This is a genomic window from Rhizobium sullae (assembly GCF_025200715.1).
Taxonomy (GTDB): domain Bacteria; phylum Pseudomonadota; class Alphaproteobacteria; order Rhizobiales; family Rhizobiaceae; genus Rhizobium; species Rhizobium sullae.
In genome coordinates this window covers 4,031,474-4,087,156 of the sequence record NZ_CP104143.1, presented here as the reverse complement: position 1 = coordinate 4,087,156, position 55,683 = coordinate 4,031,474, and the positions used below count along the sequence as shown (strand labels likewise).

The following is a 55,683-nucleotide window of genomic DNA, read 5'->3' as shown; positions in this document are numbered from 1 at the left end:
TGCCGACGCCGGAAACGGCCTTAACGCCACCGTGGTAGATCTTGCCGACGCTTTCGACCTCGATGGAAGCCATTGTCATTTCTCCGTTTCGACCAGGCCTTTAACGAAGAGGCGCTGCATGACGATGATGACGAGAACCGGCGGCAGGGTGGCCAGGATGACACCGGCCATCACCAGGTTCCATTGGGTATCGCCGTCGAGCACCGAGGCGAGGCGCTTGATGCCCATGACGGCCGTGTAATATTGCGGATCGGTGGTGATCAGCATCGGCCAGAGATACTGGTTCCAGCCGTAGATGAAGAGGATGATGAAGAGCGCTGCAATATTGGTGCGCGACAGCGGCAGCAGGATATCGCGGAAGAATTTCATCGCGCCGGCACCATCAACGCGGGCCGCTTCCATCAGTTCCTCAGGGATGGTCAGAAAGAACTGGCGGAACAGGAAGGTCGCGGTCGCGGATGCGATCAGCGGAATGACAAGACCGGGATAGGAGTTCAGCATGCCGAGATCGGCAACGACCTTGTAGGTTGGCAGGATGCGGACTTCGACCGGCAGCATCAGCGTCAGGAAAATGATCCAGAAGGCCACTAGGCGCAGCGGAAAGCGGAAATAGACGATCGCGAAGGCCGAGATGATCGAAATTGCGATTTTGCCGACGGCGATCAATATCGCCATCAGCAGGCTGTTTGCGAGCATCAGCGCGAAGGGTGGAGCGCCTGCCACCGAATTGCCGACGTTCAACAACTGACTGAAATTCGACGCCAATTGATCGCCGGGAAGCATCGGCACGAGGCCGCTCATGAAATCGCTCGCACCGTGGGTGGAAGCAATGAAGGCAAGGTAGACCGGGAATACCACGGTTGCGGCGCCAATGATGAGGATCAGATGTGTGAGGAAATTCAGATAGGGACGATTTTCGACCATCGCATGAGCCTCAGTACTGCACTTTGTTTTCGATCCAGCGGAACTGGACGACAGTGAGCGCGACGACAATCAGCATCAGCACGACGGATTGGGCGGCGGACGGCCCCAGGTTCAGCCCGACGAAACCGTCGGCATAGACCTTGTAGACCAGCGTGTTGGTCGATTGCGAAGGGCCGCCGGAGGTCGTCGAATCGACAATTGGAAAGGTGTCGAAGAGCGCATAGGTGATGTTAATGACCGCCAGGAAGAACGTCGTCGGGGAGAGCAGCGGGAAAATCACCGTCCAGAAGCGCTTGAAGGGACCAGCGCCATCGATCGCCGCCGCCTCGATCACCGATTGCGGCACGGACTGCAGGCCGGCGACGAAGAACAGGAAGTTGTAGGAAATCTGCTTCCAGGCCGAGGCAACGACGATCAGCACCATGGCATCGCCTTCATGCAGCCGATAATTCCAGTCATAGCCGAAATAGCGCAGCCCATAAGGCAGGATACCAATGCTGGGGTTGAACATGAACCACCAGAGCAGACCGGCGGCGGCCGGAGCAACCGCATAAGGCCAGACGAGCAACGTCGTATAGAACCGGCCACTCCGCAGCACGCGGTTGACACAGACGGCAAAGAGCAGCGACAGGCTCATGGACAGTGCCGTCACCGAGACAGCGAAGATGAGCGTCACCCATAGCGCATTCAGATAATCCGCATTCTCGAAGAGCCTGGTGTAGTTGCTGAACCAGACGAAAGTGGTCTTCATGCCGAAGGGATCTTCGCGCAGGAACGATTGCCGAAAAGCCTGGAATGCGGGCCAGATGAAGAAAATGAGAGTAATCGCGAGCTGCGGCGCCAAAAGAACGTATGGCAAGACGCGATTCGAAAAAATGGTGCGTTTTGTCTGCATGGCTCGCTCGCATGGAAAGGTCCTCCCCGTGTGGGGAGGACTGAGGGGTCAGCTCGCGAACCTAGTTCGAATTTGCGGCTTCGAATTCGCGCAGCATGGCGTTGCCTTCCTTGACGGCTGCGTCGAGCGCCTGCTTTGCCGTCTGCTTGCCTGAGAGCACGGTTTCGAACTGCTGGTCGACAACGTCGCGGATCTGCGTGAAGTTGCCGAAACGAACGCCTTTGGAATTGTCGGACGGCGTGCCACGGGTGATCTGCTTGATGCCGACGTCGGAGCCCGCGTTCTTTTCGTAGTAACCCTGCGACTTGCCGAGATCGTAAGAAGCATTGGTAATCGGCAGGTAGCCGGAGAACTGATGCCAGTCAGCCTGAACTTCCGGCTGGCTGAGATAGGTGAAGAACTTGGCAACACCCTTGTAAACCTCCGGCTTCTGACCGTTCAGCGTCCACAGCGTCGCGCCGCCGATGATCGAGTTCTTCGGATCCTTGGTGACGTCGTCGTAGTAAGGGAGCGTCGAGAAGCCGACCTGGAAGTTCTTGGCGTTGGCGATGACGCCGGCGCGCGAGCCCGAGGAGCCCATGTAGATGGCGCATTCCTGCGAATAGAACTTCGGAGCAGAGTCAGGACCACCGCCCGGACCGCCGTACTGGAAGTAGCCGGTGTCCTGCCACTTCTTCAGGTCGTCCCAGAGTCGAACCTGGGTCGGGCCGTTGAAGGTGAATTCGGCAGCCGGACCGCCGAAGCCGTTCTGAAGCGTGCCGTAAGGCAGGTCATGGATGGCCGAGAAGTTTTCGAGGCCGATCCAGGTTGCAGCGTAGGTGATCGTAAAGCCGCACTTTGCAGCACCGGAGGAAACGATCTTCTTGGAGAAGTCTGCAAGTTCCGCATAGGTCTTCGGGGCAACGTCCGGATCAAGGCCGGCCTTCTTGAAGACGTCCTTGTTGTAATAGAGGATCGGCGTCGAGGAATTGAACGGGAAGGACAAGATGTTGCCTTCCGGATCGGAATAGTAGCCGACGACGGGAGCGATGAACTTCGACGGATCCCACGGCTCGCCTTCATCGGCCATAAGCTTATAAACAGGGTAAATAGCGCCTTTGGCGGCCATCATCGTGCCGGTGCCGACTTCGAAGACCTGAACGATGGCAGGCTGCTGACCGGCGCGGAAAGCGGCGATCGCGGACGTCAGCGTTTCCGGATAGGTGCCCTTGAAAACCGGAGTGACGTGATAATCAGACTGGCTGTCATTGAATTTCTGGACGATCTGCTCGAGCTTCTTGCCGAGTTCGCCACCCATGGCGTGCCACCAGGTGACTTCGGTCGCAGCAAAGGACGTGGATGCAGACAATGCGACCGCAGCGGCGGCCAAAGAAAGCTTTTTGAACATGGATAAAATCCTCTCCACCAGTCGTTGGGGTGAGGACACGCAATAGAGGCCTTGTATGACGCCTCCTTAACAGTTCAGTGACAGAAAGATTACAAAAACCGGACTTTTGCACGCCTATGCAAAGCAATCAAAAAGCGTCCGGAAAATGCCGGGGCAGACGGCCGGGCATTGCTGCTACAATATCATCTCGTTGCGACCAACGGCCATCATCCGGCTGGTGCGAAAGCCAGAGATCGCTGGCGTCACGGATACGTTTTTGGGCAGCGTAACGAACCGCATCTATGGCGCCCATTTCGTCGCGCCGGGCCTTTACCTCGACGAAGGCTGCCAGGTCGCGCTTCCCGGCGATGATATCAATCTCGCCGAGCTTGATGCGATGGCCCTTTCAACATCAAAAAGAGTGTCGCGATATATTCCGAGACGCGGCGCTGCGCGCCTTTCGCCGGCTAATGATCGCGGCCAGCTATCACTCATTCCTGACCTTCATATCGAGCAGACGCTGGTAGAGTTCCTTGCGTGGCAGACCGGTGAGGCGTGCGGCTTCCGCAGCCGCCTTTGCCGTCGGCATGGACGTGACGAGGTCAGCAAGGATGGCAGCGACATCCGCTTCGTCCGCCGGCCGCTCTTCCGGGGGGCCTATGACGAGCACGATCTCGCCCTTCACGTTGTCGTTTTCGGCATAATGCGCCGCAAGCTCCGCGAGCGTGCCGCGGCGGAATTCCTCATAGGTCTTCGTCAACTCGCGGCAAACGGACGCCCTGCGGGTAGACCCGAGCACGTCGGCAGCGGCAGCCAGCGTCGCGCCGATCCGGTGCGGCGATTCAAAGAAGAGGAGCGTCGCCGGCGCGACGGCAAATTCGGCCAGCCGGTCACGCCGCGCCTTGTCCTTCGCCGGGAGGAACCCCGCGAACAAAAAGGCGTCGTTCGGCAGACCCGAGCCGACGAGCGCGGCAAGCGGCGCCGATGCTCCGGGAATGGGAACGACGCGGTAACCGGCTTCGATCGCCGACTGTGCAAGGCGATAGCCGGGATCGGAGACAAGCGGGGTCCCGGCGTCGGAGACGAGTGCGACAGACTTGCCTGCTTCCAGGGCCTGCAGCAATCGCGGACCCGCCTCATCCGCATTGTGCTCATGATAAGCAAAGGGGCGGTTATGGATACCGTATCGATCGAGCAGAACGCGGGTCACGCGCGTGTCCTCGCAGGCGAGCACATCGGCACCCGCCAGCGTTTCCAGCGCCCGCAAGGTGATATCGCCAAGGTTGCCGATCGGCGTCGCGACAAGATAAAGTGCCGCTTCCAGCGGGCGGGCTGGGATGGCGACATTGTGCAGGCGATAGCTGTGCCGGCTATCCCCGAGTGATGCTTCCTTGACGCTCACCGTTCTTATTCCCTCGTTGCCGTCTGGCTGGAAACTTTGACCTTTCAGAATGCCGTCACCTCGCAGCTTGCTAGGCGATGAGCGGTACCGCCCTGGCGTTCAATATTTTCAAAGCATCCCGCGGCGCAAGACGCACCTGCAATCCGCGCTGACCACCGTTCATGTAAACCAAAAGTTCATTGAGTGCTGCTTCCTCCAGCGCCGTGGGAACCAGCTTTCTCTGGCCGAATGGACTGATGCCGCCGACATGATATCCGGTCAGCCGCTCGGCGTCCGCCGGCTTCATCATATTTGCCGACTTGCCGCCGAAGGCGCTCGCAAGCTTCTTCATGCTGACTTCACGGTCGGACGGTACAACGACGCAGACCGGCTTGCCATCCACTTCCGCCATCAATGTTTTCAGCACGCGATGCGGCTCCTCGCGCAGCGCTTCGGCGGCTTGGAGACCGACACGGTCTGCATTCGGATCATAGTCGTAGTTATGTACCGTGAAACCGACGCCGGCTTTGAAAAGAACCTGTGTGGCGCGCGTCGTTTTTGACATCTTATGTTCCGAATTCTGTCCCGTAATTCTCAGGCTTGAAGCCGATAAGCAGCTTGTCGCCCGCTTCAAGAACCGGCCGCTTGATCATCGACGGCTGGTCAAGCATCAGGGAAATCGCTTTTTCTCGTGTGAGGTTTTCGCGGTCGGCGTCCGGCAGTTTGCGGAATGTTGTGCCGGCACGGTTGAGCACGATGTCCCATCCGGCTCTGTCGACCCATTGCTCCAGATGGGCGCGGTCGATACCCACGGCCTTGTAGTCGTGAAAATCATAGGCAATGCCATGCTCCTCCAGCCAGGCGCGCGCCTTCTTCATCGTGTCGCAATTCTTGATACCATAAATGATGGCAGTCATCTTAGTCCTCGAGGGTTCCGGCTTTGCGTACTATGCCACTGGGCTGGCTGCAGGCGATCTTCATCAGGTCGGCGCGTCGGCGCACCAGCCGGTCGGATGTGCGGGTGACGATAAGGCCGGCTTGCGGCGCACGAATTTCAATGCTGCCGTGCGCCATGCCGGGACGCGTGATAATCGTTGCCAGCAGATCGCCTTCGGTAACCTCTTCACCGATATTGCAGTGAAAGAGGACCGTGCCGGACTCCGGCGAGCGGATCATCTCGATATTGTCCAGCGGCACGGCCGGACCAGCGAACGTGCTCGGCGATATGCTCTCGTCTCTGATGATCCCGCGTGCCGCGAGGAAGCGCCACAGGCCTTCTGCATCCGCTTTGGCCATATGCGGATAGACATCGCGTTGGCCGCGAAGCTCCACGGTGACAGAAAGCTTGCCAGGAAGATGGGCGTGCCTCTCGCCGGGCACCTCATATTTCCAGGCAAAGCCAATTGCCTCCTCAAACGCCGAGCTCTCGCCGTCTGAAAGCAGCACCGCGTCCATCGCCAAGGCGGCGGCAAGGTCGCTTGCCTCCGGCCAGAACGCCTCATCGATATAGGCGTATTGCAGGGATTCGTCGTCGCAATGCAGATCGAGCACGAGATCGGCGCCAAGCGCCACATGCATCAGCTGCCGCTTCAGCTGGTCGGTTGCCGGGTAACGATCGAGATCTTCGATTAGGCTGTTGCGGTCCCGCAGCGAAATCAGCGGGAAATCCCGGTTGAAATTGGTCCGTGAGCCGAGATCGAAACGGCCCTGCAGTTCGCCGAAATGCGACTGCGCTGCGCCAATCGGATTGGCCTGCGGCGCGATGGTGATGTCGCCCGCGATGCTGCCGGTACTTTCTGCATCACGTAGCTTCTCGCACAGGAAGTGCAGAAGCGCTGTGCCCGGAACCTCGTCGGCATGGAGAGCCGCCTGGATATAAACCTTCGGCGTCGCCGGGTCGTCACCCTTGAACCGAAAAACCGGCAGACGCCACTCGATGCCGGGTGTGTCGCCGGGAATGATGATTTCGGAAACATCCATGCTACGTCGCTCCGCAAATTCTCCTCAACGGAGCTTTATGCGAGTCCGGCGGACAAGTGCAAGGCGGCAGAGCGCCGCTCTTCGCCTGAAGCAAAGAGCATTTGCGCTATCCCTGCTATCCGATCAGTGGTCAGCGACCGATATGCTCATGTTTGCTTTTGCCAAGTAACGCTGACGGTGACGTTCACGCCGCTGCCGCAAAGCGCGAGCGCCAGCTGCCGATGAAGCGATATGACTTCATTGCGCCCCTGGTTGGCACAAGGAACCAGTGGGTGCCGGTTCTGCCTGAAGCTCAGCGCGCGATTGAACTCCAGTGACACGGCGCCATACGGATGCAAGCCGCAGCCGCCATCGCGGCAAATACTGCATCGCCAGGCAGGCTTTCCCATTGCCCGACGCGATATAGCGAAACATGAAGCAGATCGCGCGATCGCGGCCGCCCCTTCAAACCAAACCTATTTTGAAGATCTGACGCAATGCTGGCGGCACGAACGCCAATTGCCAGTCAGGGAAAATCGCAAAACACAGGTTGGAGCTTCCGTTCCGAATGTCCCCGCGAGGCGGCGGACATCCGGTTCCTAGGTGGGCGAAAGGAAGTTCTAAATTGTTCCAGGACAGGCATGCGTCGCGGTCGCCTCCTTCTTTCCTGGATCTCGAAATCTACCGAACTGAAGTCAAATACAAGAACAGAAATAGAACATCGATCTCTTGGCCAAGGTTGCGCGAAATGGCAAACTACGGCAAGAATCGGGTTGAATTGGCGGTGCGGCTGCACGATTTTCAGGTGAAGTAAAAAGCACGGAGGCGATATCATGGCTGAGAAAGCGCACCAGTATCTGATCTTCGAAACCGCTGCCGGCTTCTGTGGAATTGCCTGGAACGATGTCGGCGTCACACGTTTCCAGTTGCCAACGAAAGCCGCGGATGCGACGGAGCGGCTGCTGTTGCGCCGCCTTGCGGCAGCCGAACCAGGCATGCCGACGCCTGAGGTTGACGAGGTGATCGCTGCTGTAAAACGCTACTTCAACGGCGAAAAAACAGATTTTTCAGGCGTAAAGCTCGACCTTGAGGGGCAGGATGCATTCTTTAAGAGCATCTATGCTGCTGCGCGCCGCGTCGGCTGGGGTCGAACGACTACGTATGGCGCGCTGGCGAAGGAGCTTGGCGCTGGGCCGGAAGCGGCGAAGGATGTGGGTCAAGCGATGGCAAAGAATCCAATTGCCCTCATCATCCCGTGCCACCGCGTGCTCGCCGCAGGCGGCAAGGTCGGCGGATTTTCGGCGCCGGGCGGCTCGAATTCCAAACTCAGAATGCTCGCACTGGAAGGTGTCCGCCTTGCCCCGCCGGAGCCGGCGCAGCAATCGCTAGGATTTTAAGCAGTGGGAATGAAAATCATTCCTACTCGATTGTTTTGAGCGATCCTAACACTTTGATCTGACAGCGCATTTTCCGAACGCTACGAAGAACCTACCCTGCGATTCGCGATCTGCTTCGTTTCAGCGACTATAGGCATCGATCGGACGATTTTTGAAGTCTCGAGCGAGAAGAGCGCCTTTGGCCTGGAGCACAAAGGACCGTCAGCTTCGCTGCCGTGTTAGCGCTTAGTACAATGACTTTGGCTCAGAATTGGAGGCGTGTTGTCGCACCCGCAATGACTTCGACGGGCAGACAAATACTGCTTGGAACTCTGGAGCCTCTGATGCGCGCCAGCAGGTTGCGTGCCCCCATTACGCCCATCAATCTGCGTGGGGTGGAAACGGTCGTCATCGGCACGGATAGCACCTTGGTTAACCCGAGCGCGTTGAAGCCGACTACTCCTATGTCCCGCGGAATCTGCAATCCAAGCGCTTGGCAAGCCGTTGAGCCGCCGAACGCAAGATGGTCATTGAGATAAAAGATGACGTCCGGCTTATACTCGCTCGATTCAGCGAGCAACGTTAGCGTGCCAGTGCGACCGGCCTCAAAGGCATTTGTCTCGACGGGACGCGCTATCGAAGCCTCTCTCCTTGAAGTAGTTCCGAAGGCCGCCATGAAGCCAGCCAGGCGCTCTTCGGCTCGCGGATCCCGAAATTCCGGGGCGCCGACGAAAGCGGGCCGCCGATAGCCAAGCCTGAAAACGTGCCTCCCTATCGCAAGGCCGGCGGCATAGTGGTCGATGCCCACGCAAATATCGATAGGATCGTCTGTGTATTGCCACAACTCGAGAGTGGGCACGCCTCGTACTTTCAGGCAATCGCGAAGTTGTGGATCGGCGTGGGCGCCCGTGAGAATCATAGCAGCCGGTCGCCAGGACAGGACCCGTTCAACCCATGCCAGCTCGGCTGCCGGACTGTAGTCGGTTGTATCGATTACTGTCTCGTAGCCAGCGGACTGGAAAGTGCTGCGCATTCCCTCCAGTATTTCCGCGAAGACGTCATTGAACAATGTCGGAACGGAAATACCAATCAAGTTCGAGCAAGGTTGGCTGAGCGCCCGTGCCGTGCTGTCGGGAACGTAATTCATCGCTTCGGCCATGCGCAAGATTGCGGACCGGGTGCTCTCTGACACGCCTTCGATGCCTCGCAGCGCGCGTGATACACTCATTGTGCTCACCCCGAGTGCCCTCGCTATATCAACTGTCGTACAGCCACGCTTTCTTCGCACCGGCGCCCCCCAGCAACGTTATCGGTAACGCTGATTCCCCAGATCAAAATCTTCCTCGTGGTCAGAATATACGCCATTGGTATCGATAACAAAACCGCTGGGGGAGCACTGTGCCGCAGATCGTATTTGAACATGTCACTAAGCGATTTGGGTCGCTTGAAGTTCTGCCGCCAATCGACCTAACCCTGGAGAACGGCGAGTTTACCGTTCTCGTCGGGCCCTCTGGTTGTGGAAAGTCGACCACCTTGAGGATTCTTGCCGGATTAGAACAGTTGAGTGGCGGCGAGATCTATTTTGATGATCGCGCCATCGGTCGGCTGGAGCCGAAGGAACGCGACATCGCGATGGTGTTCCAGGACTACGCGCTGTATCCGCACATGAATGTCGCGCGAAACATGTCTTTTGGTCTGCGCCTGGCACGCGTACCCAGGCCTGAGATCGACGCCCGCGTCCAACGGGTAGCTAAGATGCTGAGCATCACGCACCTGCTCGAGCGCAAGCCGGCGGAACTCTCTGGGGGGCAGCGTCAGCGCGTGGCGATGGGGAGAGCCTTGGTGCGCGATGCGTCGACTTTTCTCTTTGACGAACCTCTGTCGAACCTCGACGCCAAATTACGGGCCCAGATGCGAACTGAGCTCGGCGAAATGCGCGACCGGCTGGAAAAGAACATGGTCTATGTCACGCATGACCAAGTCGAAGCAATGACGCTTGGCGATCGCATTGTTGTGATGAACGAAGGAGTCGTTCAGCAACAGGGAACGCCCGAAGAGCTCTTCAAGCGGCCGAACAACAAGTTCGTGGCGGGTTTTATCGGCAGTCCGGCGATCAATTTCATCGATGGCATGCTCGTCGAGGAAAAGGGCCGCCTTTGGGCTCGCGGAGCCGGGTTCCTTCTGCCTTTGTCCGAGGAGACGGCAAATCGGGTCCGCCCTCACAAGGCAAGCGACGTCACACTCGGCATTCGGCCCTCTTCTATCAACCTGGACACCGACTCCGGCGCACCCATCGAGTTGCAGGTGGTCGTTTCCGAATATCTCGGAGCGCAGACGACCCTCGTTACCAAGTTGCCGAGCGGCGAGGAAGTACTTGTCGAATTGCCGTCTGCCGTGTCCCCACGACCAGGGACCTTGGCGGCGTTCGCAGTCGTGACCGACGACATCTTGATCTTCGACCGCACGACCACATTGAGACTTTGATGACTGCAAAGGGAGGACGAACATGCGCAGACTACCCATTCTAGCAGGGGCATTCGCCGGTTTCTTGCTACAAACCATAGCGGCCAGTGCGAACCCATATGAGGCATACAAAGGCACCCCGCTCGTGGTGAATTTCCCTGCCCACCCACACTACGACGCCGTGGTGAAGATCCTGCCGCAGTTCACGGCCGAGACCGGGATCGAGGTCGAGGTCGATCAACTCGAGTATCTCAAGATGCGCGAGAAGCAGACGCTTGAGCTCACCAAAGCCGAGGGTGATTACGACCTGATTTCCTATGTCGTGTTCTCGAAGGCCGACTATGTGTATGCCGATCAGCTTGAGAACCTCGCAAAATATTTCATGAACCCGAGGTTTGCCGATCCGACCTATGATGCCGCCGACATCATAGACGGCTATATACAGAACATCGGTATCGCAGGTGGCACCAAGGGATATTTGCCAGGGCCGACGGGTTCGCTGTTCGGGCTCCCGTTTGGCGCGGAGACCTCTATTCTTGGCTATCGCAAGGATATTTTCGAGAAGCATGGCCTGAAGGTGCCAGAGACTTACGAGGAGCTCCTCGAGCTGGCTTGCCGAATTCCCCAGCTTGAGCCAGGCATGGGCGGACTCGCCAGCCGTGCGGCATCCGGGCAGCATGCGAGTCATGCCTTCCTGTTGCATCTGGCGCCGCTCGGAGGCCGCATCTTCGATGAAAACTGGAACCCGGTCGTCAACAACGAGAAGGGCATAGCTGCAGCCGATGCTTTGAAGAAAATCGTCGACTGCGGACCAGCGGGGGCCAAGACCTTCGGCTTCGCTGAGGCGGGTGCGGCTTTTCTTCAGGGCAAAACTGCGATGTATCTGGATAGCACTGTTTTCGCGGGACAGGTCAACGATCCGACGAAAAGCCAAGTCGTCGGCAAAGTGGGTTGGGCGCTGCATCCGAAGGGTGTGCGACGAGGTTCCCAGACGGGCGGCTTCGGTCTGGCTATTCCAAAGAATGCCGCTCACAAGGAAGCGGCGTTCCTGCTCCTGCAGTGGCTCACCTCCAAATATGCCGACAAGCTGATTGCGCTGGAGGGCGGAAACCCGATTCGCCGATCGACTCACGATGACCCGGAAGTCAACGCCACGTTTCCCTACATGGCAACATTCGGCAAGGCGCTCACCTACGCCGATCCCGACTGGCGCCCCATCATCCCAACCTGGGGAAAGATCAATGGTGATCTCGGAACGGCACTGAGCAAGGTGCTCACGGAGGGACTTGACGCAAAGACCGCTCTCGACGGCGTTGCAGAACGCGCCCGGTCTTCCATGCAGGAGGCCGGCTATTACAGCTGGCAGTAATCGCTGATTTCGCGCTGCGCGGGCCGGGTGCCGGCCCGCTTAGAATCTACCTGGAGGACATGATGCAGGCTGCCAACGTGAATCGGCTGACCCCTTACTTATTTCTCGCGCCAGCTACGCTCATTCTTGGCGCTGCGTTACTCTACCCGATCGGCTACATGATCTATGCCAGCTTCTTGAACTGGAATCCCAGTCAACGGATCAGTGAGGCGGACTGGGTAGGGCTCGGCAACTATGTGAAGCTTCTCAGCGACGCCCAGTTTCACGAGAGCGTCGCAGTTACCATCACTTTCGCCGGGGTAGTCGTGGCTGCCGAGATGGTGCTGGGCGTAGGCCTCGCTCTTCTGCTGGATCGCAATATCCGCGGATTGTCGGTATTGAAAACCTTGTTCATCCTGCCGATGATGATCGCGCCAATCGTTGTTGGATTGATGTGGCGGTACATGTACCATCCGACAGTCGGCGTCTTCAACCGAGCGTTGGTGTCTCTCGGCTTCGAGCCGGCCCCTTGGCTGTCCGAGAGCCGATGGGCTCTTACCTCTGTCATCATTGCAGACATATGGCAGTGGACTCCGTTCATCTTCATTCTATCGCTCGCTGCCCTTCAATCACTGCCCCGCTCCACATTGGAAGCTGCCAGGATCGATGGTGCGACCGGCTGGCAGCAAGTGCTTTATATCAAGCTGCCGCTGATGCTTCCTGTCTTGGTTGTTGCGACTTTGCTTCGGCTGATCGATGCGTTCAAGGTTCTCGAAGTGATCCTGGTCCTGACGAACGGAGGGCCAGGTCTGTCCACCGAAATCCTTTCGCTGCGCATTTCTCGTACAGCGTCAGAGTTTCGCGAGCTTGGGCTGGCGGCTGCAATGTCGAACCTGTTGCTTGTCCTCCTCCTCGGGCTGACGCTTGGGATGTTCACTTACAACAAGATGATTGAAGGCCGTGCGGCGCGACTGCGGACCGCAGCCCTGAAAGGCGAATAATAGATGATCGCGCGTGACCAGAAAACGAACCCCTCTTTTTATGCTCTTCTGGCAGTCCTGGTGATGATGGCTGTCGGGCCGATCGCGCTGATGCTTCTTACTTCACTGCGGCTGAACGTCGATATCATGTCCGACGGCGCTAGCCTGTTTTTCTTACCGACATTACACAACTACGAGAAGGTGTTGTGCGACGTGCTCTGGTTTTCGCCGCAGAATGTAGGTCGTTGTGACCCGACCTTCGCGCGTTCGCTCGGAAATTCCCTGATCGTCGGCTTGGCGTCGACCGCCCTGACGCTCGTTATCGGTTGCATGGCAGCGTACGCGCTCGTCCGCTTTCGGTTCATGGGCCGCAACGTCGTTTCTTTGACGACGTTGATCATGCGCATGGTGCCGCCAGCGGTACTGCTCGTTCCGGTGTTTGGAATATGGACCTACCAATTCGGGCTCGATGGAACCCTCACCGGACTTGTTCTGGTCTACGTCGCGATGAATCTTCCCTTCGTGATATGGATCCTGCAGAGTTTCATCGTGCAGGTTCCGATCCAGCTCGAAGAAGCGGCCCGGATGGACGGCGCTGGCCCATTGCAGGTGTTTTTCCTGGTGGTGTTGCCGGTCATCCGGCCAGGACTTGCAGCAGCGGCGATATTCACTTTCCGCATCGCCTGGAATGAATTCCTCCTTGGCAACGCGTTGACCAATAGGCACACCCGAACCGTGCCGGTGACGATCGTCAACTCGCTTACCGAATACGATATCGATTGGGGCGTCGTCATGGCTACCGGCATGTTGCTAGCGATCCCTCCGATCATCTTCACCTTCGTCGCTTCAAGACAAATCATTACAGGCATGACCGCCGGCGCTGTGAAAGGGTGACAATGTTCGAGTGGCTGCTCGCGCCGTGCGATCCGACAAGAGTTCATGAAGTCGGAATGCACCTGTCATGGCACGCGCGATCAATGGTGATGGCCTGGTCGGTACTCGTCCCCATCGGCGTGATCGCAGCGCGATTCTTCAAGATCTTCCCTGGCCAGGACTGGCCTCGTGTGTTGGACGATCGCCGATGGTGGCACCTTCATCGTGGCGCCCAGTACGCCGCGTTGGCGCTGATGCTGATTGGCTTGCTCCTGATACTTTCCGCTCCCGCGGCAACCAAATCGATTACCGCCTCGTCTTGGGCGCATCAGCTGACAGGATGGGTGGCCCTGGCACTCGGCGGCATGCAGTATCTTACGGGATGGCTCAGAGGAACGAAGGGCGGCCCGTCGGCACCGACCGCAGACGGCAGCTGGAGCGGCGATCACTACGATATGACACGCCGCCGCCGTGTCTTTGAGCGCATTCATAAGTCAATGGGATATCTGGTGCTGCTGGTCTCCATGGCCGCCGTTTCAACAGGTCTGTGGCAGGCGAACGCCCCGCGGTGGATGCTCCTGTTCATCGGCACATGGTATCTGATGGTGGCGGTGGTGTTTGCCATGCTGCAGCGGAGAGGGATGGCGTATGACACGTATCAAGCCATCTGGGGTCCAGATCCGCGCCATCCGGGCAACAGCCTTCGGCCGATCGGCCTGGGTGTCAGAAAGCTACCGTCTGAAGTCGAATAGCCTAAGGACGCGAGATGTCTCAGGCGTCTCGCCCGCGCGGCATCATCATCCAGTTCAGCCTCGGCGACATGAGCCTGCCGATGAGGCGATCACCGCCAAGGAGCTCGAACTACGACCGGCGTCGAGCTGATGCAGAAGGGGCCGCTGACTTCTCGAATTCGGAAAGGCCGTTGCCATAGCCGCGTTCGAGAAGCCTGCGGCCCCAGCTGTCTGGCGCGGCGTCGGCGAAGACGCCCGCCAGTGCGTCGCGCATGTTTCCGGGTTTGCCGGATGTCTGAAATGGCCCAGCTTCAAGGGGAAGGTCGGCTGCACGGCAAAGGCGCGGTGATTCTCGATCCAGGCGGGGTCATAGGGGAAGGTCGAGAACTGTCGCGGCCCGGCTCTGCTTGAGGACTTGACTCATTGGAACTCGATTGGTATTGCGATTGGGTAATCGATAACCCAAGGCGAACCCCTGTGACCGCTTCCCTCAGCGACATAGCCGAACGTGCCGGCGTTTCGGTCAAGACGGTGTCAGGCGCATTGCATGGCGGCTCGGCGCGGATGTCGGAGCAGACCAAGCAGCGCATCAAGGAGATTGCTGAGGAGCTCGGCTATGTCACCAATCTGGCCGCGCGCAGCATGCGCCAGGGCTGGATGCCGCTGATCGGCGTTGTCGCCGACGAATTGATCACCTCGCCATTTGCGACTGAAATTATTCGCGGGCTCGATGGCGCCGCGCGGACGGCAGAGATGGCCGTCTTCGCGATGACGTTGAGCGGGCGGCGCGACGTGGCCTCGGTGATCGAGGAGGTTCGGCGCTTTCGACCGCGGGCGATCGCCTATGCCGCCATGTACCATAAGGTCGTGGCGTTGCCGGAGGCGTTTGTCGATACGGTCGGCGTGATGATCAATTGCCGCGAGGCAAACGACCGGGTAACCGCGCTGGTGCCGGACGAAACAGGCGCTGCGCACGAGATCGCCAGTTACTTGATCGGTGCCGGCCGGCGCAACATCGCCTTCATCAATCTACCGGGCCTGCTCGCCGGAGATCTACGCGAGGCGGGTTTTCGCCAAGCGTTGACCGAAGCAGGCCTCGACGGCGCCGGCGCAAGAGTCTTGCCGGCCGTGCGCCGCGGCATCTACAGCGACAGGGCGCCGAGCCTCGTTCTGTCGCATATCACCGAACTGATGGGCGGCCCCGAGCGCCCCGACGCCATCCTGTGCGGCAACGACCGGGTTGCGATGGAGGTCTACGCGGCGCTGCGTCGGGTCGGCGCCCGGATTCCGGACGATGTCGCCGTCGCCAGCTTTGACAATCAGATCGAAATCGCCTCGCGCCTCGATCCGCCGCTGACGACCATGGCGCTGCCGCATCGCGCCATGGGTCGCATGGCCGCCGAGATCTTGCTTGTGGGCGATGCGACACCCGGCGACGTGCGAAAGCTGCCGTTCCAACTTGTGGAGCGATCATCCGTATAAATGCAATTGGAAGTGAAACCTGTTGAGGAGGAGTGAAGCAAATGGGTAATCGTTTACTTTCTATGCTCGTAGCATCCGCGGCGCTGGGATTCGCCATAAGTCCGGCCGAATCAAAGACCGTCATCCAGGTCATGCATCAGGGCGATCCCGATACGGTCTCGGCCTATGGCGCGGTGGCCAAACGCTTCGAAGATGCCAATCCGGACGTGGATATCGAACTGATCTACGCGCCGCACGACGCCTATAACGAGAAGTTCAGCGCCGCCGTCATGTCCGAGCAGATGCCTGACATCATGGAGCTCGACGCGCCGTTTCTCGCAAACTACGTCTGGTCCGGCTACCTGCAGAAAATCAAACCTTTGATCGATCCGGGTGTCCTCGACGACATGACAGACTCCAACATCGCCCAGGGCACCTACCCCGTCGACGAGGACCTCTATGCGCTCGGCCTGACGGACTCCTCGGTCGTCCTTTACGGCAACAAAAAGTATCTCGAAGCGATTGGCGCCCGGATTCCAAAGTCCGTCGACGACGCCTGGACGCGAGAGGAGTTCGAAGGCTACCTCGAAAAGCTGTCGAAGCTCGAAGGCGTCAAATGGCCGATCGACACGTTTCGCGGCTACGGCATCAAGACCGAATGGATCACCTATGCCTATAGCCCGATCCTGCAATCGGCAGGCTGCGACCTGATCGACCGGAAGACCTGGAAATCCGTGGGAACGCTCGACAGCGAACCTTGCGTCGATGCGCTGACGTTGATGCAGACTTGGGTCAAGAACGGCTGGGTCGTGCCGCAATCCTCCGGTACCAACCAGTTCTACGCGGAAGGACATCCGGCTGCTCTCGCGCTGGGCGGCCATTGGGTCTACGCGGAAGCCGCCGCCTCGATGAAGGACGACATCGTCGTCATGCCGCTGCCCAAATTCGGACCGAAGGGCGCAAGTCCGAACGGCACCTGGATCTGGGCCATCACCACGGCCTCCAAGCATCCTGATATCGCCGGCAAGTTCGTGAGCTTCATGCTCAAGGACGGGCAGTTTCGCGAACATGCGCGCGATACGTCTGCCTATCCGGGATTGAAGAGCTTTGCCGCGGAATCTCCGCTGTACGCCACTGGCGGCCAGATGGCCATTGCCTTCGAGCAGGCCTCAAAGACGGCGATCGCCAGGCCGCCGCATCCCGCTTATCCGACGATCACCTCCACCTTCATGCAGGCGGTAGATGAGATCTTCAATGGCGGCGACGTCAAGGCGGCGCTGACCGCCGCGGCCGAGAAGATAGACGAGGACATCGAAGACAACGACGGCTACCCGCCCTTCAACGGACAATAATGACGCGATGAGGCCACCGCGCGGTGCCAATCCGCGCGGACACCCGATGCGGTCGTCGCATGGCGATCGACCGTCCGCGATCGAGTGAGGAGGAGGAGATCATGACCTTGCAGCAACCAGCGCCCATGACGCGTCCCGTGGGGCGCGGAGACAGAGTCCGAATGTTCCAGGAGATCGGCATGCTGGCGCCCGCGCTCGTGTTGCTGACGATCTTCCTGGTCGTGCCGTTCCTTCTGTCGTTCTGGACGGCAATGACCAATCAACCTTTGGTACCGCGCCCGACACCGGTCCGCTTCGTCGGCTTCACCAATTTCCTGCGCATCTTCAAGGACGATCTCTTCTGGATCTCGCTTTGGAACGTGTCGCGCTTCACCTTCTGGATCCTGCCCGCTCAATGCGGCCTGGCATTTGCCACCGCATTGCTGCTGCACCAGAAGCTACCGTTCCGAAACTTCTTCCGTGGCCTCTTCTTCCTGCCCGCGATCACGTCGATCGTTGTCGTCTGCGTCGTCTGGGGCACATTATTCCAGTATCCCACCGGACCGCTTAACCAGATCCTCGGCTTCGCCTCGGGCGGATATATCCAGCCGATCGATTGGCTCGGCGATCCGCAATGGGCGATGTTCTCGATCGTCCTGCTTTCGGCATGGCAGGCCTATGGCTTCCAGATGATCGTCTACCTCGCTGGTTTGCAGGGCATTCCCGACGAACTCTACGACGCAGCCAAGATCGACGGCGCCAATGTCCTCCAGCGCTTCTGGCACGTGACCATGCCAGGTCTCAGGCCGACGCACATCTTCGTGTTGGTCATCACCACCATTCAGGCCTTCAAGCTCTACACCCAGGTCGCGATCCTGACCCAAGGGGGTCCGAAGAGCAGTACCGAAACCGTGGTGCATTACATGGTGCGCGCCGGCTTCGAGGAACAAAAGCTTGGATATGCGTCCGCCGTATCGGTCATCCTCTTTCTGATCGTTCTCGTCATCGCGCTCGTGCAGCGCCAGCTCCTGAGGCGTTACGATGTCTGATCTCGCTCTTTCCGCAATGAATGCCGAGGCAAAGCGTGAGCGCTCGGCGGCCGGTTCCCTGCGCATCGTGCAGACCGCCTGCATCTTCGTCATCGCGCTGGTCATCATCTCGCCACTGTTCATGCTCGTCATCGCCAGCCTGAAGGACGACCGGTTCCAGATTCTGGCCGACATGGGCAGCTTCAGGGCCTTCTGGGTATCGAATCCGACGCTCTCGAATTTCGCGGAGGTCGGAAACCTCTCAGGCGAACTCGCCTTCGGCCGCTATCTCATCAATTCGCTAATCATTCTGGCCTCGACCGTGAGCGCCGGCCTCATCGTCAATTCGATGGCCGGCTTCGTGCTGGCCTGGGGCTCGCTGCGCGGGCGGGCGCTGATCCTGTCCCTAGTGATCGCTCTCTATGTCATCCCGCAGGAGAGCATCATCATGCCGCTCGTCATCATGGTGTCGCGCGCCGGCATGACCGACACCTTCGCCGTCCAGATCGTGCCGTGGATCGCGAGCCCGCTCTATATCTACCTCTTCTACCAGTTCTTCGCGCAATTGCCCAAGGAACTGTTCGAAGCGGCCCAGATCGATGGCGCCTCGGTATTCCGTATCTACCGGTCGATCTTCCTGCCCCTGAGCCTGCCGGCGCTTGCCACCGTCTCGATCCTCATGGGGATCGAGACTTGGAATCAGTATCTCTGGCCGATCCTGGTGACGCAGACCGACTATGCACGGCCGATCTCCGTCGCCATCGCGACCTTCTTCGGCCAGGACAGTATCTACTGGGATCGCGCCATGGCCGCCTCCGTCCTTATGATGCTCCCGATCCTCGCCCTCTATCTCGTTTTCCAGCGTTGGTTCGTCAGTTCCTTCGTGGGCTCCGCCGTGAAAGGTTGATAAATGACACCTCATGCAAACCCCGCTTCGCTTGTCGATGGCAGCACCGAGGCGCTGAGCGCTGTGCTGCCTGCCGGTACCATGCTGCATGCGTGGCTCAAGGCCGCCCATCCGGGCAGGCCCGCGGAGCTGAAGGTAGCTCAGGGGGAACGCGAGCTCGCTTGTCTCATAGCCAAAAACGCCGAGGAGTTCGAGCTCCTGACGCTGGCGGTCGAAACAGGCGGTGAAACGTTATTCAGTTATGACACCGCCACCACTGTCATCTCGATCATCTATGCCTACGCGCCGGCCGACGTCCTGGATACGGGCATGACCGTACTTTACAGCGCTGACGCCAATGCGGCACCTGACGTCCCCGACGGCTATCATTTCCGGCCGCCCTTCGGCTGGATGAACGACCCGAACGGCTTTGGTCGCTTCGGCGACAAAGTGCACCTGTTTTATCAGCACTATCCGCATAGTCTGCGCTGGAACACGATGCATTGGGGCCACGCCGTCTCCGACGACCTCCTCCACTGGACGCATCTACCGATCTTCCTCTTTCCCTCGGCGGAGCTTTCGGCGCGGGCCGACGGGCGTGGCGGCGCCTTTTCCGGCACCGCAATTCCGCTCGGAGAAGACGCACCCGGCGTCCGCGTCTTCTTCACCGAGCAGGTCAGGGATCGCGTGCCCGAGGAGCAAATCCAGCTGACAGCGGTCAGCAATGACATGGTCACTTCAAACCCGCCGGAGGTCATCCTCCCGGACCGTCCAGTAGGCCTCGAGCTGACGCTCGATTTTCGCGATCCCTATGTCGTTAAAGGTCCGGATGGGCGCTGGAAAATGCTGCTCGGAAGCCGAGACCATGCCGGCGGCGTCATCCTGCTCTACGAAACCAACGATCCGGGGGCTGCGGGCAGCTGGACGTTCGTGGGCATTCTTCACCGCGAGGATCGTTTCGGCATGACGGCGGCCGAATGCCCTTGCCTCGTGCCGCTCGATGGCCCGGCGAACGACCCTCAAACCCGTTGGGCACTGACTTTTGGACTTCTCACGAGCCGTGATCCGGCAACCGGCCGACGCAATATCACCATCGCCACTGTCGGCCGTTTCGACGGCCGGAACTTCATCAAGGAATTCGAACAGGAACTTGATTTCGGAACCGACGCCTATGCCTTCCAGGCCTTCGTGGATGGGTCGGGCCCGGTTGGTATCGCCTGGCTGGCCAACTGGACTGATGTCTCTAACAAGGCGGATTTTCCCTCGGCGATGACGCTGCCACGACAGGTCCTTCTTCGGGACGGCGCGCTTCTCACACCACCGGTCGCGGCTGTCGAGCGCCTGCGCCAACGACCTGTCGACGACATCATGCTGCGTTCCGGCGAAACGGTCGGTCTCGGCAATGGAGCCGTCGAGATCGTGATCGATCTCGCAGCGCCCGGCGCGGTGTTCGATCTCGAGCTTGATCATCCCGATGTCGAGCTCGGTTTAAGGGTCGGTCAGGAAGGCTTGAGCATCATCTACGACATCCGCAACGGCAAATCGCCGCCGCGCTACATCGCGGCCGGCGCGCGTCCTTCGACGCTTCGGGTCTTTCTGGACGTGGGCTCCATCGAGGTCTTCGCCGACGACGGTCGATGGACAGGGACGAAGCGCCTGCCGGGATTGGGCGCCGTACGCTCGGCGCGCCTGGTCGCCCCCCAAGGCAATGTCGCAACCGCGCGCATCTGGCAGCTCAAGCTCTGACCGAACCGAGGAGGAAATCATGGCATCCATATCGATCGAAGAGGTTCGCAAGCAATATGGCGCGGTGCCCGTAATCCACGGCGTTTCCGTCGACATCCAAGACGGTGAATTCGTTACCCTCGTCGGCCCCTCCGGCTGTGGCAAGTCCACGCTGCTGCGCATGCTTGCGGGGCTCGAGGATATTAGCGCCGGCGAAATCCGCATCGGCGGCCGCCTCGTCAACGATGTCGCGCCGAAAGAGCGCGACATCGCCATGGTGTTCCAGAGTTATGCGCTCTACCCGCACATGACGGTCGCGGAAAACATGGGATTTGCACTCAAGCTGAAAGGTCAGGACAGGGCGACGATCCGAAAACGCGTTGGAGAGGCCGCTGATATTCTGGCGCTTGAACCGCTGCTCGACCGGCTGCCCAGGCAACTGTCAGGCGGCCAACGTCAACGCGTTGCGATGGGGCGGGCCATCGTTCGTCATCCGCAGGTGTTTCTCTTCGACGAACCGCTTTCGAATCTCGACGCCAAGCTCCGCGTCACGATGCGTGCGGAGATCAAGGAACTTCATCAGCGGCTGAAGACCACGACCGTCTATGTCACCCACGACCAGATCGAAGCCATGACCATGGCCGACAAGATCGTGGTGATGCGGAATGGTCGCGTCGAGCAGATCGGCAAACCGCTCGAATTGTTCGATCGTCCGGTAAACACCTTCGTGGCAACATTCATCGGGTCGCCCTCGATGAATCTCTTTGAGGGCAAGGTTTCGGCGGGCAAATTCGTCATAGGCGGCGCAGCATTGCCGCTGCCGTCTGGTCAGGACGGTGCTGCTGCCAAAGCCTATGGCATTCGGCCAGAGCATCTCTCCATCCACGAAGGCGGAGCATCCGCGACCGTGGTCGTCGTGGAACCGACCGGGTCCGAAACGCAAGTCATTGTCAGGCTCGGAGATGTGGATGTGACCTTGCTATTCAGGGATCGTGTCGAGCTTCGTCCGGGACAGACGATATCGATCGCTCCGGATCTGACCAAGGTTCATCTGTTTGGTGGGGACGGAAGGCGCGTGAATTGAGGTCCGATCGGGACGGAGGTTGCACTCAAGGTGTCTCGAATGGTGGTTTGTCGTGCGTGCTCAGAGAGGGAGCTGTTTGGTGGAGCGGAATGTCTCCAGAGTGCCGGCCTGAGCAGCGTGTAGAACACAGCTCTTGATCGTTTTAAGCTCGGCCAAAAGCGCAGCTTCGGGCCAGTCAGACGACCAAGAGCAGCAACCTGCGCCTACACTCGAAATCCCGTTGTTCGGAAGCAGGGGCCGTCGGGGGGTCCGAACGACACTCTCGCTTTCCCGAGTTTATCGAAATGGAGAAGACGAACGGACTCTGGGTGAAGAAGAAAGCAGCCGAGCCGGAAAGCGCCATCTTGTTTTGCTTTCCGGCTCTGCATCAGTCGGCGCGTGCAAAAAGCTGGCGATCGCGCGCCCGTACCGGATCGGTCCAGTCACGCTCGAACCAGGCCGCTTCGCCCGCCTGCGGCGGCAATCGCAGCTCAAGGGGATGCCCGGTTTCTTCCCCATCTTCGGATGCCACGCGGAATCGATAATGGTCGTACATGCGCAGCGCTTCGATCATGTAGCTGGTCGCCACCGTGCGATCGCGGACGAGCACCAGATTTTCGCCGTTCTTGAGGTCGGCCGGTTCCGAGAAATTGTAGGAGCCGAGGTAAACCCGCGCCGTCGGCTTGTCGAAATCCAGCACGACAAATTTGTGGTGCATCCTCGTCCCGCGCTGATTTCCATGGACACCGGCAAGACCGGACGGTTCCGTCAGGAACGGCGGAGGGACGTTGCCCGTCAGTGCTGCGGCCCGCACGACGCGGCGGCGATTGTCGGGACTAAACACGGTCAGTCCGAGGTTTTCCGCTTCGACCCGGCCGTCTGCAATGCCCATGACATGCACATCCGGCTTTCGCATCGCCCGCCCCAAGGCCGGACCGATCGGCCCTCTGGTGGTCTGGCCGAGGAAAGCAAGTGAGAAGAACACGCTCGACCCAGCCACGTCGATGTCGGCGCCGATCTCGTTGAGGAGGCCATTGGCTTCGCTGTGCGGAGAAAAGGCGACCTTGGCGTCGACGCCGTCCAGCCCCAGGTCATGCCAGCCGACGGAACTGGCCGAGGCAATGAAATCCCCAGCACCTCCCGCCGTGAAGTAATTCTCGAAGGCGGCAAAATAATCGTCGACTGCGCTTGCGCTGTGAACGACGAGGCTATTGTTCGACTGAACATAAAAGCCCCGCCAACTGTGGTTCGTCGAACCGTAGACGACCGTATCGATATCGCCCCCGCGGACCGCGATCGACTTATGATGCTGCAGGTTTGCCATTTTCTGGCGCTTCACGTTTGCCGCGCCCGCCGAGGCGATCAGCCGTTCGGCCGCATGGGTCTCGGGGGAGTCTGGTCGTCCGTGTCCCTTGGTTCGCGCGCTGTCATCGATAATGACCTTGAGATTTGGCCCAAGTGCTTCCAGCCGTTCGACCACTTCCGGCAGGTTGAGGTCGTAAGCAATGACGCGGACCTCCGCGCCTTCTTCGCGTGCGCGTTCGAGCAGCGAAAGCGTTTCCGCGCGCGCTTCGAACCCCATCCAGGCGAGTGCTCGGTCGGCATCGGCATGGGTGGGCACGAAGTCCAAGCCCTCATCCCCATCAGGCGGCACTAGCGTGATCAATGGCCCGCCGGCTGCGAAGTTGCGCACAAATGCCTGCGATGAGACAAAGCCCCGGGTGAAGGCGACGTTGAGCTTGCCGGGAATGGTTTCGCGCATCAGCGCGAGTTCTGCTTCCTGCGCCTCGCCGGCGGTCAGCGCGCCATCGCCACCCATGAACACCGGCATCACTCGATAGACAAAAGCGCCCGGCAGATCTGCATTGAAAGGAAAATGCACCCAGCGGAATTTTTGGATCGGCGCATCGGTGGTGCGAATGCCGTCATCAGGGACATCCTGGCCAGGGAAACCGATGCGATTTCGAACATTCTTGAAGAAGTCGGTTCCAGGCTCACGATACTGGATCGCAAACCCGACGAAGTTCGCCGGGGGCCGGCCGTCCTTCCAGTCCATTCCCAGAAGCAGCATGCCATCGCCGCGATGGATGGTGAGAGAAAATACCGCCGCCGCATTCTTTCCAGTGACCCGATAGTTCGTATCCACACCCGCCTCCCTCCGTTGACTGGCCGAAATCTACCAAGGTTGTGCGACAGTATGGAGATGCGCGATAAAGTTTCAGTCCGAAAATAGTACGAGTGAGAGCAAATGGATCCGGACGATGCGGTTCATAAAGCAAGTGCGAGCTGCGGTTCGTCTTTCTCATCATCATGGTCGAGGGACGAGAGGGTCACGCCCAGCAGTCGGAACAGGAAATCTTGCTCCTGGTGATCTGCGTGAAATCTCCCCACTTCACCTCAGCGTCACGGTCTTGCGCTGGCGGCCTTCACATCACTACGCGCCAGAAGATCCGTATGAATGCTTCGAGGACGACAACAACGAAAGATACCGAACAGCGCTAGCACTCTGTGATTGGCTCCGGCACGGAACCGGATTTCGCTAGCGCTGATCACCTTCGAGCGTCGGGTCGCAGCGGCAGTTAGTCGTGTCGTGCGACGACATACGCATTTTGCGTCACCCTACCTGCTCGACGTGCAGCATGCCGGGCGAAAGCGGCTTTATCAGTGACTTTGCCGGAACGGACGGGTCGAGCCAGTCAGCCCATGCGTCGCGAGCGAGAATGACGATCTGCCGATCATGGTATGGGCGCAATGTCAGGCCCGGGCTCCATGGTCAGCATCGTGAAGGCTTCCCCGACATCCTTGGTCTCACGCCAGATGCCCGCGATGCAGAAAATCGGCTCGTCCTTCTTCGTGAACAGCCATTTGTCCTTGCGCTTCTTTTCCTTCTCGGTGGGATCGGTAAACTCGTAGAAGCCGTCCGCCACGATCAGGCAGCGGTTCGACGTGAACTCACGACCGTCCGAGCGGAAGTTGTAGACAGGCCGCTTGTTCTGCCCGGGCCAGCTCCAACGCCGCTGGACCAGTTCGCCTTCGCCGCGAACGTCGTCGACCGTTCGGACGATCGGCCCCACATCGGTAATTTTGATGTCGTCGCGGGGCTCGAGGTTAGGCGCGCCCTCCCCAAACCGGATCTTGATCTTCAGGTCAGCGAAGTCCTCGACGATCGTCGCGACATCGACCTTCAAGCGATAGTCATTGCACATCGGACCTCCTTCTCGATCACGGTTGCCTCTCGACAAGGTTCTTGTTATGTTCGCATACTATGAGCGCGAAGGTTTTCGATCCCGACGCAGAGCTCGACGAACGCCGCGTCATCATAAGGCGCGAAGGCAGCAATGTTGAGATGGTCGAGCTACCTTGGGGCCTTCAGCCTCGTGAGGCTGGCGGCAAGCCCTTCACTGTGATCCGTTCGGAAGGCCGCACGTTTCCAAGCCACCGTTGCCTCGTTCCTGCCTCGGAATTTCGTCGTCGCAGGCACGGCAAACTCTTGAGGTTCTCGCTGTCGGACGGGGACTGGTTCTATTTCGCTGGCATTTGGAGACCTGCGACCCGGGATTGGCCGGAGGCCTATGCCATCCTGACGATCAGGGCGAATGAGGACATTGTCCCCTATCACGATCGCCAGATGGCGGTGCTTCGCCGGGATCAGCGAATGGAATGGCTCGACCTGGCCAAGCCGGAAGCCGAGTTGCTACGGCCGTTGCCGATGGGTACTTTTCGTGTCTTCGCCCATGAGCCCAAGTCCGACCAGATGATGCTGATCCTCTGATCGCATGGAGGAACAACAGTGCCGGTACAGTGCGCAATCGATTAGCATCAGGAGGCCATTGCGTTCAACGTGACGCCACCCGCCTGGTAGTTTTGATCAGATAGACAAGCCCTTCCGATCGAAATTTCTCTCGCGCGGTGCAGCCCCACTCGACGTCCGCCGATTTTTCGATGTGATCCGTTATAACATCTCATTGAGTCGAATAACCTGGGTGGTAGCGTCCTTGGCGTCAAATTTCAAATGATCAGATACCGACTGAGCGGCCTCCCGGCATCACTATCCTTCAACGATCTGCCTTCGACAGAATCGCGATGGCCTTCGCGGTCTGTGCGCCGCTTTGGCTCGTCGTCGGTTGGGCGCTGGGTTGGTGGGTGCGTGCGTGATGAAAGCACCTTCTGTCCGAATCCACGATCTGACGCTAACCTATCGTCGCCACCCGGCTGTCCATCATCTGAGTGGAGCTTTCAAGGCCGGTTCACTGACGGCGATTGTCGGACCCAATGGCGCCGGGAAGTCGACCTTGCTCAAAGGCATCGTCGGCGCGCTGCGGCCGGATAGCGGACGCATCCACCTCGACGGAGTCAAACGGCACGATATCGGCTACCTACCGCAGCTCATGTTCTCGCTCGCGCTCCTCTTCCGGCCGCTCGTCGCAGAGTGCCTCGACTCCGGATTCCTCCGCTCGGTGAGCGGCGCGGGCGGGTTCATCCATCTCGCATTCCTGATTCTCGCATCATTCATCCAACAAAGCACAACCTTACGCTTAAAAAACATCAGATCGCGCAATTTTCTATCTACACACTAAATACGTGTTGTCAGCGTTGGCGCGAATCTGTAACGCATACAACCGGCCTTCGAGTCAAAACGAGTTGTGTCGTGAGTTGCGATGGTCCGTTGATCCGAGAGGGGGGAAATTGCGCGAAATTTTCCAAGAGGATGACGAAACACATCCAGTGCCGTTAGCGTGGTTCACGCAGTCGACCTTGCGCTTCACGCCTTTGATTCTTGAACTAATGCTCGCCGCAGTCGTCATTCGATTGTTGGGCTTGGTCGAACCTTTCGTGTTTCAGGCGATCATTGACCGCGTACTGCCGTTTCAGCGCGAAGCGACATTAACGCTGATCGTTATTGTGCTGGTGCTGGTGCTGGTGCTGGTGATGATCACCAGTTCGACTTTGCACGTGCTGTCCAGTTATCTCGGCAACCATATGAGCAATCGTCTGGTTGCGGAATGGCGGATCGTATTTTTCACCACGTGATCGGGTTGCCACTGCGTTACCAGCAGCGCTGGCCGGTTGGCGAAATATTGGCGCGCATGCGCCCGTTCTATCTGCATGATGCAAGGCATGAAGTTAGATAGTATCTGGAATTTAGATAGATGTCCGTTTCCATGGATCAGTTGGAAGCCTTCGTTGCGGCCGCCGAACACGGGTCGTTCTCTGCCGCAGGCCGGGCTTTGCGAAAAGCGCAGTCGGCTGTCAGCACGCAGGTTGCAAATCTTGAGGAGGACCTCGGCCTCCAGCTGTTCAACCGATCAGGACGCAATCCGGTACTGACTTCGGCCGGGGAACGGCTCCTGCTTGAGGCCAAGGTGATCCTGGATCGCCGCGAGCATCTGATCGGTGTCGCCAGCAGCTTCGAAGCCCGTGTCGAGACGCGTCTGGTCGCCGCGATCGATGAGCTCTACCCGGATCGGGAATTGGGCGCAGTGTTCTCGGAGTTTGTGTCCCACTTTCCGCACGTCGAGCTCGAGCTCTTGTTTCCGATGATGGAAGATGTCAGCTGCCTTGTGTTGGATGGAAAGGCCGACGTGGGTGTTACGTGGCGTCAGTACTCTCGGCCCGCTGAACTTGGATTCCAAATCCTTGGATCGGTTCCGCTCAAAATGGTGTGCGCAAAGGATCACCCGCTGGCGAAGGCTGATGTCGGCTGGGAAGAACTCAAGCGCCACCGGCAGATCATGGTTGCCATGAGGAGCGAAGGGCGAGCAAAACAACGATTGCGAATGGCTGCGGAAGTCTGGTGGGTCGAAAGTCAATGGGTCATATTGCGGTTGGTCAGGCACGGGATCGGTTGGGCGCTTATTCCCGACCACATCATAGAACACTCGCGGTCTGCCGCCGATCTTGTGACTCCAGACCTGCAGTTTGGCGACGGCCAGTTTCCCGTCGTACTGGAAATGGTCTGGCACAAGCAACGGCCTTGCGGGCCAGCCGCAAAGTGGCTTCGCCAGCGCCTCGCCGCCACAAAAACTCGATGCCTCCGCGTGAATAGCACTTCGTTGCAGCTCGAAGACTAATCTGGCTCGCTGGGGCCCTGGCGGCCATCGACGTTCATCTGGCACTCTTGCGCGACCCATCCGCCCTTCCCGCCATTTGCCGGTGCCGCAACAGCCTCGACGCGATCCCGTCTGCCGGCCCGTCGCGCGCCATGTAGGCTTGGTACGAAGATACCGGCGAGCAGGTCCAGGATCGAAAGGTCGACATCCAAAGCCTCCCAATACAGGCCGCAGCCGCGACCAAAAATTTCGATTGCTGCGAGCTGATCGTCCGTCGCTTTCTCCAGCCCCTGCGCCAGACGCGGCGGAACGCGATGGTGCGGTCATGCGATCGAGCTGCTTGTCGTAGCGTTCCGACGCCGCACGGTTCCGTCTCGCGAGCGATCCGGCCGCGCTTCATCGCGGCATCTCAGTTCAACCATGGATTTCCCGCCATCTGTCGAGGAAGTGCTGTTGCTGCTCGGGGTATGGCGGCCTCACCTGGAGCAAGCCACGACCTTATCCCTCTCGGCGATGACGCTCCGCCGGTGGGTGATCGCGAGCACAGTCACATCCGTGGCGAGCACGCGGATATGCTCCATGATGTCGCGTTCGGTCGTCTCGTCGAGCTGGCCTCGTCGAGAAAGAGGATCGCCGGATCGCCGTAAAGCGCGCGGGCGATGGCGATGCGCTGACGTTCGCCGCCCGACAGCTTCAAGCCCCGTTCGCCTACGGTCGTCTCGAAGCCCTCGGGCAGAGCCTCGATGAAGGGCAGAATCGCCGCCTTCTCCGCCGCCCGGCGCAAGCGCTTCTCATCGCGCGGCCGGCCGAGCAGGATGTTGTCGGCCAGGCTCTCGTTGAGCAGCACGACGTCCTGCGGCACGACGGCGACCGCACTGTACCAGTCGGCCCGGTCGATGGTCGCTAGATCGACGCCATCGACAAGGATGCGACCCTGATCCGGCTCGACCGATTTCAGCGCCAGCTTGAAGATGGTCGACTTGCCGGAGCCGGTCTCGCCGACGAGGAAGGTGATCCCGCCGCGCTCGGCCGTGAAGTCGATATCCTTCACGCCACGCCCGTTGCCATAGACGTAGCCGACACCCTCGGCGACGATGCGCCCCTCGCTCGGCACGAAGGTCGACGCATGCGAGACCTGCCGCTCCTCGGGCGCCGCCCACATGGTTGCGAGCGGGACGAGGGCCGCCCGCGAGCGCGCCACGTCGTCGATGGCGTGGGCGATCATCTCGAACGGCATGTTGAGCTGCAGCAGCAGTGTGTTGAACAGCACGATGTCGCCGATGGTCAGCGCGCCGGCCTCATAGCGCGGCACGAGCAGGAGGAAGGTGACGGCGAACTGGACGGTGAGACCGAGCCCGAGGAGCGCGATGTACCCGACACGCTGCAGCACATAGGCACGCCAGTTGTCGCGCACCTCTTCGGCCTTCGCCGTGAAGCGCCGACTCATCCAGCCATGGCTGCCGAAATGCCGCAGCGTCTCCATGGCGTTCATGGCGTTGCCGACGAAGCGGGCATTCTCCTGGCCGGCCTCAATGGCCTTGTCGAGGAAGACGCGGGCCTGACGGGCGGAGATCAGCGTGAGCGTGACGGCGGCGACGCCATAAATCACGACGACCGCAGCCACCTCAATATTGATCAACGCGCCAAGGGTGATGAGCGTGAGCAGGATCTGCGTCGCGCCGGGGATGAAGACGATGAGGCCGAGCTGCACCAGCGTCGTTAGCGCCTCGCGCCCACGCGAACTCGCATTCTGGATCTCTGCCGGATTGTGCTCGACGAAGAACGCGCTGGTCTTCCTCAGGATGCGTTCAAAGAAGCGCGTGCCGCTGATGAAGCCGAGATTCTCCGCGCTCATGAAGGAGAGGTACTGCATCATGTCCTGTAGCGCCGACGAGAGCCCCAAGAGCACCGCATAGCCCACGAAGCCCCAGGCCAGCACGGCAACCGCACCTTCCTGTGGCAGGCGATCGACGAGACGCGAGAAGAGATAGGGTGCAGCGACACTGGCGACACTGGAGAGCAAGACGACGACCGCCACGAGGAGCAGCATCCAGCGGTCGGACTTCCAGTAGGCGCGGAGGATTTCGGAGATCGGGGCGAGAACGGCAGGTTTGGTCATCGGTCGGCACGGATCGGGTTCTGAGACAGCCAGACTCTCGACCGCCGAAGGACGCGGGGCCTAGTGGTGGCGGTGGTGGCGGGCATACCTTAGTGGACTATGTTCTCCGGCCGTTGAGTATATCAAGTTAGGTAGTATCTGGAATTTAGATAGATTTCCGTTTCCATGGATAAGTTGGAAGCCTTCGTTGCGGCCGCCGAACACGGTCGTTCTCAGCCGCGGATGGAAGTTAGCGGTTTCTATTTGATGTGATGTCCGGCGCCGCGCGCCAGATAGCGCGGGTCGTGGCCACCGCTTGCGTCATTCGACCCACACAACAGCGAGTACATCGCTCCTATATGTGAGCTTTGAGAGCGGTTCTTAAAGCTCCAGGACTCGTTTCCGGTTTCGACAATCTCGCAGTGATGGGTCAGAAGCTTGGGAATGGCGACGATTTCATTGGACTTCTGCGCCACCTTGACCTGCCCGAGCACCAGGCGCTGACGGGCGGCGAAGCCCGAGACCAGGTGAATGGGGTTCAGGCCGCCTTCTTGACGGATACTGTAACGTAGGATGGCGGGCATGAGAAATTTCAGCATTCGTCGATGATGTGATCAAAGCGGGTTGTGATATCTGCGCCGTCGGTCACGACATGTACCTGTTAGGGGATGCTGACCTGCCGCCCGGCCGCCAGCATGGCGCTTAACCGGCCGCGATCTATCTATTCTGCAGATACTTCCTAACTTGAAAGCAGCACCAGAAGCGTAGAGAAAGCGCGCTCAGCGGGTGAAAAAGGACGGCCTCAAGGTGTCAGAGATGCGCCATTTTCCCGGACAGGACGCTATCCAGCATTGACTTCGGCTGGAGAACGGCTCCTGCTTGAAGCGAAGGTGATTCTGGATCGTCTATGAACTTGTTCTCCAACCGTCAAATGCCCGCAACGATCCGCGTTGCTTTACCGTCCGATGTTACGGCTATAGCCACGGTGCATGTAGCGTCGTGGAAAGAAACGTATGATGGCCTCATGCCTGAGGCGATCCTTGCTGGCTTCTCCGTCGCCGACCGTAGGCCCAGATGGCAGAAAATCCTTGATCAAACCGATCCTGCTCTCGGAATAACGTTTGTGGCCGAGCATGATGGATCGATCGTCGGATTTGCGCACGGCATGGACCAACGATCACCGCCTCTGAGGGATCTTGGCTTCACCGGTGAGATCACCGGCATTTACATGTTGAGATCCTTCCAGCGACAGGGAATCGGCACTGCCCTAGTGAGAGCGATGGCTGAAATGCTGCAAGCTCGCCGTCACCGCGCAGCGAGCCTGTGGGTGCTGCGCGAGAATGCAGTGGCGCGCAGGTTTTATGAGAGGCTCGGCGGAGAATTAGTCAGCGAGAAAGAAGATCGCAGAGACACGATGACACTGGTCGAGGTCGCGTACGGCTGGCGCGACCTAAGCCCACTTTTGTAGGAGGTCTTTCTGTTTCGCATACTAGAATAGATTTAATGCCACCGTTTCGGTGACCTGAGAACTGCTTTGAGCCCATTCTTTGGACCGCCAGAGGCTGGAGTTTTCCGGCCTCTCTTGGAAAGCCCGATCTCTTCGATATGGGAACCGTCATCCAGTCGGCCGCGAAGCCTGTAATCGACAGTGAAGCCCCGGCCCAGAGTTTTTCGATATGAATCCATCCGAACCGGCAGGACGTGACGCAGCCGCCAAGACGCCCGCCATGATCGTTGCTTCGGGCCACGAAAACATGCTGCGCTAGCACAACTGGGCCGAACGCAGCAGCTTGATCGAACTCCGTTAGGTGCTGCGATATCGAGACGTAATCCTCCATGTCTTCGCGCGGGATGGCGTAGCTCTCGACCTAAATTCCATCGGAATTTCCGGTCTCGACATCATCGTCCGGCACATATTCGAGGATATCGCCGGGCTGGCAGGACAGATGCTTGCAGATCGCGTCCAGCGTCGAGAAACGCATCGCGCGAACGCGACCGGATCTCAGGAGCGAGATATTGCTTTCCGTGATGCCTACGGCTTCCGCAAGATCCTTTGACCGGACCTTTCGCTGCGCCAGCATCACATCAAGTCGAACGACAATTGCCATACCATCAAACCGTGTGTGACTGCTCTTCTTCCAGCTTGCGTGCCTCTTCCATAACCCAGGCGATCACGACCACGACGAAGCCGACCCCCAAGGCCACGGCTGCGCCGGAGCTGAACGAAATGCTGATGGTGCGCTCGCCAGGAGAGCCGAATCCTGCCGAGGCCAGCGACGAAAGCGGAAAATAGGCCAACTGCGTGAGGCCGAACAACAGGAGCGCCGATCCGAATTTACGGATTCGCGCGACGTTCTCAATTCCGAACATCTCGCCTTCGCCGAAAAGGACGAACAGGCGCCGAAGATGAACGAGCCCCAGCACAAGCGGCCCGCCCGCGAGAAGAACGACGGCGAGCTGAAGGAAATGGGGGGCAAGGTTGCCCGTGTTCGCCGGCGACAGCGTCAAGTACCAATGGGCGACGATCAGGATGGGGACGATGCAGGCCATCAGCCCCCAGAGCGCGGAGAAGAAGCGCCCCACCCGTCGGATTCTCGAGAGATTGTCGTCAGTCTTCAAGGCGCTCATGACAAGTCCTTCAGGTGCTTATTCCTTGTTGTAGGTCAGCAATTTATTGTTGGCAAACAGATAACCTTGCGTGAGACTAGTGCCGAGCGCGCGTCTTTCCAGAGTGCCGCTACGGTATCTTTCCTGTCTAATCGGCGGCGCACGGTCCCCTACCGTCGAGATCGTCTGCGATTTCTGGGACGAAGCGATCAGTGAAGGATGCGGCCGTCTTTCATCGAGACCATCCGATACGCCCGGCTGGCCTGTCGATCGTCATGGGTTACCATGATGACCGTTTTTCCGGTCGCGGCGATATTCTCCAGCATGTCCAGGACCTGCTCGCCATTTCCGCTGTCGAGGTTCCCGGTGGGCTCGTCAGCTAGAACGATGGCGGGATCGCCAACGAGAGCCCTCGCGATCGCTGCCCGCTGCTGCTGGCCGCCCGAGAGCTGCGCCGGATAGTGGCGGGCGCGGGCGTCGAGCCCTACCGCTTTCAGAGCGCTCATACTGCGATCACGGCGTTCGGCTCTGGCGATACCGCGATATGTCAATCCCAGCTCCACATTCCGCTCGATGCTGAGATGGGGGATGAGGTTGAATGCCTGGAAAACGAAGCCAATATGCTTTCGGCGTAGATCAGTCAGCAAGCGATCTTTGCCTTCACTGATGTCGATGTCGGCGAACTTTATGATCCCCTCGCTTGGCGCGTCCAACAATCCCATAATGCTCAGCAAGGTTGACTTTCCCGAGCCGGAAGGTCCCATGATAGAGAGAAATTCGCCCTTTCCGACATCGAGGTTAATATCGGCCAGCGCCCGTGTTTCGAGATCTTCCGTGCGGTAGGTTTTGCCGACTTTTCTCAGCTTGATCACGTTGGTGGACTCCTAGTTGATAGAGAGGCTTTGGTAGTCCCCAAAGCCTTGGTAGCTTGAGGTGATGACGCGATCGCCTTCCTTCAGGCCGCCGACGATTTCGACGGTTTCGACCGTCCGACGACCGACCTGAATATTCCTGCGCTCGGCGGTCGAGCCGTTGACGACGAAGATCCAGTTGCCCCCTGTCGTTTCCCAGAAGGCCCCGAGAGGAATCATCAGGACGTCGGTTTCCCGCTGCGCCAGATCAAGCCGGCCGGTGATCGCCTGCCCCCTAGTGACGTTCGACATCGGAACCGATGGGTCAAATTCCGCCTCGATCTTGAATTTTCCATCCGTGATCCGGGGCGAAATGCTCGCCACGGAAAGCGTGACGGCCACGCCATCTACAGCGCCGGAAGCGCGCTGCCCAACGCGGACTCGGCCGAGGTAGAATTCGTCAAGCATAGCCTCAACCTTGAAGCCCTCGTTGTCGTCGATCTGCCCGATCGATTGCCCTGTCGCGAGATGCCGGCCAAGGCTAACGTCGAGATGGGTGAGATAGCCAGTGATCGGCGCCCGGATCACGAGCGCATCGAGCTGAGACCGGGCGGCGTCGATGGCTTCCTCAAGCCGGCTGGAGGTCTCACTGACCGAACGCTCGATGCTTTCGGCCTGCGAATTTACTCGATCTAGGGTGCGGCGACGTATCTCAAGAATCGACTTCCAGTAGGCTAGGTCCTCATTGAGGCGCTGTTCCTCGGCCGCGGGACCAACCCCGCGCACCACGAGCCGCGACTGCATGTTGTGCTGACGCTGTAGCTGCTCGACGCGATACCGCGCCTCTTCCAGGGCCGCTTCCGCGCCGGTCATCGTCTGCGAAACATTCAGCCGGAGCGCCATCTGACTGTTGAGATGATCGATGGCGCTGGATTCCTGCGTAGCGATCGACAGTTCCAGGTTGGGATTGGAGATCCTGACCAGGGGCGCTCCCACCGCAACATGATCTCCGGCCCGATGGAAGATCTCTTCAACCCGGCCATCCTGTACCATGTCCAGAAAGACCGTTTCCTGCGGAAGGATACGGCCCCTCAGTGGGATGAACTCCGTAAATGCGCCTTTCGTGGCGGTCGCGATCGTCAGGCCCTCGGTCGGGACTGCGAGCGTGGAAGCGGTTTGGACGGAAATGGTGTAGAGCGCCACCAGCGCAGCAACCAGGAGCGCGACCCCCATCCCGAGCGCATAGGGCCAGACCCGCCGCCGCCTGATGGGACGATCAGTCGCGAGCAGGACAACCTTACCCGCATCGCCCCCTAAAAATTGATCGCGCGAGAACGAATGACGCATAGCGTTGCCTTATGTCCGCAGAGCCGCTACCGGCTCGGTTCGAGCCAACTGAATCGTGTGCTGCAAGACAGCCAGCATTCCGACTGTGACCACGCCGATGGCGGTCGCCAGAAACGGATAAGGGCCCAGGGTGATGCGGTGGCTGTAACCACTGAGCCAGTACACCGCGATGAAAGCCGACGCGGGAAGACCGAGCAGAACCCCTGCAAGGATCGGCATGAAGAACCGCATTGAGACATAGGCTGTGACATTGCCGCGCGTGGCGCCCAACGCCCGCCGAATAGCGATCTCCCGGCGCTGCCGCACAGACAGAAGAGAGGTGAGCGCATAGATGCCGAGGCATGACGTGACGATCGCGACGATGCTGACTGCGACGAGAACGCGTCTGGACTGCTCAAGGGGCCGATAGAGGTCAGCAAGCCTGTCGTCGAGAAAGCGCCCATTCATTGCCCTCTCGTTGGTCACTTCCAGCCAGACTGAATTGATCTGGTCGATCACCGCCGGCTCCCATGGATTGTCGATCGCAATCGATACGAACCGGCCGCGCTCGGCCACCGGGAAGTAGACAATGGGCTCGGGCGGCAGATCGACGGATTTCATCGTGATATCGGGCACCACGCCCAGAACCTCGAACGGAACCGGCCCCTGGGGTCCCATCATGGCGATCGACGTTCCGATCGCGGATCGAGCGTCGCGGAAGCCGAGAACGGGAAGCGCCGCTTCGCTGAGAACTGTGACCTGTCCTCCTGCCTGCGCGGCATCGGTATCGGGGAAGAGCCTGCCGGCAACAGGGGCGAGGCCATAGGTGTCGAAGAACGCCGAATCGACCGCGTTGGACGGGAAACCGCTCGGCGCTGCCTGGCCCAACTCCTGGTTCATCAGGCCGACCATCGAAGTCGTGAAGTTTGTCGGAACGATCTCCGACAAGGATGCGGCCCGCACCCCCGGTATTCTGGACGCCTCGTCCCGGAATGTCGCAAGCATGGAAGGCGACAACGGCGCGGTGCCGCTATCGATGATGTAGACGCCGGTTCCGATCGCTTGAAGGCTCTGGCGGACAGCGAAAGTCGTCTGCCCCGCGACAACGAGAGAAAAGATCACGATTACCGTCGCAAGACCGAACTGCACAATGATAGGAATGGACTCCCAGGCTGCTTTCCGCTTTGGCATCTCCTGTTTGAGGGAGACGACCGGCGGCATGCGCGCGACCGCGCCCGCTGGCAGCATCGTGGCAGCGGTAGCGACCAGGGCCACAATGACGGGCGGTGCAAGGAGGAGCAGGAGATCCGTCGCGGTCACCAGGATTGTGACGCCCAGCACGGCCGAGATTATCGGATGGGCAGCCAGAATGAGCGAGGCGGCAAGCGTCATCGACGCAGCTGTTATGGCCGCGCCCTCACGCAGGTTCCCTAGCATGATCTGAAGCCGCGTCGCTCCGAACGACCGGCGAACGCCGTATTCGAGAGTCCGAGCCTCGGCCTGCGAAATCATCAGCACCGAGAAGTTGATGCAGACGATGACGACAATCATCGTAGCGATGGCAACCAGAACGCCGATCATCGTCCGGCTTCCCCCCGGCTTCAGCTCGCCAGACGGGAAATTGTTCAGGTGGATCTCCGTGACGGGCATCATCCCAAGGACCGGATTCACCACGGACGCCTGTTCTGGCGGCATGATCGGCGTCGTCACAAGCAGATTGGAGAGCTGCACCGCTACCTCTTTCGCCGCGATGCCGTCATCCAGCCAAAAATAGGTGTACGCGATGCTCTCGCTGGGGCCTGCGGATTGGAACTGCCGGTTCAGAACGGTGAACGGCGACGCGCTGCTGACAAGCAGATTGAGATGTAGATGGGTGTTCTCTGGCACCGATCGCAACACGCCTGTCACCTGGAGGCTGTCGCCCGTGTCAAGCTCAAGCGTCTGGCCGATCGGGTTGGCCGTGCCGAAGTATTTCTGCGCAGCCTGCTGCGAAAGCACGGCGTTACCCGGCGCCTGAAGTGCGTGTGCGAGGCTCCCCGGGCGCAACTCCAGACCGAACGCCTCCAGGAAATTCTCGTCTACGACCTGCACGGTTTCGGAAAACCTTTCCCCGTTCCGCGAGATGACCATGTTCTCTCGCGAAAGGCGGGTGACCTCTTCAACGCCCGGCAAACCCTTCAGCGGATCGGCAAGTCGGGGGCTGACAGCGGGCAGAGGGATCTTTCCCGCGCCGGGCGGCGAGATCGTTACGAAGAGCCGATACGCTTGGCCGCTGTTACGAACCCAGGTGTCGGAGGAGAGATCAGTCGTGACGATGAGGATGCACAATCCGACGGCCACAAACGCAACCGTCGTGCCCATGAAATTGACGATGATCGGGACGAAATCCTTTGCCGTCCTTATGCCGAAGAATTCCCGAAATCGATGCTGCATCACAACCTCGCAGTCTCATGCTGCGCCGAAGCGTCCCTGGGCGCTGGCTGGACTCACCTCGACAACCGTTCGCAAAATAGTATTATTCAGCAATTTCTTTCTGTCAAACAGAAACTCTCCTCAGGTTGGCCGCGCCCGAGGAGAGCTGAATCGCGTGGTTCACGTGAAGATGCCCTATGAATTTGGCCGCCCGTCGGCGGGATCAGAACCGGTAGTTCCAGATGTTGAAGCTCCACATTGTCGGCGCGGTGCCGTCACGGAAGGCTTCATCGAACTGCGCATCGACCATATCGGGCTTGAGCTTCGTCGGCTCGACGGGCAGGCGGTCCAGAGCGGTTTGAAGCATCCGCGAGACCAGCTCCTGTTGACGAGGCGAAAGGCTCTTGCTGTGGTCGCGAACGCGCTTCGCCATATCCTGGCGCGCGTCAAGAAGTGCAGCGTCCATGCTGTCTCTCCTTTTCTGGGCGGGGTTGCATAGATCGCGGAACGTGTCGTCGGACGCCCAGAAATCCGGCGGCTCCGCGATTCAAATGAGCTAAGGCAGGCAGATGGTGCCGCGCGCCGTATCCTTTTCCATGAGGGACAGCAGCGGCCCAAGCCCGCAGCAGCCGGAAGTGTCGTTCAGGAGCCTGCGCGAGGTCTTACGATCGTGCGGACAACCGCCCGTGCAGACCGAGTACCACTGGCATTGCGAGGATCCTGTCTTGTAGCAGTCCAGTTCGGCTTTCGCTCGCTTGAGATTTTGCGATCCCGCCAACGACCGGTTCAGACTGCCTTTGAAGATGTTGCCGTAAAGATAGTTGTCGTCGCCGACATATTTGTCGCAAGCGGCAATATTGCCATTGCTTTCGATCGTCAGATATTTGCCCTGGCAATCACCAGCGAAAATGCACAGACCATGTTCTCTGTTGGCGACTTTGTTCAACAGTGAGATGAAGGTGCGTATCTCGAGCCTGTCCTGATACTCATCCCGCCAGACTTCATAGAGGTGGCACATGAATTTGACGTATTCAGGCCAGGGGATATAGGTGCCGATAACATTGCAGGACTCGTCGTTCTCCGGCAGGGCATTTAGGATGTCGAGGGATCTAGCGCCCGTCAGGACAAAGTAGTCCAGCAGCTCTCGCGCCGGCATGGCGGCGATCTCGGAATCGATCACGGCAAGCAAGCCATGCTTGACGCCCTTCTGCCGGAGCCGTCGCAGCGTAGCTAATATGCGCCGTGAGGTGCCGGCCCCGTTCACGTCAACCCGGCGCGTGTCATTGATCGCGGGAGGACCGTCGATGCTCACCCCGATAGAAATGCTGTAGTCCCGAAGGAACTCCAGCATGTCATCCGAGATGTCCACGGCATTGGTCTGGATCGCGTTCGAGAAGCTGGTACCCTTGGGCGCATATCGCTGCTGAAGCCACAGGGCCTTGCGATAGAACTTGACGCCCAGAAGGGTGGCTTCCCCACCATGCCAGACGAACTCAATATGCCGCGCGCCAGGCGCTTGCAGCGCGTCGCGTATCGTGCGGGCCAGGACGGCGAACGACATCACATGGCCGGGGCCCTCTCGCCAGGCGTGGCAATAAGTGCAGCGCAGGTTGCAGAGCCGGGTCGCCTTCATAACGATAATCATGCTCGGCGATCGTGCTGGCGTCTCATCCACCGGGGTTTGTTCGATCTGGCGGAGCATGGCGCGCTCGCGCCTGTTCAGCACCGCTTCCTCGGGCAGGCTAAGGCGCTGATGAATCGTAGGCTTTGCATCGGCGAAGAGCAGGCTCCCGAAGATCGATTTCTCGTCATCGTTCAGCATGTCCATGAAGCTCTTCAGGCCCGCGCGCAACGCCACGACATCATCGCGGCTGGTGATAGTGAGGCCGGTAGGCTCGACGCCATCGGCCGGGCTTGCGTCGCCTGCCCCTTCCTGAAGCTGCGAGTCCAGTCGCATAGCGCTAACCCTCCGAGATATTTTGACTGCGCATATTCTATCTGCAACTTGGAGTGCATCAAGTTAGACACTATCTGGAATGCAGATAGATGCCCCGTTTCCATGGATCAGATGGAAGTCAAATCTTGAGGAGGATCTTGGTCTCGATCTGGTCAACCGATCAGGGACGCAGGGTTCCACTTAAAAATGGTGTGCGCAAAGGATCACCCGCTGGCGAGCACTGATGTCGGCCGGAGGAACTTGAGCGCCATGGCAGATCATGGTTGCCCTTCGGGGCGAAGCGCGGACTCAAGCGATCACCTCAAGGTATGCACCTTGCAGCGACACGCACTGCAATGCGCATCACGTGGAAGCGTTGACCGGCGCGTGGTCGCTCCATTTCAGCCCACGTTGTCTCCCAAGCTGCCACAACACCGATCCGCCCTGCGCTGCGCCCATGACGTCGCTGCCGAGCTGGCGATCAATGACCGGACGCCAGGGGACAAGGGTGAACCCATGGGTTTTCTCGACGATGGCGAACTTGCCGCTCGATAGCTGGACCGTGCCGGTGAACTTGCCGCTTACGGCTTCACCCTCTGCGGTCGCCCGGAACGGCATGGGCTTGCTAGCCGCCAACTCCGTACCGGCGCGGGCGACCTCGCGCTCGCGTAACCCAGCAAAATTGCCCACACATGCGCCATTTGGCTGAGCGAGGATCCAGCTTAGCCGCAAGCGCTCAACCGGCCGCGATCTATCTATTCTGCAGATACTTCCTAACTTGAACGCAGCACCAGAAGCGTAGAGAAAGCGCGCTCAACGGCTGAAAAAGGACGGCCTCAAGGTGTTAGTGATGCGCCATTTTCCCGGTCACATGGGACGGAACAATGTAAATACTGTCGCAGGTTTGAACGTTGATCTTCGTTTCACGCATACATGTGAATTCCCAGAAGATGTTCTGCTCTTTCCGCGCTTTCAGGGTGCCACGATGCGTGCGAGGCTAAATTACTATAGGTCGACAAGGACCATAGTAAAGCTTGCAAAAGATCGTGCGAGTCGGATGGCAAATGCACCAGAGACGTCGCTTGATGATACTGCCTGCTTGATTGTGGCATACAACCGCTTGAAAGCCCTCCGCTTATTCCCTCTAAGCTGCGTTCTGGACTCTTTGGCTTGTCTATTCTTCTTCGCCGAAGAGGGATGTAGCGCAAATCTTGTGATCGGCGTGAAAGAAGGCCCCCTTCGCGACTCGCACCTGGCTCGAAATAAATGGCGTGGTAGCGAATGACGACGATGCACTCGTCTTAAACTACCTCCCGGTTCTGCAAACGAACAGCGAAAGCGATCTACATCAGGCTTTGGGGGGACCACTGCCGGCACATGCATTGGATCAAAGACCAGGGATGCTCTGGCCAAGCGACGGCTGAGGCATCATCCGCAAATTGGAGTGTTTTCAATAAGAGCGACCCAGGCGCTCATCTCGTCCTGGCGTCGATTTTCGTAGCGGCAAGGCGCTTGCAAAGCCATTTTGCAGCCGCCCCGCAAGGCCGTTGCTTGTGCCAGATCATTCCCAATGCGACCTGAAACTGACCGTCGCCAAACTGCAGCGAGGGCTAGTAAGGTCCGGCTCACATGGGGGGTATGCAATGACATGGTCGGGGACAAAGGCCCGGCCGATCCCGTGCTTGACCAGGGTGGGTATACAAATACGCGAGAAGAAGTTGAGAGGTTGGCGAGTTCGCCGAAATGCTGCTCAGGCTTGGTCCGCGCGGAAAGCTCGTCCAGATGGCGGCGGGCCGCGGCCGCGATGCCCTGATTGTCCTCGCCGGCGTATTCATCGATCCAATCGCGATAGGGGTGCCCATCGAGGACGCAGACGCCGTGCGGTGCCAGGGTACGGCCAAGTTCCGCATATCCGACGGCGCAAGGGGCGAGAGCGACATGCAGGTCGAGCCGATCGGCGGCCGCCCCGAAATCCAGCACGAAACACGTATAGGCGATGGTCACCTGGTGCTCGGCCTCAAAATCCTGCGCGACGGGCCCCCTCGCCCGCGTAACCGGACATGGAGTTCGGTCGCGTCGAGGATGGCGGCAAGGGCCAGCTGCGCCGCGCGGATGTCGGCAACGGTGCGGCTCTTGTAGGCGGCGAGGGCATAGGCGCGGGCGAGCTGCATGAGGAACAGGCAGTCCAGCACCAGATAGGCGCGGATGGTCGCCGCGGGCAGCGTTCCCGCGCCGAGCCGGCGCACGAAAAGCGAGGCACCGCACGACGTGGAACCGCACCAATCCTTTGAGCCTGTTCGCAGTCGAAGAGCGCGGGCATTGGCATCACACGTCATTTGCAGGAAGATGCCTCCGGAAAGGATCGAGCAACATGAACCTGCGCTTCGTCGAAACGTTCCTCTGGATCGTCCGCCTCGGCAGTTTTAGTGCCGCTGCGGAGAAATTGAATACAACTCAGGCTTCGATTTCCAACCGCATCGCTACACTCGAGCGCGAGCTTGGTGTTCAGCTGTTTGATCGCGATATGCGCACTGTCAAACTTACACCAGTCGGGCAGCAAGCGGTCTCCAAAGCGGAAGAGATCGTGAGGGCCGTTGGAGAATTTCGCGAGACGATTGCCGATCCGACCAGCCTAAAAGGTTCAGTCAGTATCGGCACGATCGACTCCATTGTTCACTCGTTTCTGCCACGCCTTGTCGAGCGGGTGCAGGAGCGCTATCCGGGGATCGCCATCGATCTCAATGTCGATACGAGCCTCAACATGGCGCGGGAAATCATTGAACGGAAAATCGACCTAGCGTTGATTATGGGCCCAGCGCTTGATCATGGATTGGTCAACATCAATCTTGGGACGTATGGCTGCGTCTGGGTGGCAAGCCCGAAATACGGCTTGGCATGCAAGAAACTGACACTTGCGGACCTTGTAAGCTACCCATTGCTGGCCTTTTCAAAAGGAAGCGTTCCTCATCATGGGCTGTTGCAGCAGTTTCGCGAAGCGGGGCTTGAGGTGCCGGCGATCTCGAATTCCAACTCGCTTGCCACCATCATGCGCCTTGCCAAAGATGGTCTTGGTGTCGCGCCCCTGCCGCGCGTCATCCTGGGCGAATATATTGACGCAGGTGCATTGGAGATTCTTGACGTTACACCGGCATTTCGTCCGCTTACCTTCCATGCGGTCTATGCCGATCACCCGGACAGTCTTCTGCCGTCGATCATTGCCCAGATGGCAGCTGAGGTGTCGCTCTGCATGGCGGATGACTAAGAGTCATTTCGATCGAATGCCAACAGCCAGCCACGAATGCATAAGAAAATTCTATAGGACTGCTCAATTATTTCGAGTTTGTCTCACCACGATATTTTGCGCACGATCCCTTCACGGAAAATGGAGGTATGAGCGTGAAAGTCAGTCTGGTGCAAATGAACTCGCAAGACAGCAAGGCCGCAAATCTGGAAATCGCGGCACGTTTGATCAACGAAGCCGTTGAGAATGATGCCCCTGATCTCGTCGTGTTGCCCGAATACTATGCCTTCCTTGGCGAGGGCCGGGACAATATCTACGCCAATGCCGAGACGTTTCCGGATGGCGACGGCTACCGGCTGATGTCGGGACTGGCCGCAAAGCATAGTGTTACGATTCATGCTGGCAGCATCGTCGAACAGGATGGCAACAAATACTACAACACGACGATCGTCTTTGGCCCTGACGGCAAGGAACTGGCGAAATACCGTAAGATTCACTTGTTCGATGTGGATACGCCAGGCGGCACGGTCTACCGCGAGTCAGATACGATCAGCCGCGGCGATGAGGTCGTCACGTATCAAGTTGGCGGCACAAAAGTCGGTTGCGCTATTTGCTATGATGTGCGCTTCCCCGAATTGTTCCGCAAACTGCGCGACGAGGGTGCCGAAGTCATCGTTCTTCCTGCAGCGTTCACGCTGATGACCGGCAAGGACCATTGGGAAGTGCTTGCCCGCGCCCGTGCCATCGAAACGCAGACCTATTTTCTTGCGGTGGGACAGACGCTTTCCCACGCCGTGGGACGCAAATGGTGCTGGGGTCATTCCATGGTCATCGACCCCTGGGGGCATATAGTGGCGCAATGCTCGGATGGCGTCGGAACCACCAGTTCCAAACTGGATCTCGGCTATGTCACAAAAGTACGCGGCGATGTTCCCGTTGCCCGTCACCATGTTCTTTGAGAGGTCAGCCCATGTTTGAAGTCAATGAAATGCCGCATCAGATCGATGCTGATTTGATCAAGCTCATGGAACAGGTCGAGACAGCCACGATTGGACATTTCCTGCATTCGGGTTTCGTCGATCGGGAAATTCGAGCTGTTCTGCCGGAAAAACGTGTCGCTGGAACTGCTGTTACTATTCGGATTCCGCATGCGGATTCGACTATCCTGCATTACTTGACCAAGATTGTTCGTCCTGGCGATTTCGTTGCAATCGAACGGTGTGGCGATGATCGCCATGCCTGCTGGGGCGGCGTTGTGACGCACGCCATGAAGCTGGCCGGCGTTGTCGGCGCGGTAATCGATGGTCCCGCGACGGATTTCTCCGAGATACGCAAGGTGCAAATGCCAATGTGGTGCCGCGGACCGTCACCGATAACGACCAAAATTCTGGGTCTGGAAGGGGCGATCAACGTCTCGGTCACAGTCGGCGGTCAAGTCATCAACCCAGGTGATGCTATCATCGCCGATGAAAGTGGCGTCGTTGTCCTGGCACCATCACAAGCCCGGGCTGCTGCTGAGAAAGCGCTCGGCATGCAGGAAAACGAAATCGTATTGCTCGAACGCTTGCGTAAAGGTGAATTCCTTCCCGACATTTCGGGGGCAACGAAGATCGTGGAGGGCCAGAAGCGCCAGGTCGCCTGATCGATAACATTCAACTCATAAAAAACAGGGAACGAGATGATGTTTGCAAGACTTTCAATTGCTGTTTCAGCGCTTACGATCGCCGCAGTCACCAGCGCATCGGCGGAGACCGTAACGCTGACGGCCTATAGCGGGATCTTTCAAGAACACTATACGAAGGCCGTCATCGAGCCGTTCATGAAAAAATATCCTGATATCACCGTGCAGTTCTATGGGATGCCGAACTCGGCGCAGATGCTCGGGACCCTGCGTGCGCAAAAGAGCAGTCCGCAAATAGATGTGGCGATACTTGATGTGAGCGTGGCGAAGGCGGGCACGGATGAGGGCCTGTTCGACAAGGTCGATGAAAGTGTGTCTGCAAACGTCAAGGATCTTTATCCGAACGCTCATGCCGAAGGTGTTGCAGGCGTCGGCGTTACCTTCGACAATCTGGTGATCATCTACAACACTGACCAGGTGAAGACAGCCCCGACCTCATGGAACTCCCTTTGGGACAAGCAGTATGAAGGGAAGGTGATCATACAGGCTGCTCCGGATATTCAAGGAACAACATTTACGATCATTTCAAACAAGCTTGCCGGCGGCGGAGATTACAAGACCGACGTTTCGGCAGGCATCGCCAAGATTGGTGAACTCGCTCCGGGCGTGCAGACCTGGGATCCGAAGCCGGATGTCTATGCTCCAATCGCCAATGGACAGGCCGCCTTGGGTATCGGCTGGAATGCGCGCGCTCAGATCTACTCCGGAACCTCTGGTGGCAAACTGGGCGTTGCCCTGCCGCAAGAAGGCAGCGGTTTCCAGATCAATACGATCAATCTAGTGAAGAATGCTCCGGAAAGCGATGCGGCGAAGAAATTCATTGATTACGCACTCAGCCCTGAAGCCCAGGCGGCTTTCACCGGCGAAATGTTCTATGCTCCAACGAATTCCAAAACTGTCATCGCACGAGATGCTTTGAAGCGCACCGCCGCAGACGATATGGACAAGATGATCGATATTGACTGGCTGGCAGTGGCGAAAGTCCGTGATGGCATCACCGAGCAATGGCGTCGTCGCATCATTCCGCTCAGCCGCTGAACTTCAAGCCGTGAAAATTTGGAGGCTACCATGATGCATCAGACCATCAAACGCGATGGCGTTGAAACGATTGGCGATCCGTATCTCAGGCTGGAAGGTATCAAGAAGAAATATGGTCCTGTCGAAGTTATCTCAAATCTGAATCTCGAGGTCCGCAAGGGCGAGCTGATCGCTCTGCTTGGCCCTTCTGGATGCGGCAAAACGACAACTCTGCGTATGATTGCAGGATTGATTTCTCCCTCTGCCGGAAAGATCGCTGTCGAGGGACGCGACATTACCCAAATCGCACCTCATGGCAGGGACATGGGGCTTGTCTTTCAGAGCTATGCCCTGTTTCCGCATATGACCGTGGCGAAGAATGTCGCTTTTGGTCTCGAAATGCGCGGCCTGTCGCGTTCCGATATTGCCAACAAGGTGGCCAAGGCACTGGCCATGGTCCAGCTTGGCCATCTCGCCGAGAGAAAACCACGCGAGCTGTCCGGTGGTCAACAGCAACGCGTTGCCCTGGCTCGCGCGCTTGTTATCGAACCGTCCATTCTGCTGCTCGATGAACCACTCTCGAATCTCGACGCAAAACTGCGCGATGAAATGCGCACTCAGATCCGGGACATACAGCAGCAGCTGGGCATCACAACCGTTTTTGTGACGCATGATCAGGTGGAAGCCTTGAGCATGTGTGATCGTATCGTGGTCATGAAAGGCGGACTGATTGAACAGGTCGGCACGCCGCATGAGATCTACGAGCGGCCGGCGACGCCGTTCGTGGCTTCTTTTGTCGGTCGCACGAACCGCGTCAAAGGCAAGCGCGCGGCAGACGGTTCTATACGAATTGGTTCAACGGCCATTCGGTCGACAAAACCGGAGGCCCAGGACGACGTTGTGGTGATGGTGCGCCCACACCGCCTTCGTATCGATTGGAACGCAACGTCACCGGAACAAGATGAAACGGCAAACCGAACGGCCGCTATGCTTTCGCGTATTACTTTTGTCGGCGACGTCATCCAGTATCATTTTGATGTCGACGGTTCCGAGTTTATCGTCGAAGAATCGACCAAAAAATCTCAAATCAGCCGTCGCCAGGGTGACAAAGCCGTTCTCTCCTGGAGCGTCGAGGACACGCTCGTCTTCGGAGCGGATCAATGACGACGGCAGCTCTTGATATACCTCTCAGCGACCAGAAATCATCCAGCGCTGCCGGCATTGCTCTTACCTTGCTGTTGCCAATCGCTCTGGTCAACGCCATCGGATTTATTCTTCCGGTTCTCAATCTGGCAAGAATGTCCTTTAACGAAGCTCTGCCTGGCGGCGGGATTGCAGAGGCGTTCACTGCAGCCAACTGGACGGGATTGCTTGAGGATGGTTTCTATATCGAGCTGATCACGAACTCGATCGTGGTCAGTTTGGGGATTACCCTCGCGACCCTGTTGGTGAGCTATCCCATCGCCCTGTATCTTCATCGCGCGTCCGGTGCATGGCGGACATTCTTGACGGTTCTCGTCATCTCACCGCTCCTGACCTCCGCGGTCGTGCGGACCTATGGCTGGATCGCCCTACTGGCCGAACAGGGGCCGGTTGCCAATGTGATTGCGTCGATGGGGTTTGAGCCGCCGCGTATGATGTTCAACACCACCGGCGTCGTCATTGGACTGACCGAGATCCTGATGCCCTACATGATCTTGTCGTTGATGGCTGGATTTGGGCGGCTCGACCCCAAGGTAGAGGAGGCAGCACGAACTCTCGGTGCGCCACCATTCAGGACGTTCTGGCGGGTGATCCTGCCTCTCACTCTACCAGGTATCGCCCTTGGCTGCCTTCTTTGCTTTGTCCTCGCCATCTCTTCCTTCATTACGCCGAAGCTGATGGGCGGCGGACGGGTATTCTTGCTTGCGACGGAAATCTACGATCAGGCAATCGTAACATTGAACTGGCCGCTGGCTGCGACGTTGTCGATGCTGGTGCTCGTCATTTTCGGTGCTGCATTGGCAGTTTACTCGCGCATCCTGCATGTAATCGAAGGGTAACGGTATGGAAGAAAAACCCACCTCCTGGTTTATGCGTATAGCCGTTACCATCCTGTTCCTGTTTCTTCTGGCGCCGGTCCTGCTCGTGTTTCCGATCTCTTTCAGCGGCGATCAGATCCTCGCCTTTCCACCGAGCTCGTGGTCACTGCGATGGTATGAGGCCCTGCTCGGAAACAACGTCATGATGTCGGCGTTTCTGACAAGTCTCGGGCTTGCAACCGTTGTTACCGTTTTGTCGTTGATTATCGCGATTCCCGCGTCTTATGCGATCGTCCGGTTAAAGGTCACAGGGTCGGAATTCCTGTTCAACCTTTTCACCGCCCCATTGCTGTTGCCGACAATCGTTCTCGGGTTGGCCATACTGATTATTTTTGCATCGATGGGTCTGCTGGCAACATTCACAGGTCTTGTTATTGGCCATCTGGTGATCACACTTCCCTATGCGTTGCGGGTGCTCTCCGTATCACTCGGCAACCTTAACCTTGCGTGTGAAGAGGCGGCTTCGTCGCTAGGAGCCAAGCCCCTGGCCGTTTTCGGGAAGGTCACCCTGCCGATGATGGCACCGGGTATCGTTGCGGCTACGGCGCTCTGTTTCCTCGTTTCATTTGATGAAGTGGTCATCACGCTGTTTCTGACGGGACCGAGAATGACCACGTTGCCCGTTGAGCTATTCCATCATGTCGAGAGTCAGGCAGATCCGTTAGTGGCGAGTGTCTCAGTTCTGTTGATCCTGATGACGCTGGCAGTGGTTATGATCGTGGACCGGACAATGGGTCTGACGAGGGCCTTCGTGAAGTAGTGGATTTCTCACGCGTGACCGCTCTTGCCCGCCGCGAGGGCGGAGCCCTTAGCGACCTGGCTCGTCGTGGGCGCCAACGGGAGCCGAGCCCAAAACTGGATCAGGATATGAGGGATCGGAAAGCTAGCCGGTGCGGCATCCAGATCGCCGTATCATGCGTTGGCGCGGGGATGTCGCGAGAGTGGTGCCGCTACATTGTCATCGATGGTTGCGGATGGGAGGTTAACGCGGCCCCGCTGGTTCAGGCCTTCACCACGTGCCATGCCACGACTGCGGCGATCACGGCCGGAACCGAGAACACGACCACCAGAATCGGCAGTTCCTGGAAGACGGTATAGTCGGCTCGCGTCACGCCCACCCACTGATTGATGATAGCGATCATGAGCCAGACGGGAATGAAGGCTTTCATTGCTGCGGCGACCCCGGAGATGTCACCGCCCCACAGCTTTCCAAACAGCGCGAATACGCCAAGAAGGACAATTCCCCCAATGATTACTGACAGCATGTGCATGGTCGTCCCTCTTCATCACTCGAAAGGCAGACAAAGATCAAAGCCGCCAGGGAGCAGGCTCTGAAGCCATCGCAAATTGCCGCAGATCGAGATCGCCCTCCACCAGCCTCGGCAAGTGAGCGACGAAGGCTTGCATGTGCGGCTGCGTGAAGTGGTTGGCGAGATCTTCGCCCGAGCGCCAGTTCTCGTAGACGAACCAAAGATCGATGTCGCTATCCGAGCGGTGAACATCGTAGTTGATGCAGCCAGGTTCCCGCCGCGACGGCGCGACGAGATCGAGCAAATGTCGGCCCAGTTCCTCGGAGAGCCCGCTCTTCGCGCGGATGAATGCAATGTTGGTGATACGAGACATGGAAATATTCCTTTGCTGAAACGACAGTCTTTTAGTTCGCGGTGTAATGGCTGCCGGGTAACCGGCAGCAGAGTTCAGTGCGCGCCGGCGAAGCGGCCCTGCAGCCGTTGCGAAGCCCAGCCGGCAGCGGTTCCCAATGCACCGGCGCCGGCCAATTCCGAAATCGCCGCCAGCGACGGCTCGGCATGCGAAGCGAAGAAGGCGATCAGACCCAGGAACCATGCCGGGATGTTGTCGAGAGCTCGGACCGCCCGCATGGAGACGACGACCATCGCCACGGCAAAGACGACGACAAACAGGGCGAACGACCCCATGATCGGCATCAGGCCCTGGAGCGCCAGAACGGCGGCGGCACCGAACGTCAGGCCGCAGAGCACGCAGAGCCAGGTATAGATGCCCTGGCGGGCCGAGATCGGTCGCGTGAAATAGGCGACCCAGCCAATGAACATGGCCCAGGGCGCGATGCCAAGATGCAAGCTGGTGAAGGCGGCGGTGGACGCGACCACCGCGGCAACGGCGCCGAAGCCCAAGAAGACGAGGGAAGGCTTCCAGCGCGATGCGGTCGGGATGATGTTGGTCACGATCTTTGCTCCGAATGGGTTGAGGGATAGGAACGGACGGAACCTCAGGCTCCGACCGGCTCTTCGGACCGCTCAGCCGGTGACGCGTGGATGGAGCAGATCTTCCAGGTCGATGTTGCGGTACATCTCGCGGCGCATGCGGTCGGCGACGCCGTTGACGATTTCCGCACCGTCCTGCGACGGGTCGACATGGACGCGGAACGGGCGTTTGCCGAAGGGGGCATCCACCACACGGACGATCTCGCGGGCCACGTCCGCGGGATCGGCATCGGCAGGCTCAAGACCAGCCAGTCCCTTCAGCGCCTGGTCGGCGACGCCGGCATAGGGACCAGCTTCATATTCCGCGGCGCGCGCTTGGTCCGACGGCTTGCCGGAATGGGCGAAATGGTTGGTGCCCTTGGTGAAGGCCCCGGGGACCATGATGGTGGTCTCGATGCCCCAGCGGGCGAGTTCGGTGGAATAGGATACGGCAAGCGCATCCATCGCGGCTTTGGCGGCGAAATAAGGCGCGAGGAACGGCGGGGTGCCGCCGCGCGTCGAGGACGACCCGACCCAGACGAGCAGGCCCTTGCCCTGACCGCGCATGCTTGGCAGCGCGGCGCGGTTCACCCGCTGTGCCCCCAGCACGTTGACGTCATATTGCTGGATAAACTGATCCGGGGTGAAGGCCTCGGCAGGACCGAACACCATATGCCCGGCATTGTGGATGATGGTGTCGAGTCGGCGCGCGTCCTTCAGGATATGTGCGATGCCGGCTTCCGCTGAACTGTCGGACTGAACGTCCAGTTCGGCGGTGCGCAGGTCGAGGCCTTGCTCCTTCGACCAGGCGGCGACTTCGGCCACCCGTAGCGCATTGCGGCCTTCGGTCTCACGCATCGAGGCGTAGACGGTGTGGCCGGCTTCGGCCAGGGCCTTGGCGGTCATGAGGCCGAAACCTGACGAGGCGCCGGTGACGAGGATGATTTGCTTGGTCATGATGATGCTCCCTTCGAAAATGCTTGAATGGTGATGGGTTCTGGTATGCCGGCCCCGCCGGGGATCAGATGATCCCGCCGTTGGCGCGCAGCGTCTGTCCGTTGATCCAGCCGCCGTCTGGCCCCGCCAGGAGGGCGACGGCGTCGGCGATGTCCTTGGGCTCACCGAGACGTTCCAGCGGCGCGAGCTTGGCGAGGCGGTCGATCACCTCCTGCGGCTTGCCGTCGAGGAAGAGCTTCGTGGCGGTCGGTCCGGGCGCGATGGCGTTGACGGTGATGTTCCGGCCGCGCAATTCCTTGGCCAGAATGGGTGTCATCGCCTCGACCGCGGCCTTGGTGGCGGCATAGACGCCGTAGGTCGGCTGAAGCAGCCCGACGACGCTCGACGAGAAGTTGACGATCCGGCCGCCATCGCGCAGGCGCTTTGCTGCCTCGCGCAGCGTGTTGAACGTGCCCTTCAGATTGATTGCGATCTGACGGTCGAACAGTGCGTCATCGCTGTCGGCGATCGTTGCCAGCGTCATGATGCCGGCATTGTTGATCAGTACGTCGACGCCGCCAAAGGCGGTCTCGGCAGAGTCGAACATGCGGCGCACGGCCTGTGCATCGGAGATGTCGGCCTGCGCGGCGACGGCACGGCCGCCGGCTACCTCGATTGCGGCGACCACCGCCTCAGCCGAGGCGGAATTACCGGCATAGTTCACCACGACGGTGAAGCCGTCCTTGCCAAGGCGTTCGGCAACCGCCGCACCGATGCCGCCGGAGGCGCCCGTTACGATGGCAACTTTCTGTGTCTGCATGGTCATTGTCTTTTCTCCGTCATGTCGGCGCCGTTGCGACTTCCGATGAGGAGAGAATGCACCTTCCGCTTGAGCAGATAATCATGCATTATCCGGCATCACTATCCGACAGGTTGTATAATGGATCGTTTTGACGCCATGCGCGCGTTCACTCGCATCGTCGAGCGCAGGAGCTTCACCAAAGCTGCCGAAGACCTCGGTCTGCCGCGTTCGTCCGTGACAGACGCTGTGCAGGGATTGGAGGCGCGGCTCGGTGTGCGCCTGCTTCAGCGGACCACGCGTCAGGTCAGCCCCACATTGGATGGCGAGGCTTATTACCAACGGTGCGTCAGTCTGATCGCCGATATGGAGGATGCCGAAGGTGCCTTCGTTGGCGCCAAGCCATCAGGCCTCATCCGTGTCGATGTACACGGCACGCAAGCACGGCATTTCTTGTTGCCCGGCCTGCCGCGCTTTCGCGAAATGTACCCCGATATCCGCCTGCATTTCAGTGAGGCGCATCAGCCCGTCGACCTGATCCGGGAGGGGTTCGACTGTATCCTGAGAGCGGGCGAACTTAACGATAGTTCCCTGATCAGGCGGAAGTTGGCGACGCTTGAGCGCGGCACTTTCGCCAGCCCGGACTATCTCAAGCGGCTGGGCACGCCCAACACACCCGGCGACCTCGACGGCCATGAAATGATCGGGCTGCTCGCTCCCGACACGACCGAGGTCATTCCCCTGGCCTTCCAGATCAAAGGCAAAATTCACCGCGTCACGCTGCCTGCCATGATGACGGTGACCGGCCCGGAGACCAATGTCGCCGCCGCCTGCCTCGGTCTCGGACTGATCCAGGTGCCGCGCTATCGTGCCGTCCCCGAGCTGGCGAGCGGCACGCTCGTCGAAGTCCTCGCGGACTTCCCCCCGACACCCCTGCCGGTTCACGCCCTCTATTCCCACAAGCATCAGTTGTCGCCCCGCTTGCGTGTGTTCATCGATTGGGTGGCGCAACAATTCCGCGATAAGGCTGCACTGCAAGAATAGTCCGGTCTGCTTTGCGAGAGATGCGCTGACCGCGTATCAAGGGTATCATGGAGGGAGGAGAGGCTGCCTTCAGAAGTATGGCTCCCACAACTAGCGACCGGCTCGCACGGTCAGCATGGAGTCGTGCAGGTCCAAAAGAAGCGACGTCTGGTCTTTTCCGTCGAGACCTCCCGCAATCATCGTGACGCTAAACGGGTTCGGCGCCGGCACCGCCTCAAGACAAATCTACGGCACTCTCTTTGGCGCTCAGTCCACCGCTCCGCCTGGAAGCTATCTGTCTACCTTCTCCGGCGGGCATGTAGAATTTCGATACGGTTACAGCTCGCTCAGCACTTGCAGCGGCGCCGCCAGCGGCTCGATCGTCCGACCAAGCTTCAATGTGATGGCGACCGTCCAGGCCAATTGTCTCGTTGCCACGCAGGACGTCGATTTCGGATCACGCGGCCTTGATTCAAATGTCGACGCGACCGGTCAGGTCTCCGTCACATGCACGCCGGGCAGCACATACACCGTTTCGCTGAATGGCGGTAAGGCAACTGCCCAGCCAACCGCGCGCAAGATGTTCAAGGGTAGCGAAACGGTCACCTATGGCCTCTACAAGGACGCCGCCCACGCTCAGCCATGGGCGATGCCTTCACACCGGGCAGCACGGTTCCGGGGACGGAAACGGCGCGGCACAGCTACTGACCGTCTATGGTCGCGTTCAGCCGCAAACGACCCCATCCCCCGGCGTCTATACGGACACTGTTGTCGTCATCGTGACCTACTGATCGGAACTTGCGCGAGTGGCACCGCACCAGCTTTTCTTGAAGACCGTTGATGCCGTTCCCTATTCATCCGTCCCGGGTAAGTGGAATGGGCGAAAGCGGGAGGATCAAACCGGTGAGGCGATCGCTAGGATTGTAGCAATTAACAGCAATAGCGGACCCATCCATTTAAAATAAATTACGAGCTTTGCAAGCCATGCATTCTGATCACGTTGGTTGGGAGTTAGGAATGTAAGATAGCCGAAGCCTACGGCTGTCATCCATAGTCCGGCACAAAACATGATGAACTCGTCGATGTAAGCTGCAACCACGGCTGTCCTCGTTGTCATTCCATTACCAAAAGTCGATTCAACAGAGTCTTGAAGGGGAAGCAAGGAAAGCAAGGCATTTGTGCAAGCATATTCGAAAGGGCAAGGCGTCTCAAAGTCGGTTTTTTAACGTCATTTGTTCCTCGCAATCCTGCGCACGAGCAGCATGACGGAGGCAGCATAAAGAAACGTTGCGGCGGAAATTGATGGTTGCTTCACTCAACCAGATTTAAAATGAGCCCTCTAATGAAAATGAGGAATGTGGTACCGATGAGCAATCAGGACAACGCTGATATCACTGCCGCTAAAATGGTCGCAATTCGCCAAGCCGCCGAACAAGGCGATGTCGATGCGCAATATCTATTGGGCTTGTTGAAAGAGGACGGTGACGGCTGTAATATTGATCCAATAGAAGCCGTTAAATGGTACCGCGAAGCTGCAGATCAGGATCATGCCGGTGCGCAGTACAGGCTAGCGCAATTGAACGAGCACGGCGTAGGCTGCGAAATCAATCTGACGGAGGCCTTCAAATGGTACCGTCGCGCAGCGCTTCAGGACTATCCGGATGCGAGAGAAGACCTCTTCGGGTTATGTCGGGCACATCCAGACCTACCACTTCCGACATCAGAATTACTCGATGGCAAAGGCCGTTCCTGATGGCATCATCACACGGCAACATTCAATCTGTCAGGCACGAGCTATGACCAACTGGTTGTGGGCATGGTGAGCGACTTTCAAAACGAGCTCTTAGCTAATCAGGCCTCGAAGTTGACTGATTAGAAGTCATTCCTCAGCTTCCGATAAGCACGGGCATGGCCGACATTCGTCCGCGCCACATGCTCCGAGAATGCCGTGACGTCGATCGTTACCTGCGGAATAGTTGCGAGATCCGAATCCGAATGCACCGTAGTCGTTGACGGGACGTGAAAGCCCGCCGGCAAATGGCACCCCTCGACTACAGAGTTGTGCCGGATCGCCGCGCCATTCCCGACAGTGCAATTAAACAGCACTGAATTGAAGCCAACGAAAACGTCGTCACCGATCGTGCAAGGACCGTGAATGATCGAGCGATGCGCGATTGATGAGTGCGATCCGATCGTCACCGCCTCGCCTGACTTGGAATGGATCACGACTCCGTCCTGGATATTCGTTCCCTTTCTAATGCAAATAGGCTCCAGATTGCCGGCTTCATCCGTTTCGTCCGCACGGATCACGGCGTAGGGCCCAACAAACACGTCATCCTCTATAATCACCAGACCGCAGATGATTGCGGTTGGATCGACATAGGCGCTCTCAGCTACCTCAGGCCAGTCGCCCCGCGGATTGCGACGGATCATGCATTCGCTCCCCTTTTTTCGCTCCGGACTCCGAGCAGTTGCTGAACACGCTCTGAACCCTTGACTTGGAATTGCCATAAACCTTACAGGACCGATCCATGTCGCCATCCAAAGCCATCTCGTCTTCACGATCTGCGATGTATGTGGCGGCGTTTCGGCTCTCATCGACAAGGTGCTTGGCGCGCAACTCACCAACGTGACGCGCGATGCGGGCTTCACAGTCTCGCAGCCCTATCAGGAAGTTCGCGGGCGCTGCACCCCATGCAGCAAGCCAATAGGCTCGGCAACCACTCTCACTCTCCCAGAGTACGTCATGTGATCGAGACCTCGCCAACGCTTTCTCCGCGCAATCCCAAGCCCGGCTTGCATTCAATAAACTTCTAACCAAATGCTTTCACCAAAATGAAGGCCAAGTACGCTATGGAGTTTGTCGAGACATGCCGCTTAGCGATGTCGTAGCATCAATCGAAACCGCTAACGTGCTGGTCAGTTCATTCACATGCTGAAGAGCTTCATTCCACTTAAATTCAAGTTAGACAGCTCTATTACTGATAAGCACTCGGCTGGCGGCGCCGCCCAGGCTCGGTTCACTCAAGGATTCTTCCAGCGTAGCTTTGATCGCAAGCTGTTAATCCGCGTCTTCCTGGCCATTATTTGCACAACGATTCTCGCTTTCTCGATCGTTGCGCCGACCTATCGCGACTTCACCCTCTCGCGACAGAACCTCCATGACATCCAGCAATATCGACTCGTCCTCGATACGGCAAACTTCCTGTCCGCCGAGCGCGGTCCCGCCAACGTCGTCATGTCCGAGGAACCGTCTCTCGATAGTGCGGGGATGAAGCGATTGGTAGAATTCAGGCAGCGTAGTGATGCCGCCTTAGCGCAGCTCGCCGATGTGTCAGACGTTCCCCTGGGACTGCACAATCACACCGTCCCCCCGGACATGCTGCAACGGGTCCGCTACCAACTCGCCCTTGCACGAAGCAAGGTTGATAGAATCGCGGCGATCCCGAGAGCTGCGCTGAAAACTGCCGAGATCCAGGACGCGATCGAGAGCATGTTCGAGGTATCGGAGCTATTCCGGGCGGTGATCGCCTGGAATGCCGACGAACTCGTCCAGCACGACACGGGGCTCGCGGCACCTGCCCTTCTAGGGCAGATGCTCAGCGATCTCCGC

57 protein-coding genes and 6 pseudogenes (2 of these 63 only partly in view) are annotated in these 55,683 nt (G+C 58.8%); 30 read left to right on the top strand and 33 right to left on the bottom strand.

Annotation, left to right across the window (positions count from 1 at the left end; genetic code table 11):
• The 9 genes and pseudogenes from N2599_RS20280 to N2599_RS20240 all read right to left on the bottom strand — a co-directional run.
• A protein-coding gene (locus N2599_RS20280; RefSeq protein ID WP_051336601.1) for an ABC transporter ATP-binding protein crosses the window boundary here: on the bottom strand, nucleotides 1–73 show its 5' portion. Its footprint begins 1,034 nt before the window's first position; only the first 73 of its 1,107 coding nucleotides appear in the window; its start codon is at nucleotides 71–73; the stop codon falls past the left edge of the window.
• Between the two features lie 2 nt (nucleotides 74–75).
• Complete coding sequence (gene ugpE / locus N2599_RS20275) at nucleotides 76–924, bottom strand: sn-glycerol-3-phosphate ABC transporter permease UgpE (protein WP_027510692.1); 849 nt, start codon at nucleotides 922–924, stop codon at nucleotides 76–78.
• A gap of 10 nt (nucleotides 925–934) precedes the next feature.
• Entirely contained in the window at nucleotides 935–1,819 is an 885-nt protein-coding gene (ugpA, locus tag N2599_RS20270) for a sn-glycerol-3-phosphate ABC transporter permease UgpA (RefSeq protein WP_027510691.1), read from the bottom strand.
• A gap of 61 nt (nucleotides 1,820–1,880) precedes the next feature.
• Nucleotides 1,881–3,206 (bottom strand): sn-glycerol-3-phosphate ABC transporter substrate-binding protein UgpB, encoded by a 1,326-nt coding sequence (gene ugpB, locus N2599_RS20265; RefSeq protein WP_037142161.1) that lies wholly within the window; start codon nucleotides 3,204–3,206, stop codon nucleotides 1,881–1,883.
• A 127-nt stretch (nucleotides 3,207–3,333) separates the two neighbouring features.
• A pseudogene (locus tag N2599_RS20260) lies at nucleotides 3,334–3,616 on the bottom strand (YraN family protein).
• 56 nt (nucleotides 3,617–3,672) lie between these two features.
• Nucleotides 3,673–4,587 (bottom strand): 16S rRNA (cytidine(1402)-2'-O)-methyltransferase, encoded by a 915-nt coding sequence (rsmI, locus tag N2599_RS20255; RefSeq protein ID WP_027510689.1) that lies wholly within the window; start codon nucleotides 4,585–4,587, stop codon nucleotides 3,673–3,675.
• Between the two features lie 70 nt (nucleotides 4,588–4,657).
• On the bottom strand, nucleotides 4,658–5,131 hold the full coding sequence (gene ybaK, locus N2599_RS20250) for a Cys-tRNA(Pro) deacylase (protein WP_027510688.1): 474 nt from the start codon (nucleotides 5,129–5,131) through the stop codon (nucleotides 4,658–4,660).
• A gap of 1 nt (nucleotide 5,132) precedes the next feature.
• Entirely contained in the window at nucleotides 5,133–5,483 is a 351-nt protein-coding gene (locus N2599_RS20245) for an ArsC family reductase (RefSeq protein WP_027510687.1), read from the bottom strand.
• Between the two features lies 1 nt (nucleotide 5,484).
• Nucleotides 5,485–6,546 (bottom strand): M14 family metallopeptidase, encoded by a 1,062-nt coding sequence (locus tag N2599_RS20240; RefSeq protein WP_027510686.1) that lies wholly within the window; start codon nucleotides 6,544–6,546, stop codon nucleotides 5,485–5,487.
• Nucleotides 6,547–7,358: 812 nt separating this feature from the next.
• On the opposite strand from N2599_RS20240, the gene N2599_RS20235 reads away from it, so the two are divergent.
• Nucleotides 7,359–7,922: a methylated-DNA--[protein]-cysteine S-methyltransferase gene (locus tag N2599_RS20235; protein WP_027510684.1), complete on the top strand. Its 564-nt coding sequence runs from the start codon at nucleotides 7,359–7,361 to the stop codon at nucleotides 7,920–7,922.
• Nucleotides 7,923–8,166: 244 nt separating this feature from the next.
• Here N2599_RS20235 and N2599_RS20230 read toward each other — a convergent pair whose 3' ends face one another.
• On the bottom strand, nucleotides 8,167–9,060 hold the full coding sequence (locus tag N2599_RS20230) for a substrate-binding domain-containing protein (protein WP_245209257.1): 894 nt from the start codon (nucleotides 9,058–9,060) through the stop codon (nucleotides 8,167–8,169).
• Nucleotides 9,061–9,299: 239 nt separating this feature from the next.
• On the opposite strand from N2599_RS20230, the gene N2599_RS20225 reads away from it, so the two are divergent.
• Genes N2599_RS20225 through N2599_RS20205 form a run of 5 tightly spaced genes read left to right on the top strand, consistent with a single transcriptional unit; the run spans nucleotide 9,300 to nucleotide 14,317 of the window.
• Nucleotides 9,300–10,385, top strand: a complete 1,086-nt coding sequence (locus N2599_RS20225; protein WP_027510682.1) for an ABC transporter ATP-binding protein — start codon at nucleotides 9,300–9,302, stop codon at nucleotides 10,383–10,385.
• A 22-nt stretch (nucleotides 10,386–10,407) separates the two neighbouring features.
• Nucleotides 10,408–11,733, top strand: a complete 1,326-nt coding sequence (locus N2599_RS20220) for an extracellular solute-binding protein (RefSeq protein WP_051336600.1) — start codon at nucleotides 10,408–10,410, stop codon at nucleotides 11,731–11,733.
• 59 nt (nucleotides 11,734–11,792) lie between these two features.
• On the top strand, nucleotides 11,793–12,713 hold the full coding sequence (locus N2599_RS20215; RefSeq protein ID WP_244914787.1) for a carbohydrate ABC transporter permease: 921 nt from the start codon (nucleotides 11,793–11,795) through the stop codon (nucleotides 12,711–12,713).
• Between the two features lie 3 nt (nucleotides 12,714–12,716).
• Nucleotides 12,717–13,586, top strand: a complete 870-nt coding sequence (locus N2599_RS20210) for a carbohydrate ABC transporter permease (RefSeq protein WP_027510679.1) — start codon at nucleotides 12,717–12,719, stop codon at nucleotides 13,584–13,586.
• A 2-nt stretch (nucleotides 13,587–13,588) separates the two neighbouring features.
• A complete protein-coding gene (locus N2599_RS20205; protein ID WP_027510678.1) occupies nucleotides 13,589–14,317 on the top strand; it encodes a cytochrome b561 domain-containing protein in 729 nt (242 codons plus the stop codon).
• 109 nt (nucleotides 14,318–14,426) lie between these two features.
• On the opposite strand, the gene N2599_RS20200 is transcribed toward N2599_RS20205, so the two are convergent.
• Complete coding sequence (locus N2599_RS20200; RefSeq protein WP_260307491.1) at nucleotides 14,427–14,570, bottom strand: hypothetical protein; 144 nt, start codon at nucleotides 14,568–14,570, stop codon at nucleotides 14,427–14,429.
• Between the two features lie 203 nt (nucleotides 14,571–14,773).
• Here N2599_RS20200 and N2599_RS20195 point away from each other — a divergent pair, with 203 nt between their 5' ends.
• The 6 genes from N2599_RS20195 (at nucleotide 14,774) to N2599_RS20170 (ending at nucleotide 21,811) form a co-directional block, all read left to right on the top strand.
• Nucleotides 14,774–15,778 carry a LacI family DNA-binding transcriptional regulator gene (locus N2599_RS20195; RefSeq protein WP_027510677.1) on the top strand — a complete coding sequence of 335 codons (1,005 nt, stop codon included), beginning with the start codon at nucleotides 14,774–14,776 and terminating at the stop codon, nucleotides 15,776–15,778.
• A 41-nt stretch (nucleotides 15,779–15,819) separates the two neighbouring features.
• Nucleotides 15,820–17,109, top strand: coding sequence for an ABC transporter substrate-binding protein (locus N2599_RS20190; protein WP_027510676.1), 1,290 nt, complete (start codon nucleotides 15,820–15,822; stop codon nucleotides 17,107–17,109).
• 101 nt (nucleotides 17,110–17,210) lie between these two features.
• Nucleotides 17,211–18,137: a carbohydrate ABC transporter permease gene (locus tag N2599_RS20185; protein WP_027510675.1), complete on the top strand. Its 927-nt coding sequence runs from the start codon at nucleotides 17,211–17,213 to the stop codon at nucleotides 18,135–18,137.
• A complete protein-coding gene (locus tag N2599_RS20180; RefSeq protein WP_027510674.1) occupies nucleotides 18,130–19,023 on the top strand; it encodes a carbohydrate ABC transporter permease in 894 nt (297 codons plus the stop codon). The genes N2599_RS20185 and N2599_RS20180 overlap by 8 nt, the downstream gene beginning before the upstream one ends.
• A gap of 3 nt (nucleotides 19,024–19,026) precedes the next feature.
• A complete protein-coding gene (locus tag N2599_RS20175; RefSeq protein ID WP_027510673.1) occupies nucleotides 19,027–20,748 on the top strand; it encodes a GH32 C-terminal domain-containing protein in 1,722 nt (573 codons plus the stop codon).
• Between the two features lie 19 nt (nucleotides 20,749–20,767).
• On the top strand, nucleotides 20,768–21,811 hold the full coding sequence (locus N2599_RS20170) for an ABC transporter ATP-binding protein (protein WP_027510672.1): 1,044 nt from the start codon (nucleotides 20,768–20,770) through the stop codon (nucleotides 21,809–21,811).
• 367 nt (nucleotides 21,812–22,178) lie between these two features.
• Here the strand turns inward: N2599_RS20170 and N2599_RS20165 are convergent, their stop codons facing one another.
• Together N2599_RS20165 and N2599_RS20160 are read right to left on the bottom strand one after the other, a co-directional pair.
• Nucleotides 22,179–23,936, bottom strand: coding sequence for a phospholipase D-like domain-containing protein (locus tag N2599_RS20165; protein ID WP_027510671.1), 1,758 nt, complete (start codon nucleotides 23,934–23,936; stop codon nucleotides 22,179–22,181).
• 468 nt (nucleotides 23,937–24,404) lie between these two features.
• Nucleotides 24,405–24,996: pseudogene (locus N2599_RS20160) on the bottom strand (SOS response-associated peptidase).
• A 59-nt stretch (nucleotides 24,997–25,055) separates the two neighbouring features.
• Here N2599_RS20160 and N2599_RS20155 point away from each other — a divergent pair.
• The 4 genes from N2599_RS20155 to N2599_RS20140 all read left to right on the top strand — a co-directional run bounded on the left by N2599_RS20155 (nucleotide 25,056) and on the right by N2599_RS20140 (nucleotide 27,861).
• The gene (locus N2599_RS20155) at nucleotides 25,056–25,562 is read left to right on the top strand and encodes an SOS response-associated peptidase family protein (protein WP_027510670.1); all 507 of its coding nucleotides are present in this window, start codon (nucleotides 25,056–25,058) and stop codon (nucleotides 25,560–25,562) included.
• A 382-nt stretch (nucleotides 25,563–25,944) separates the two neighbouring features.
• A complete protein-coding gene (locus tag N2599_RS37860) occupies nucleotides 25,945–26,367 on the top strand; it encodes an ATP-binding cassette domain-containing protein (protein ID WP_063829605.1) in 423 nt (140 codons plus the stop codon).
• Between the two features lie 109 nt (nucleotides 26,368–26,476).
• Nucleotides 26,477–26,821 (top strand): 6TM ABC transporter family protein, encoded by a 345-nt coding sequence (locus N2599_RS20145; protein WP_027510669.1) that lies wholly within the window; start codon nucleotides 26,477–26,479, stop codon nucleotides 26,819–26,821.
• Nucleotides 26,822–26,940: 119 nt separating this feature from the next.
• A complete protein-coding gene (locus N2599_RS20140) occupies nucleotides 26,941–27,861 on the top strand; it encodes a LysR family transcriptional regulator (RefSeq protein WP_027510668.1) in 921 nt (306 codons plus the stop codon).
• On the opposite strand, the gene N2599_RS20135 is transcribed toward N2599_RS20140, so the two are convergent.
• The 3 genes and pseudogenes from N2599_RS20135 to N2599_RS20115 form a co-directional block, all read right to left on the bottom strand.
• Nucleotides 27,858–28,052: a hypothetical protein gene (locus N2599_RS20135; protein ID WP_027510667.1), complete on the bottom strand. Its 195-nt coding sequence runs from the start codon at nucleotides 28,050–28,052 to the stop codon at nucleotides 27,858–27,860. The two genes, N2599_RS20140 and N2599_RS20135, sit on opposite strands and share 4 nt — an antisense overlap.
• Nucleotides 28,053–28,387: 335 nt before the next feature.
• Complete coding sequence (locus tag N2599_RS20125; protein ID WP_245209255.1) at nucleotides 28,388–29,959, bottom strand: ABC transporter ATP-binding protein; 1,572 nt, start codon at nucleotides 29,957–29,959, stop codon at nucleotides 28,388–28,390.
• Between the two features lie 410 nt (nucleotides 29,960–30,369).
• Nucleotides 30,370–30,486: pseudogene (locus tag N2599_RS20115) on the bottom strand (ISAs1-like element ISPto5 family transposase); the annotation flags it as partial.
• Between the two features lie 41 nt (nucleotides 30,487–30,527).
• Between N2599_RS20115 and N2599_RS38195 the strand changes: the two are divergent.
• Both N2599_RS38195 and N2599_RS20110 read left to right on the top strand, forming a co-directional pair.
• Nucleotides 30,528–30,623: pseudogene (locus N2599_RS38195) on the top strand (Y4lK-related protein); the annotation flags it as partial.
• A gap of 222 nt (nucleotides 30,624–30,845) precedes the next feature.
• A complete protein-coding gene (locus N2599_RS20110; protein WP_051336599.1) occupies nucleotides 30,846–31,406 on the top strand; it encodes a GNAT family N-acetyltransferase in 561 nt (186 codons plus the stop codon).
• 400 nt (nucleotides 31,407–31,806) lie between these two features.
• Here the strand turns inward: N2599_RS20110 and N2599_RS20105 are convergent, their stop codons facing one another.
• From N2599_RS20105 to N2599_RS20060, 10 genes and pseudogenes are all read right to left on the bottom strand, one after another.
• Nucleotides 31,807–32,046 (bottom strand): helix-turn-helix domain-containing protein, encoded by a 240-nt coding sequence (locus N2599_RS20105; RefSeq protein WP_027510664.1) that lies wholly within the window; start codon nucleotides 32,044–32,046, stop codon nucleotides 31,807–31,809.
• Between the two features lie 4 nt (nucleotides 32,047–32,050).
• Nucleotides 32,051–32,521: a DUF2975 domain-containing protein gene (locus N2599_RS20100; RefSeq protein WP_167333909.1), complete on the bottom strand. Its 471-nt coding sequence runs from the start codon at nucleotides 32,519–32,521 to the stop codon at nucleotides 32,051–32,053.
• A gap of 233 nt (nucleotides 32,522–32,754) precedes the next feature.
• Nucleotides 32,755–33,417 (bottom strand): ABC transporter ATP-binding protein, encoded by a 663-nt coding sequence (locus N2599_RS20095; RefSeq protein ID WP_027510662.1) that lies wholly within the window; start codon nucleotides 33,415–33,417, stop codon nucleotides 32,755–32,757.
• 12 nt (nucleotides 33,418–33,429) lie between these two features.
• Entirely contained in the window at nucleotides 33,430–34,743 is a 1,314-nt protein-coding gene (locus N2599_RS20090; protein ID WP_027510661.1) for an efflux RND transporter periplasmic adaptor subunit, read from the bottom strand.
• 9 nt (nucleotides 34,744–34,752) lie between these two features.
• The gene (locus N2599_RS20085; protein WP_027510660.1) at nucleotides 34,753–37,155 is read right to left on the bottom strand and encodes an ABC transporter permease; all 2,403 of its coding nucleotides are present in this window, start codon (nucleotides 37,153–37,155) and stop codon (nucleotides 34,753–34,755) included.
• 202 nt (nucleotides 37,156–37,357) lie between these two features.
• A complete protein-coding gene (locus N2599_RS20080) occupies nucleotides 37,358–37,600 on the bottom strand; it encodes a DynW-associated RiPP peptide (RefSeq protein WP_027510659.1) in 243 nt (80 codons plus the stop codon).
• 90 nt (nucleotides 37,601–37,690) lie between these two features.
• Entirely contained in the window at nucleotides 37,691–38,962 is a 1,272-nt protein-coding gene (locus tag N2599_RS20075; protein ID WP_198521557.1) for a radical SAM/SPASM domain-containing protein, read from the bottom strand.
• Nucleotides 38,963–39,433: 471 nt separating this feature from the next.
• Nucleotides 39,434–39,748, bottom strand: a pseudogene (locus N2599_RS20070) (DUF3363 domain-containing protein); the annotation flags it as partial.
• Between the two features lie 750 nt (nucleotides 39,749–40,498).
• Entirely contained in the window at nucleotides 40,499–41,074 is a 576-nt protein-coding gene (locus N2599_RS20065) for a thiaminase II/PqqC family protein (RefSeq protein ID WP_260307485.1), read from the bottom strand.
• Entirely contained in the window at nucleotides 41,071–41,406 is a 336-nt protein-coding gene (locus N2599_RS20060; protein WP_260307483.1) for a thiaminase II/PqqC family protein, read from the bottom strand. The genes N2599_RS20065 and N2599_RS20060 overlap by 4 nt, the downstream gene beginning before the upstream one ends.
• A gap of 35 nt (nucleotides 41,407–41,441) precedes the next feature.
• Between N2599_RS20060 and N2599_RS20055 the strand changes: the two genes are divergently transcribed.
• From N2599_RS20055 to N2599_RS20025, 7 genes are all read left to right on the top strand, one after another.
• Nucleotides 41,442–42,332 carry a LysR family transcriptional regulator gene (locus tag N2599_RS20055; protein WP_027510656.1) on the top strand — a complete coding sequence of 297 codons (891 nt, stop codon included), beginning with the start codon at nucleotides 41,442–41,444 and terminating at the stop codon, nucleotides 42,330–42,332.
• Nucleotides 42,333–42,466: 134 nt separating this feature from the next.
• Nucleotides 42,467–43,270 carry a carbon-nitrogen hydrolase family protein gene (locus N2599_RS20050; RefSeq protein WP_027510655.1) on the top strand — a complete coding sequence of 268 codons (804 nt, stop codon included), beginning with the start codon at nucleotides 42,467–42,469 and terminating at the stop codon, nucleotides 43,268–43,270.
• Nucleotides 43,271–43,281: 11 nt separating this feature from the next.
• A complete protein-coding gene (locus N2599_RS20045; protein WP_027510654.1) occupies nucleotides 43,282–43,953 on the top strand; it encodes an RraA family protein in 672 nt (223 codons plus the stop codon).
• A gap of 36 nt (nucleotides 43,954–43,989) precedes the next feature.
• Nucleotides 43,990–45,030: an ABC transporter substrate-binding protein gene (locus N2599_RS20040; RefSeq protein WP_037142157.1), complete on the top strand. Its 1,041-nt coding sequence runs from the start codon at nucleotides 43,990–43,992 to the stop codon at nucleotides 45,028–45,030.
• Nucleotides 45,031–45,060: 30 nt separating this feature from the next.
• A complete protein-coding gene (locus N2599_RS20035) occupies nucleotides 45,061–46,173 on the top strand; it encodes an ABC transporter ATP-binding protein (protein ID WP_051336597.1) in 1,113 nt (370 codons plus the stop codon).
• Nucleotides 46,170–47,051 carry an ABC transporter permease gene (locus N2599_RS20030; RefSeq protein ID WP_027510651.1) on the top strand — a complete coding sequence of 294 codons (882 nt, stop codon included), beginning with the start codon at nucleotides 46,170–46,172 and terminating at the stop codon, nucleotides 47,049–47,051. Before N2599_RS20035 ends, N2599_RS20030 begins: the two co-directional genes overlap by 4 nt.
• A gap of 4 nt (nucleotides 47,052–47,055) precedes the next feature.
• Nucleotides 47,056–47,850 carry an ABC transporter permease gene (locus N2599_RS20025; RefSeq protein WP_027510650.1) on the top strand — a complete coding sequence of 265 codons (795 nt, stop codon included), beginning with the start codon at nucleotides 47,056–47,058 and terminating at the stop codon, nucleotides 47,848–47,850.
• A gap of 241 nt (nucleotides 47,851–48,091) precedes the next feature.
• Here the strand turns inward: N2599_RS20025 and N2599_RS20020 are convergent, their stop codons facing one another.
• The 5 genes from N2599_RS20020 to N2599_RS20000 form a co-directional block, all read right to left on the bottom strand.
• On the bottom strand, nucleotides 48,092–48,355 hold the full coding sequence (locus N2599_RS20020) for a hypothetical protein (RefSeq protein ID WP_244914784.1): 264 nt from the start codon (nucleotides 48,353–48,355) through the stop codon (nucleotides 48,092–48,094).
• Nucleotides 48,356–48,398: 43 nt separating this feature from the next.
• A complete protein-coding gene (locus N2599_RS20015; protein WP_037142155.1) occupies nucleotides 48,399–48,713 on the bottom strand; it encodes a putative quinol monooxygenase in 315 nt (104 codons plus the stop codon).
• A gap of 74 nt (nucleotides 48,714–48,787) precedes the next feature.
• Nucleotides 48,788–49,294, bottom strand: a complete 507-nt coding sequence (locus N2599_RS20010; protein WP_027510648.1) for a DUF1097 domain-containing protein — start codon at nucleotides 49,292–49,294, stop codon at nucleotides 48,788–48,790.
• A gap of 72 nt (nucleotides 49,295–49,366) precedes the next feature.
• Complete coding sequence (locus N2599_RS20005; protein ID WP_027510647.1) at nucleotides 49,367–50,269, bottom strand: SDR family NAD(P)-dependent oxidoreductase; 903 nt, start codon at nucleotides 50,267–50,269, stop codon at nucleotides 49,367–49,369.
• A gap of 64 nt (nucleotides 50,270–50,333) precedes the next feature.
• Entirely contained in the window at nucleotides 50,334–51,074 is a 741-nt protein-coding gene (locus N2599_RS20000) for an SDR family oxidoreductase (RefSeq protein WP_027510646.1), read from the bottom strand.
• Nucleotides 51,075–51,188: 114 nt separating this feature from the next.
• Here N2599_RS20000 and N2599_RS19995 point away from each other — a divergent pair, with 114 nt between their 5' ends.
• The 3 genes and pseudogenes from N2599_RS19995 (at nucleotide 51,189) to N2599_RS19985 (ending at nucleotide 52,861) form a co-directional block, all read left to right on the top strand.
• A complete protein-coding gene (locus N2599_RS19995; RefSeq protein WP_027510645.1) occupies nucleotides 51,189–52,091 on the top strand; it encodes a LysR family transcriptional regulator in 903 nt (300 codons plus the stop codon).
• Nucleotides 52,092–52,206: 115 nt separating this feature from the next.
• Nucleotides 52,207–52,683, top strand: a pseudogene (locus tag N2599_RS37620) (spore coat protein U domain-containing protein); the annotation flags it as partial.
• Nucleotides 52,613–52,861 carry a spore coat protein U domain-containing protein gene (locus tag N2599_RS19985; protein ID WP_100770754.1) on the top strand — a complete coding sequence of 83 codons (249 nt, stop codon included), beginning with the start codon at nucleotides 52,613–52,615 and terminating at the stop codon, nucleotides 52,859–52,861. The pseudogene N2599_RS37620 and the gene N2599_RS19985, both read left to right, overlap by 71 nt.
• 104 nt (nucleotides 52,862–52,965) lie before the next feature.
• Here the strand turns inward: N2599_RS19985 and N2599_RS19980 are convergent, their stop codons facing one another.
• Nucleotides 52,966–53,169: a hypothetical protein gene (locus N2599_RS19980; protein ID WP_027510644.1), complete on the bottom strand. Its 204-nt coding sequence runs from the start codon at nucleotides 53,167–53,169 to the stop codon at nucleotides 52,966–52,968.
• A 267-nt stretch (nucleotides 53,170–53,436) separates the two neighbouring features.
• Between N2599_RS19980 and N2599_RS19975 the strand changes: the two genes are divergently transcribed.
• Entirely contained in the window at nucleotides 53,437–53,823 is a 387-nt protein-coding gene (locus N2599_RS19975; protein WP_027510643.1) for a tetratricopeptide repeat protein, read from the top strand.
• A gap of 119 nt (nucleotides 53,824–53,942) precedes the next feature.
• On the opposite strand, the gene N2599_RS19970 is transcribed toward N2599_RS19975, so the two are convergent.
• Nucleotides 53,943–54,611: an LbetaH domain-containing protein gene (locus N2599_RS19970; protein ID WP_260307478.1), complete on the bottom strand. Its 669-nt coding sequence runs from the start codon at nucleotides 54,609–54,611 to the stop codon at nucleotides 53,943–53,945.
• 391 nt (nucleotides 54,612–55,002) lie between these two features.
• Here N2599_RS19970 and N2599_RS19965 point away from each other — a divergent pair, with 391 nt between their 5' ends.
• On the top strand, nucleotides 55,003–55,683 hold the 5' portion of the coding sequence (locus tag N2599_RS19965; RefSeq protein WP_051336596.1) for a GGDEF domain-containing protein. 1,206 nt of this gene lie beyond the right edge of the window; the window shows 681 of its 1,887 coding nt (coding positions 1–681); its start codon is at nucleotides 55,003–55,005; the stop codon falls past the right edge of the window.

What these genes read in the sequence shown, in the direction of transcription:
- N2599_RS20125 (WP_245209255.1), bottom strand. Translation starts at nt 29,959, where the DNA reads ATGACCAAACCTGCCGTTCTCGCCCCGATCTCCGAAATCCTCCGCGCC.
- N2599_RS20190 (WP_027510676.1), top strand. Translation starts at nt 15,820, where the DNA reads ATGGGTAATCGTTTACTTTCTATGCTCGTAGCATCCGCGGCGCTGGGA.
- N2599_RS20155 (WP_027510670.1), top strand. Translation starts at nt 25,056, where the DNA reads ATGAGCGCGAAGGTTTTCGATCCCGACGCAGAGCTCGACGAACGCCGC.
- N2599_RS20220 (WP_051336600.1), top strand. Translation starts at nt 10,408, where the DNA reads ATGCGCAGACTACCCATTCTAGCAGGGGCATTCGCCGGTTTCTTGCTA.
- N2599_RS20180 (WP_027510674.1), top strand. Translation starts at nt 18,130, where the DNA reads ATGTCTGATCTCGCTCTTTCCGCAATGAATGCCGAGGCAAAGCGTGAG.
- N2599_RS20185 (WP_027510675.1), top strand. Translation starts at nt 17,211, where the DNA reads ATGACCTTGCAGCAACCAGCGCCCATGACGCGTCCCGTGGGGCGCGGA.
- N2599_RS20085 (WP_027510660.1), bottom strand. Translation starts at nt 37,155, where the DNA reads ATGCAGCATCGATTTCGGGAATTCTTCGGCATAAGGACGGCAAAGGAT.
- N2599_RS20000 (WP_027510646.1), bottom strand. Translation starts at nt 51,074, where the DNA reads ATGACCATGCAGACACAGAAAGTTGCCATCGTAACGGGCGCCTCCGGC.
- N2599_RS20015 (WP_037142155.1), bottom strand. Translation starts at nt 48,713, where the DNA reads ATGTCTCGTATCACCAACATTGCATTCATCCGCGCGAAGAGCGGGCTC.
- N2599_RS19975 (WP_027510643.1), top strand. Translation starts at nt 53,437, where the DNA reads ATGAGCAATCAGGACAACGCTGATATCACTGCCGCTAAAATGGTCGCA.
- N2599_RS20210 (WP_027510679.1), top strand. Translation starts at nt 12,717, where the DNA reads ATGATCGCGCGTGACCAGAAAACGAACCCCTCTTTTTATGCTCTTCTG.
- N2599_RS20230 (WP_245209257.1), bottom strand. Translation starts at nt 9,060, where the DNA reads ATGGCCGAAGCGATGAATTACGTTCCCGACAGCACGGCACGGGCGCTC.
- N2599_RS20215 (WP_244914787.1), top strand. Translation starts at nt 11,793, where the DNA reads ATGATGCAGGCTGCCAACGTGAATCGGCTGACCCCTTACTTATTTCTC.
- ugpA (WP_027510691.1), bottom strand. Translation starts at nt 1,819, where the DNA reads ATGCAGACAAAACGCACCATTTTTTCGAATCGCGTCTTGCCATACGTT.
- N2599_RS20045 (WP_027510654.1), top strand. Translation starts at nt 43,282, where the DNA reads ATGTTTGAAGTCAATGAAATGCCGCATCAGATCGATGCTGATTTGATC.
- N2599_RS20200 (WP_260307491.1), bottom strand. Translation starts at nt 14,570, where the DNA reads ATGCGCGACGCACTGGCGGGCGTCTTCGCCGACGCCGCGCCAGACAGC.
- ybaK (WP_027510688.1), bottom strand. Translation starts at nt 5,131, where the DNA reads ATGTCAAAAACGACGCGCGCCACACAGGTTCTTTTCAAAGCCGGCGTC.
- N2599_RS20080 (WP_027510659.1), bottom strand. Translation starts at nt 37,600, where the DNA reads ATGGACGCTGCACTTCTTGACGCGCGCCAGGATATGGCGAAGCGCGTT.
- ugpB (WP_037142161.1), bottom strand. Translation starts at nt 3,206, where the DNA reads ATGTTCAAAAAGCTTTCTTTGGCCGCCGCTGCGGTCGCATTGTCTGCA.
- N2599_RS20105 (WP_027510664.1), bottom strand. Translation starts at nt 32,046, where the DNA reads ATGGCAATTGTCGTTCGACTTGATGTGATGCTGGCGCAGCGAAAGGTC.
- N2599_RS20025 (WP_027510650.1), top strand. Translation starts at nt 47,056, where the DNA reads ATGGAAGAAAAACCCACCTCCTGGTTTATGCGTATAGCCGTTACCATC.
- N2599_RS20175 (WP_027510673.1), top strand. Translation starts at nt 19,027, where the DNA reads ATGACACCTCATGCAAACCCCGCTTCGCTTGTCGATGGCAGCACCGAG.
- N2599_RS20060 (WP_260307483.1), bottom strand. Translation starts at nt 41,406, where the DNA reads ATGACGTGTGATGCCAATGCCCGCGCTCTTCGACTGCGAACAGGCTCA.
- N2599_RS20030 (WP_027510651.1), top strand. Translation starts at nt 46,170, where the DNA reads ATGACGACGGCAGCTCTTGATATACCTCTCAGCGACCAGAAATCATCC.
- N2599_RS19995 (WP_027510645.1), top strand. Translation starts at nt 51,189, where the DNA reads ATGGATCGTTTTGACGCCATGCGCGCGTTCACTCGCATCGTCGAGCGC.
- N2599_RS20055 (WP_027510656.1), top strand. Translation starts at nt 41,442, where the DNA reads ATGAACCTGCGCTTCGTCGAAACGTTCCTCTGGATCGTCCGCCTCGGC.
- N2599_RS20240 (WP_027510686.1), bottom strand. Translation starts at nt 6,546, where the DNA reads ATGGATGTTTCCGAAATCATCATTCCCGGCGACACACCCGGCATCGAG.
- ugpE (WP_027510692.1), bottom strand. Translation starts at nt 924, where the DNA reads ATGGTCGAAAATCGTCCCTATCTGAATTTCCTCACACATCTGATCCTC.
- N2599_RS19970 (WP_260307478.1), bottom strand. Translation starts at nt 54,611, where the DNA reads ATGGCGACATGGATCGGTCCTGTAAGGTTTATGGCAATTCCAAGTCAA.
- N2599_RS20090 (WP_027510661.1), bottom strand. Translation starts at nt 34,743, where the DNA reads ATGCGTCATTCGTTCTCGCGCGATCAATTTTTAGGGGGCGATGCGGGT.
- N2599_RS20005 (WP_027510647.1), bottom strand. Translation starts at nt 50,269, where the DNA reads ATGACCAAGCAAATCATCCTCGTCACCGGCGCCTCGTCAGGTTTCGGC.
- N2599_RS19985 (WP_100770754.1), top strand. Translation starts at nt 52,613, where the DNA reads ATGGCGGTAAGGCAACTGCCCAGCCAACCGCGCGCAAGATGTTCAAGG.
- N2599_RS37860 (WP_063829605.1), top strand. Translation starts at nt 25,945, where the DNA reads ATGAAAGCACCTTCTGTCCGAATCCACGATCTGACGCTAACCTATCGT.
- N2599_RS20205 (WP_027510678.1), top strand. Translation starts at nt 13,589, where the DNA reads ATGTTCGAGTGGCTGCTCGCGCCGTGCGATCCGACAAGAGTTCATGAA.
- N2599_RS20140 (WP_027510668.1), top strand. Translation starts at nt 26,941, where the DNA reads ATGTCCGTTTCCATGGATCAGTTGGAAGCCTTCGTTGCGGCCGCCGAA.
- N2599_RS20035 (WP_051336597.1), top strand. Translation starts at nt 45,061, where the DNA reads ATGATGCATCAGACCATCAAACGCGATGGCGTTGAAACGATTGGCGAT.
- N2599_RS20235 (WP_027510684.1), top strand. Translation starts at nt 7,359, where the DNA reads ATGGCTGAGAAAGCGCACCAGTATCTGATCTTCGAAACCGCTGCCGGC.
- N2599_RS20110 (WP_051336599.1), top strand. Translation starts at nt 30,846, where the DNA reads ATGAACTTGTTCTCCAACCGTCAAATGCCCGCAACGATCCGCGTTGCT.
- N2599_RS20245 (WP_027510687.1), bottom strand. Translation starts at nt 5,483, where the DNA reads ATGACTGCCATCATTTATGGTATCAAGAATTGCGACACGATGAAGAAG.
- N2599_RS20075 (WP_198521557.1), bottom strand. Translation starts at nt 38,962, where the DNA reads ATGGACATGCTGAACGATGACGAGAAATCGATCTTCGGGAGCCTGCTC.
- N2599_RS20040 (WP_037142157.1), top strand. Translation starts at nt 43,990, where the DNA reads ATGATGTTTGCAAGACTTTCAATTGCTGTTTCAGCGCTTACGATCGCC.
- N2599_RS20020 (WP_244914784.1), bottom strand. Translation starts at nt 48,355, where the DNA reads ATGCTGTCAGTAATCATTGGGGGAATTGTCCTTCTTGGCGTATTCGCG.
- N2599_RS20170 (WP_027510672.1), top strand. Translation starts at nt 20,768, where the DNA reads ATGGCATCCATATCGATCGAAGAGGTTCGCAAGCAATATGGCGCGGTG.